The organism is Bacteroides xylanisolvens (assembly GCF_018289135.1).
In the GTDB taxonomy this organism is placed as follows: domain Bacteria; phylum Bacteroidota; class Bacteroidia; order Bacteroidales; family Bacteroidaceae; genus Bacteroides; species Bacteroides xylanisolvens.
This window is the reverse complement of sequence record NZ_CP072216.1, coordinates 807399-865069: the sequence shown is the minus strand read 5'-3', so window position 1 is coordinate 865069 and position 57671 is coordinate 807399. Positions and strand designations below refer to the sequence as shown.

At 42.5% G+C, this 57671-nt stretch carries 48 protein-coding genes (2 of these 48 cut by a window edge); 27 read left to right on the top strand and 21 right to left on the bottom strand.

Annotation, left to right across the window (positions count from 1 at the left end):
- Window positions 1-452, top strand: the 3' portion of a protein-coding gene (locus INE92_RS03760) for an AAA family ATPase (RefSeq protein ID WP_055235473.1). It extends 1306 nt beyond the left edge of the window; 452 of the gene's 1758 nt are visible here — the last part of the coding sequence; the start codon falls outside the window, past its left edge; it ends in the stop codon at window positions 450-452.
- Window positions 453-617: 165 nt separating this feature from the next.
- Here the strand turns inward: INE92_RS03760 and INE92_RS03755 are convergent, their stop codons facing one another.
- Window positions 618-1925: an IS5 family transposase gene (locus tag INE92_RS03755; protein WP_212701957.1), complete on the bottom strand. Its 1308-nt coding sequence runs from the start codon at window positions 1923-1925 to the stop codon at window positions 618-620.
- Between the two features lie 132 nt (window positions 1926-2057).
- On the opposite strand from INE92_RS03755, the gene INE92_RS03750 reads away from it, so the two are divergent.
- From INE92_RS03750 to INE92_RS03680, 15 genes are all read left to right on the top strand, one after another.
- Complete coding sequence (locus tag INE92_RS03750; RefSeq protein ID WP_008644027.1) at window positions 2058-2495, top strand: DUF6078 family protein; 438 nt, start codon at window positions 2058-2060, stop codon at window positions 2493-2495.
- A gap of 354 nt (window positions 2496-2849) precedes the next feature.
- Window positions 2850-3518 carry an SMI1/KNR4 family protein gene (locus tag INE92_RS03745; protein WP_015531590.1) on the top strand — a complete coding sequence of 223 codons (669 nt, stop codon included), beginning with the start codon at window positions 2850-2852 and terminating at the stop codon, window positions 3516-3518.
- A gap of 72 nt (window positions 3519-3590) precedes the next feature.
- Window positions 3591-4247 (top strand): hypothetical protein, encoded by a 657-nt coding sequence (locus tag INE92_RS03740; RefSeq protein WP_015531589.1) that lies wholly within the window; start codon window positions 3591-3593, stop codon window positions 4245-4247.
- 136 nt (window positions 4248-4383) lie between these two features.
- On the top strand, window positions 4384-4791 hold the full coding sequence (locus INE92_RS03735; RefSeq protein WP_081354150.1) for an SMI1/KNR4 family protein: 408 nt from the start codon (window positions 4384-4386) through the stop codon (window positions 4789-4791).
- 238 nt (window positions 4792-5029) lie between these two features.
- Window positions 5030-5311 (top strand): tetratricopeptide repeat protein, encoded by a 282-nt coding sequence (locus INE92_RS03730; RefSeq protein WP_009040829.1) that lies wholly within the window; start codon window positions 5030-5032, stop codon window positions 5309-5311.
- A gap of 54 nt (window positions 5312-5365) precedes the next feature.
- Window positions 5366-5593, top strand: a complete 228-nt coding sequence (locus tag INE92_RS03725) for a 4Fe-4S dicluster domain-containing protein (protein WP_004297419.1) — start codon at window positions 5366-5368, stop codon at window positions 5591-5593.
- An 11-nt stretch (window positions 5594-5604) separates the two neighbouring features.
- Entirely contained in the window at window positions 5605-6687 is a 1083-nt protein-coding gene (locus INE92_RS03720) for a 3-methyl-2-oxobutanoate dehydrogenase subunit VorB (protein WP_004297418.1), read from the top strand.
- A gap of 7 nt (window positions 6688-6694) precedes the next feature.
- Window positions 6695-6868, top strand: a complete 174-nt coding sequence (locus tag INE92_RS03715; protein ID WP_004297417.1) for a hypothetical protein — start codon at window positions 6695-6697, stop codon at window positions 6866-6868.
- 12 nt (window positions 6869-6880) lie between these two features.
- A complete protein-coding gene (locus tag INE92_RS03710) occupies window positions 6881-7645 on the top strand; it encodes a thiamine pyrophosphate-dependent enzyme (protein ID WP_004297416.1) in 765 nt (254 codons plus the stop codon).
- 20 nt (window positions 7646-7665) lie between these two features.
- The gene (locus INE92_RS03705; protein ID WP_004297415.1) at window positions 7666-8208 is read left to right on the top strand and encodes a 2-oxoacid:acceptor oxidoreductase family protein; all 543 of its coding nucleotides are present in this window, start codon (window positions 7666-7668) and stop codon (window positions 8206-8208) included.
- 121 nt (window positions 8209-8329) lie between these two features.
- Window positions 8330-10381: a putative porin gene (locus INE92_RS03700; RefSeq protein WP_118196453.1), complete on the top strand. Its 2052-nt coding sequence runs from the start codon at window positions 8330-8332 to the stop codon at window positions 10379-10381.
- 17 nt (window positions 10382-10398) lie between these two features.
- Complete coding sequence (locus INE92_RS03695) at window positions 10399-11238, top strand: transporter substrate-binding domain-containing protein (RefSeq protein WP_074706046.1); 840 nt, start codon at window positions 10399-10401, stop codon at window positions 11236-11238.
- 512 nt (window positions 11239-11750) lie between these two features.
- Window positions 11751-12737 carry a Gfo/Idh/MocA family protein gene (locus INE92_RS03690; RefSeq protein ID WP_151923064.1) on the top strand — a complete coding sequence of 329 codons (987 nt, stop codon included), beginning with the start codon at window positions 11751-11753 and terminating at the stop codon, window positions 12735-12737.
- A 155-nt stretch (window positions 12738-12892) separates the two neighbouring features.
- A complete protein-coding gene (locus INE92_RS03685) occupies window positions 12893-13363 on the top strand; it encodes a nucleoside deaminase (protein WP_004314961.1) in 471 nt (156 codons plus the stop codon).
- 39 nt (window positions 13364-13402) lie between these two features.
- On the top strand, window positions 13403-14212 hold the full coding sequence (locus INE92_RS03680; protein ID WP_049703045.1) for a fimbrillin family protein: 810 nt from the start codon (window positions 13403-13405) through the stop codon (window positions 14210-14212).
- Between the two features lie 119 nt (window positions 14213-14331).
- On the opposite strand, the gene INE92_RS03675 is transcribed toward INE92_RS03680, so the two are convergent.
- Window positions 14332-15927 (bottom strand): hypothetical protein, encoded by a 1596-nt coding sequence (locus INE92_RS03675; RefSeq protein WP_004314963.1) that lies wholly within the window; start codon window positions 15925-15927, stop codon window positions 14332-14334.
- 25 nt (window positions 15928-15952) lie between these two features.
- A complete protein-coding gene (locus INE92_RS03670) occupies window positions 15953-17287 on the bottom strand; it encodes a hypothetical protein (protein ID WP_004314964.1) in 1335 nt (444 codons plus the stop codon).
- Window positions 17288-17512: 225 nt separating this feature from the next.
- Here INE92_RS03670 and prmA point away from each other — a divergent pair, with 225 nt between their 5' ends.
- Window positions 17513-18361: a 50S ribosomal protein L11 methyltransferase gene (gene prmA, locus INE92_RS03665; RefSeq protein WP_004314966.1), complete on the top strand. Its 849-nt coding sequence runs from the start codon at window positions 17513-17515 to the stop codon at window positions 18359-18361.
- 226 nt (window positions 18362-18587) lie between these two features.
- Here prmA and INE92_RS03660 read toward each other — a convergent pair whose 3' ends face one another.
- The 10 genes from INE92_RS03660 to INE92_RS03615 all read right to left on the bottom strand — a co-directional run bounded on the left by INE92_RS03660 (window position 18588) and on the right by INE92_RS03615 (window position 33546).
- Window positions 18588-19094, bottom strand: coding sequence for a flavodoxin (locus INE92_RS03660; RefSeq protein ID WP_004314967.1), 507 nt, complete (start codon window positions 19092-19094; stop codon window positions 18588-18590).
- A 12-nt stretch (window positions 19095-19106) separates the two neighbouring features.
- Window positions 19107-21143: an alpha-ketoacid dehydrogenase subunit alpha/beta gene (locus INE92_RS03655; protein WP_004314968.1), complete on the bottom strand. Its 2037-nt coding sequence runs from the start codon at window positions 21141-21143 to the stop codon at window positions 19107-19109.
- Window positions 21144-21180: 37 nt separating this feature from the next.
- Window positions 21181-22617 carry a dihydrolipoamide acetyltransferase family protein gene (locus INE92_RS03650; protein WP_074706062.1) on the bottom strand — a complete coding sequence of 479 codons (1437 nt, stop codon included), beginning with the start codon at window positions 22615-22617 and terminating at the stop codon, window positions 21181-21183.
- A 108-nt stretch (window positions 22618-22725) separates the two neighbouring features.
- Window positions 22726-23448, bottom strand: coding sequence for a lipoate--protein ligase family protein (locus tag INE92_RS03645; protein WP_008643989.1), 723 nt, complete (start codon window positions 23446-23448; stop codon window positions 22726-22728).
- A 19-nt stretch (window positions 23449-23467) separates the two neighbouring features.
- Window positions 23468-24811, bottom strand: coding sequence for a dihydrolipoyl dehydrogenase (gene lpdA, locus INE92_RS03640; protein WP_074909001.1), 1344 nt, complete (start codon window positions 24809-24811; stop codon window positions 23468-23470).
- 76 nt (window positions 24812-24887) lie between these two features.
- A complete protein-coding gene (locus INE92_RS03635; RefSeq protein ID WP_004325606.1) occupies window positions 24888-25781 on the bottom strand; it encodes a glycoside hydrolase family 25 protein in 894 nt (297 codons plus the stop codon).
- Between the two features lie 168 nt (window positions 25782-25949).
- Window positions 25950-27596, bottom strand: a complete 1647-nt coding sequence (locus INE92_RS03630; protein WP_049703049.1) for a diphosphate--fructose-6-phosphate 1-phosphotransferase — start codon at window positions 27594-27596, stop codon at window positions 25950-25952.
- A gap of 206 nt (window positions 27597-27802) precedes the next feature.
- A complete protein-coding gene (locus tag INE92_RS03625; RefSeq protein WP_008643984.1) occupies window positions 27803-29182 on the bottom strand; it encodes an efflux transporter outer membrane subunit in 1380 nt (459 codons plus the stop codon).
- On the bottom strand, window positions 29182-32286 hold the full coding sequence (locus INE92_RS03620) for an efflux RND transporter permease subunit (protein WP_008643983.1): 3105 nt from the start codon (window positions 32284-32286) through the stop codon (window positions 29182-29184). The genes INE92_RS03625 and INE92_RS03620 overlap by 1 nt, the downstream gene beginning before the upstream one ends.
- A 3-nt stretch (window positions 32287-32289) precedes the next feature.
- Window positions 32290-33546 carry an efflux RND transporter periplasmic adaptor subunit gene (locus INE92_RS03615; RefSeq protein WP_008021831.1) on the bottom strand — a complete coding sequence of 419 codons (1257 nt, stop codon included), beginning with the start codon at window positions 33544-33546 and terminating at the stop codon, window positions 32290-32292.
- Window positions 33547-33817: 271 nt separating this feature from the next.
- On the opposite strand from INE92_RS03615, the gene INE92_RS03610 reads away from it, so the two are divergent.
- The gene (locus INE92_RS03610; RefSeq protein WP_195436597.1) at window positions 33818-36034 is read left to right on the top strand and encodes a patatin-like phospholipase family protein; all 2217 of its coding nucleotides are present in this window, start codon (window positions 33818-33820) and stop codon (window positions 36032-36034) included.
- A gap of 397 nt (window positions 36035-36431) precedes the next feature.
- On the opposite strand, the gene INE92_RS03605 is transcribed toward INE92_RS03610, so the two are convergent.
- The 4 genes from INE92_RS03605 to INE92_RS03590 all read right to left on the bottom strand — a co-directional run bounded on the left by INE92_RS03605 (window position 36432) and on the right by INE92_RS03590 (window position 41284).
- Window positions 36432-37895 (bottom strand): carboxypeptidase-like regulatory domain-containing protein, encoded by a 1464-nt coding sequence (locus tag INE92_RS03605; RefSeq protein WP_195436598.1) that lies wholly within the window; start codon window positions 37893-37895, stop codon window positions 36432-36434.
- 47 nt (window positions 37896-37942) lie between these two features.
- Window positions 37943-39160 carry a hypothetical protein gene (locus INE92_RS03600; RefSeq protein WP_195436599.1) on the bottom strand — a complete coding sequence of 406 codons (1218 nt, stop codon included), beginning with the start codon at window positions 39158-39160 and terminating at the stop codon, window positions 37943-37945.
- 6 nt (window positions 39161-39166) lie between these two features.
- Window positions 39167-39916 (bottom strand): YjbH domain-containing protein, encoded by a 750-nt coding sequence (locus tag INE92_RS03595; RefSeq protein WP_074909016.1) that lies wholly within the window; start codon window positions 39914-39916, stop codon window positions 39167-39169.
- 414 nt (window positions 39917-40330) lie between these two features.
- The gene (locus INE92_RS03590; protein ID WP_151935968.1) at window positions 40331-41284 is read right to left on the bottom strand and encodes a tyrosine-type DNA invertase cluster 3b; all 954 of its coding nucleotides are present in this window, start codon (window positions 41282-41284) and stop codon (window positions 40331-40333) included.
- Window positions 41285-42298: 1014 nt separating this feature from the next.
- On the opposite strand from INE92_RS03590, the gene INE92_RS03585 reads away from it, so the two are divergent.
- The 9 genes from INE92_RS03585 to INE92_RS03545 all read left to right on the top strand — a co-directional run bounded on the left by INE92_RS03585 (window position 42299) and on the right by INE92_RS03545 (window position 53166).
- Window positions 42299-43486, top strand: coding sequence for an ATP-binding protein (locus INE92_RS03585; RefSeq protein WP_004312586.1), 1188 nt, complete (start codon window positions 42299-42301; stop codon window positions 43484-43486).
- Between the two features lie 123 nt (window positions 43487-43609).
- A complete protein-coding gene (locus INE92_RS03580; protein WP_004306027.1) occupies window positions 43610-43879 on the top strand; it encodes a hypothetical protein in 270 nt (89 codons plus the stop codon).
- 7 nt (window positions 43880-43886) lie between these two features.
- Entirely contained in the window at window positions 43887-44441 is a 555-nt protein-coding gene (locus tag INE92_RS03575; protein ID WP_004312588.1) for a 1-acyl-sn-glycerol-3-phosphate acyltransferase, read from the top strand.
- 94 nt (window positions 44442-44535) lie between these two features.
- A complete protein-coding gene (locus INE92_RS03570) occupies window positions 44536-45312 on the top strand; it encodes an amidohydrolase (RefSeq protein WP_151935969.1) in 777 nt (258 codons plus the stop codon).
- A gap of 148 nt (window positions 45313-45460) precedes the next feature.
- Window positions 45461-47452, top strand: a complete 1992-nt coding sequence (locus INE92_RS03565; RefSeq protein WP_004312593.1) for a glucosamine-6-phosphate deaminase — start codon at window positions 45461-45463, stop codon at window positions 47450-47452.
- Between the two features lie 219 nt (window positions 47453-47671).
- Window positions 47672-50581: a golvesin C-terminal-like domain-containing protein gene (locus INE92_RS03560; RefSeq protein ID WP_151935970.1), complete on the top strand. Its 2910-nt coding sequence runs from the start codon at window positions 47672-47674 to the stop codon at window positions 50579-50581.
- 79 nt (window positions 50582-50660) lie between these two features.
- A complete protein-coding gene (locus INE92_RS03555; protein ID WP_004312597.1) occupies window positions 50661-50978 on the top strand; it encodes a hypothetical protein in 318 nt (105 codons plus the stop codon).
- Window positions 50978-51202, top strand: a complete 225-nt coding sequence (locus INE92_RS03550) for a sulfurtransferase TusA family protein (protein WP_004312598.1) — start codon at window positions 50978-50980, stop codon at window positions 51200-51202. Before INE92_RS03555 ends, INE92_RS03550 begins: the two co-directional genes overlap by 1 nt.
- A gap of 107 nt (window positions 51203-51309) precedes the next feature.
- Window positions 51310-53166, top strand: a complete 1857-nt coding sequence (locus tag INE92_RS03545) for a YgiQ family radical SAM protein (protein WP_117684504.1) — start codon at window positions 51310-51312, stop codon at window positions 53164-53166.
- Window positions 53167-53198: 32 nt separating this feature from the next.
- Here the strand turns inward: INE92_RS03545 and INE92_RS03540 are convergent, their stop codons facing one another.
- The 4 genes from INE92_RS03540 to INE92_RS03525 form a co-directional block, all read right to left on the bottom strand.
- Window positions 53199-53495: a type II toxin-antitoxin system RelE/ParE family toxin gene (locus INE92_RS03540; RefSeq protein WP_004312602.1), complete on the bottom strand. Its 297-nt coding sequence runs from the start codon at window positions 53493-53495 to the stop codon at window positions 53199-53201.
- The gene (locus INE92_RS03535; RefSeq protein WP_004312604.1) at window positions 53483-53695 is read right to left on the bottom strand and encodes a hypothetical protein; all 213 of its coding nucleotides are present in this window, start codon (window positions 53693-53695) and stop codon (window positions 53483-53485) included. Before INE92_RS03535 ends, INE92_RS03540 begins: the two co-directional genes overlap by 13 nt.
- Before the next feature lie 87 nt (window positions 53696-53782).
- On the bottom strand, window positions 53783-57157 hold the full coding sequence (gene mfd / locus INE92_RS03530) for a transcription-repair coupling factor (protein WP_118218188.1): 3375 nt from the start codon (window positions 57155-57157) through the stop codon (window positions 53783-53785).
- 440 nt (window positions 57158-57597) lie between these two features.
- Window positions 57598-57671 carry the final stretch of a hypothetical protein gene (locus INE92_RS03525; protein ID WP_233476924.1) on the bottom strand. It continues 823 nt past the right edge of the window, so the window shows 74 of its 897 coding nt (coding positions 824-897); its start codon lies off the right edge, out of view; its stop codon occupies window positions 57598-57600.

The following is a 57671-nucleotide window of genomic DNA, read 5'->3' as shown; positions in this document are numbered from 1 at the left end:
AGAAAAGCGAACTTTCAAGCCAGCTGGCTTATCGAGGCGACTGGCAAGCCTATTTCGGCTACATTGCCGACTGCCTGAAACGTTATGCATCCCAACGTGACAAGCAAAAGGGCGAATTCTTCGTTCACGGCTTCACCTTGGCCATGACTGCGCAAAACCGCTTCTACCGTCCTATCTCCGAGCAAGATACACAAGCGGGTTACGTCGATATTTTCCTCTGTCCCATGTTGGATATATATTCTGACATGAAGCACAGCTACATCGTTGAGTTAAAATACGCCAAATATCGCGATTCCGAAAACCGTGTGGAGGAATTGCGTCAAGAAGCCATCGCCCAAGCCAACCGCTATGCCGACACGGACACGGTGAAGCAAGCTATTGGCTCCACGCAACTACACAAGATTGTAGTGGTATATAAAGGTATGGAAATGCGGGTATGCGAAGAGTTATAATGAACAATCTCTTCACCCTTCACTTTTCCTTGTATTATCCTATCTATAAGCAGTTTATAGGTGAAGGGTGTTCCCTTCACCCATCCTTTCACGTTTTTTCTTTTTCAAACTGTACCTTTCCACAATAAAAGCACTACCTTTGTCAATTATGTATGTAGTCGTCCCTTAAAAAGTACTCATCTGCGGGATATTGCAAGAAAACAGTGTCCCGCAGATTTTTTCAACAAGTAGCCAAAGAACCCTCATGGCTCTTTTGAAGTTGTACGCTGCTGCGGCTAAGAGCAGATTGACAACATCCCCGAACACACCTTTATAAAAGTTGCGTCCTAAACGAAAGTCTGATTTCAAATGCCCGATAGTCGGCTCTATTCCTGCACGCTTGCAGAATAGCTTATGTTTCTTCTTGCGTGTGTAATAACTGTCTTTCCTGTTTGGAACATCGGGTATCAGTATCCCGGTGCCGCCCACCTCTTTCTTTCCTCTGTACCCCCTGTCCCCGGCCAACTTCCTGATCTTCTTTCCGGTAATGCGTTCCACCTGCCTGAGGGATTCTTCAATGGTATGCCCGTCATATTCATTCCGGAAAGACTTGGCACCCAGTATGACACCGGTAATTGAGCGGACGATTGAAACCTTGTTGCCGAACTCGTATTTCTTATGTTCTTTCCCCTTGCTGATACACTGCACCTCCGGTTCATGCAGGGAATAGATTTTCCCGGGAGAATTGCGCTTCTGTGAAAGCACCCGCTCAAAGAGGTCGAGCAGGGAGTCGTAGCCGTGGTTTTCTTTCAGGTTGCGCCTCAGTTCCCTGACAAGCCTTCCCGCAATGGTGCGCAGCCGCTTGTCCGCTTTCAGGGCCTTGCCACGGTTCTTGGGGTGGTTACGGAAACGCTGGTCACGGTAGATCTTCTTGAGGACAAAGGTATAGCTCTGGCGCAAAGGAAGCCCTAAGGATTTTACGACAGACAACACTTTGCGGACTATCTTTTTATGCAACTTCGCATCCGTGGGATAAGTCACGTTCTTTTCCTGTACCGTGGAATCGATGAAGGCCGTGCAGTGATGGTCCGGGCCGTCGTCCTCCTGATTGATGCGGATACTTTCTGACAGAATCAGTTCCATGCCATTTTCTCCGACACGCTTACGGAAGTGTACCAGTTCGCTTGCATTGCAGGGATAGGAAGGCGTGAATTCCAACATACCGCAAAAGTACTGGTAATAAGCATTCTCGCTCCATTGTTCAACAACCGATTCATCGGACAGGTTACGCACGTGCTTAAGAATCAGAAGTCCGCACATCAGGCGGATGGGTTTGGCCGGACGACCGTTGACGGCACAGTATAGCGGGGAGAAAGCTTCTTCAAAACGGCGCCAGTCTATCTTATTGGCAAGCAGGTATAAGGGATGCCTGGGATTCAGCTGGTCTGTCAAAGAGCTGAACAAGGAGGGCTGAGGGGTGGTCTTGTTTATCATAATAATCTGCAAGTTTTCAACCATAAAGATACAAAAACTTGCAGATATATCAAAGCAATTTATATATTAATATGTTGATTATTAGGCGTAAAAGCACATTCTAAGGGGCGACTATGTAATATACAATATAAAATGAACGACAATAAATTAAAAAACAAAACAGTCCCTTTCAACTACGCCCGCTGCTACAACGAGCAATGTCCGAAAGCTTGTAACTGCCTGCGTCGGGTGGCTGCACTTCTCACTACCGCTGACACGTCCTACATCAGCATCGTAAACCCAATGTGTATTCCGGCCACCGGCATTGACTGTCCCCACTTCCAAAACGCAGAAAAGATACATGTGGCATGGGGTATCAGCCACCTGCTGGACAACGTACCTTATAAGGACGGAACAAATATCAAGCAACAACTGATCGGACATTTCGGAAAAACGCTTTACTATCGCTTTTATCGCGAAGAACGCTTCCTAAGCCCCGCAGATCAAAACTATATCCGCCAACTTTTTCACCGGAAAGGTATCACCGAAGAACCGGTCTTTGACAGTTACACGGATGAGTATAATTGGTAAAGCCGCGTTCTAACCAGTTTCCAGCCTGCTGAAACTTTTTGTTTCAAGCGCTAGAAACTAAAAGTTTCAAAGGGTGAAACGATTCGTTTCACACCGAGAAACAAACTGTTTCACTACGGGAAACCATTCGTTTCAAGGTATGAAACAAAAAATGGAACTAGTTAATGAAAGCAGAAGAAGTATCAGTGAAGGATATATCGTCTAAAAGTTATATGTAATACAAGTGTTATTGGTGAATTTTCAGAATGTATGTGAAAGATCAGAATAAAGAGTTGAAGTGTACAGCGTAAAATTCTCCAATATTGTAATCAAATAGACAAGAACGGAGTGAAAAAATATTTAGAAAAAATAAATATGGAAGAAGTAATAAGAAAATATGTAGATGAATGTTGGGGCTTTGTGCAAGAACACAGAGAATATCTTATGTATGTCCCTTCTTATGAAGAACACATAGAGCCTGAAATGCAGGACACATTTGATAATATTATACCACAAGGGAAATCGGTTAAGATATATGTCACTCAACCGGAACATACTAATTATATGGTGGACATTATTACGGAAAAAGACCATGTATGGAAAGCGATAGATAATCAAATTTCAGACGAGGATATTTCCAAATTAGAAAGTAAATTAAATGTTATTCTTCCGCTTTCATATAAGATCTACTTGAAATACAAACACTTTTATGAAATATTTTGGGATTTAGATGTTCGTCTATATCCAAAGCCCATTCATTCATGGAATAAAATCTTAATTGAAAATAATGAGGAACTGCAAGAAGAAATTCTTAACAAAGGGTATTTTGCAATAGGTCGATATTCTGATTATGGCGTGATAGCTCTTAAATTGACAGATGATGAGAATAAAGAAGGTGAAATCCTTCTCTTTGATTACGAAACGCCTGAAACAGAAGTATTAGCACCCAACTTTATAGAATTTCTTAATCAGATATTACAAAATCCTAAACCTGTTCTTCAAGAATTAAAAGGTTGGGAGAAAAAAATGTATAAAATGGAATGATGCTACTAACAAGCACCTGTACCACATAAACGGCAGCAAGCCGCAAACCATTACCGATAGTGCAATAATAAAATGAAAAAGAATGATTTTATAAATAATCAACTGCTATCAATGGGCTATTTGCCATTGCCATACAATAAAGACCGCAATAAAGTCTTTTATAAAGAAATGGATAATGGCTTAATAGTCTGTGTAGGTATTGAGTCTTCTTCTTTGTATCAAGACAGAAGAAAAACTGTTTCATTTTATACAGCATTGTCATATACATGGGCGATGTATTCACCTATATTATTGCCACAGGATTGTTACTTACGAATAGGTGAAATATTGGGTAAGAATGATTTGTGGTTTCAAACTACCACAAAAGAAGAAAAAGATTTTATGTGCCAATCGATACAGCAAGCGGCAAGAATCTGCGAAAAGCAAAGTAAAATCATATTGCACTATATCTTAAAAGAAAATCAATATGTGGAGTATAAAGAATATATATGCAGATTGAACTGCATAATAGATTTTGTTAAAAAGCAGGGAATCACCAGTAATGCAGATATAAGTATCATTTATGAAGTGATTAAACCAGTATTAAAAAGAATAGGTGTACCGCTTTCCAAGCATACTACAAAACTATATGCAGTGGATGCCATGAATTGCATCCACTGCTCTTCGGACATAAATAAGCAACAAAGAAAAATAATAGCAAGCGAAATAATATCAGTAACAAACGGGTAAATTGTCCTAAAAGAAATGATCCGTCTGAGATTAACATTTATCAAAATAAAAAAATAAACGAGGAAACAGCAGTTAGCTGAAACACATTAACAGTAGTACAACAAAATCAATATGGAAGTAATAGAAAGTAAATGGTATAATAAAGAATGGTGCAAATACAGCGTCTATTGAAGACGTAGAAAAACTTCTAAATACAACCTTGCCCTATCAGTACAAAAGATTTCTGTTATGGAGCAATGGTGGCGAGGGTAAATTAGGAGATAACTACATCTATATATGGGCTATTGAAGATATTGTTGCTTACAATAATGACTATGGAATACACAAATATCTTCAAAAAGAGTATTTAGCATTTGGCATGGATGGTGATATTGGATATATTTTCCACCTGCCAAACAATAGTATATATAGGGTAGATTTAGGAGATTTAGATATAGCTTCTATTAAGTATATAGCACCCTCTTTTGACGACTTTTTAGGCAAGGCTATTTATCTTAATTTCGATAAGCCACAGAATATTGTTGACAATAGTTCAACCATATAAAGTGATTAGACATGGATATAAATAATGAATAAACTACAACTCCAAAAACAATAATAACTCCTGATTCATATCGTTTTTTGATTAATAAAGTTACGGATATGTCAAGAAAAAGGCAAATTCCACCTCTACTATACAATATGCAATAAACTCAAAACGTTGCAAATTTCCGTCCTCATTTGCCCTGTTTACATAAATAAAAACTATCTTTGCGTTTCAGAATCCCGAAAGACGAAAAGAAATGGAGCAAATAGACAACCTAAAAGAGCTTATCAATCAGGGGGATGTGGACACAGCGATTAAGCAATTGGACCAGCTTCTCCAGGACAGTTCTGTCGAAAAAGAGAAAGATACTCTTTACTATTTACGGGGAAATGCCTACCGAAAGAAAGGAGATTGGAAGCGGGCACTGGACAACTACCAGTATGCCATCGAGCTCAATCCGGACAGTCCTGCCGTTCAGGCCAGGAAGATGGTAATAGATATCCTCAACTTCTACCACAAGGATATGTTCAATCAATAAAAGAGATGTATAATCAATAACCGTACTCAAAGATAACGTAATAAAATAAAGATTATGGCAAAAATCAAAGGAGCAATCGTAGTCGACACGGAGCGTTGCAAAGGATGCAACCTGTGTGTAGTGGCGTGTCCGCTCGATGTAATCGCCCTCAATAAAGAGGTAAACATGAAAGGCTATAACTATGCCTGGCAAGTGAAGGAAGATACCTGTAACGGATGCAGCTCGTGTGCAACGGTTTGTCCGGACGGATGTATTTCAGTGTATAAAGTAAAAGTAGAATAAAAGAAAAGAATATGGCAGAAGAAGTTGTATTAATGAAAGGAAACGAAGCCATCGCCCACGCAGCTATCCGTTGCGGTGCCGACGGATACTTCGGTTATCCTATTACTCCCCAATCGGAAGTGTTGGAAACGCTTGCCGAACTGAAACCGTGGGAAACAACCGGCATGGTAGTACTCCAGGCGGAAAGTGAAGTGGCAGCTATCAATATGGTATATGGAGGTGCAGGTAGCGGAAAGAAGGTAATGACCTCATCTTCAAGTCCGGGTGTGAGCTTGAAACAAGAAGGAATCTCTTATTTGGCCGGTGCCGAACTTCCTTGTCTGATTGTGAATGTAATGCGTGGCGGTCCCGGATTGGGAACTATCCAACCTAGCCAGGCTGACTACTTCCAGACAGTGAAAGGTGGTGGTCATGGAGACTACAAACTGATTGCCCTCGCTCCGGCATCCGTACAGGAAATGGCGGATTTCGTAGCATTAGGATTCGAACTGGCCTTCAAATACCGTAATCCGGCTATTATCCTTGCCGACGGTGTGATCGGTCAGATGATGGAAAAGGTTGTTCTTCCTGCACAAAAGCCACGCCGCACGGAAGCAGAAGTAATTGAACAATGTCCATGGGCTGCTACCGGAAAAGCAAAAGACCGCAAACCTAATATTATCACTTCCCTTGAATTGAAACCGGAAGCAATGGAAATCAACAACCTCCGTTTTCAAGCTAAATATCGTGAAATTGAAGAAAATGAAGTACGCTTCGAAGAGATCAACTGCGAAGATGCAGAGTATTTGATTATCGCTTTCGGTTCAATGGCACGTATTGGCCAGAAAGCAATGGAACTAGCCCGTGAAAAAGGAATTAAAGTAGGTATCCTTCGCCCGATTACACTGTGGCCGTTCCCAACCAAAGCGATTGCTGCATACGCTGATAAAGTAAAAGGTATGCTCGTTACGGAACTAAATGCCGGACAGATGATTGAAGATGTCCGTCTCGCTGTTAACGGTAAAGTAAAGGTAGAACATTTCGGACGTCTAGGTGGCATCGTTCCCGATCCGGATGAAATTGTAACTGCCTTGAAAGAAAAAATAATCAAATAACGAAACAATGAATCCCGATAAAATAAGAAACGTACTGAACATCCTATTTATGATATTGGCTGTTGCAGCCATCATCACCTACTTTGTAGCAAAAGATGATTTCAAAATGTTTATCTACGTATGCGGCGCGGCAATCTTTGTCAAGCTGATGGAGTTTTTTATACGGTTCACCAACAGATAAGGAGATGAAGTTATGACTAAAGAAGAAATAATCAAACCCGAGAATCTGGTTTACAAAAAACCGACTCTGATGAACGATAACGCCATGCACTACTGCCCGGGTTGCAGTCACGGTGTGGTACACAAACTCATTGCCGAAGTCATTGAGGAAATGGGTATGGAAGATAAAACTGTGGGAATCTCTCCGGTGGGATGTGCAGTGTTTGCCTACAACTATCTCGATATTGACTGGCAAGAAGCAGCACACGGACGTGCTCCTGCTGTGGCGACTGCTGTGAAACGCCTGTGGCCGGACCGTCTTGTTTTCACTTATCAGGGCGACGGTGACTTGGCTTGTATCGGTACAGCCGAAACAATCCACGCTTTGAACCGTGGTGAGAATATCACGATTATCTTTATCAATAATGCGATCTACGGTATGACAGGCGGCCAGATGGCTCCGACTACACTAGTAGGCATGAAGAGTTCGACTTGTCCTTACGGACGTGACGTTGAACTTCACGGCTATCCATTGAAGATTACTGAAATCGCAGCCCAACTGGAAGGAACTGCTTACGTAACCCGTCAGTCCGTACAATCCGTACCGGCTATCCGCAAGGCAAAGAAAGCAATCCGCAAGGCTTTTGAGAATTCCATGAACGGTAAAGGTTCCAACCTGGTAGAAATCGTTTCCACTTGTAGTTCAGGCTGGAAGATGACTCCGGAGAAGGCGAACAAATGGATGGAAGAACACATGTTCCCATTCTATCCGCTGGGTGATTTAAAAGATAAAGAATAACGCTAAAAGTCAACAGAACAATGAAAGAAGAAATAATTATAGCAGGATTCGGTGGACAAGGCGTATTGTCTATGGGTAAGATTCTGGCATATTCCGGTTTGATGGAAGGCAAAGAAGTGACCTGGATGCCCGCTTATGGTCCCGAACAACGAGGTGGAACAGCCAACGTTACAGTTATTGTAAGCGATGACAAAATTTCCTCACCGATTCTTAGTAAATACGACGCTGCCATCATTCTGAATCAGCCTTCACTCGAAAAGTTTGAAAGCAAAGTGAAACCCGGCGGTATCCTGATTTATGACGGTTACGGAATTATCAACCCTCCTACCCGTAAGGATATTAAGGTATATCGTATCGACGCAATGGATGCAGCCAACGAGATGAACAATGCCAAAGCATTCAACATGATCGTACTTGGCGGATTATTGAAGCTTCGCCCCATCGTAACGTTGGAGAATGTTATCAAAGGACTTAAGAAAACCCTGCCGGAACGCCACCATCACCTGATTCCTATGAACGAGGAAGCTATCAAAAAAGGTATGGAGTTAATCCGTGAGGTTTAATTAACAGATAATGTACAATGGATAATTGATAATTATTAGCTACGTATAGTACGTATGCAACATAATTTTCAATTATCCATTATCATTAAATCAATTAAAGTAAGTATCTTTGCCTCCAATTATGAGACGAATCTTACTATTATATATAATCTTTTCCGTTATAGGTTTGACAACTGTCCATGCACAGTTCGATAATGGTCGCCAGAGAGTGGACGAAAACGGATACGACCAATACGGTAACCAGGTGGACCCTGCCATGATTCCGGACAGACTGGATAGTGCAAATGTAGAAGTACAGGGGTTACCTCCGAAATTATATATGTGGCGTATTAATAATCAGTTGGGCGACCGGACTATCATCCCGGCGGATACTGCTTATCACCACTTCCAGAATTCAAATCTTACCGAAGGACTTACCGGACATTATAATTATCTGGCCAATATGGGTTCTCCCCGTATGTCACGCATCTTCTTTGAACGTCGTGATCCGGAACCTACTATCTTTATGGAGCCTTTCTCCAGTTTCTTTATTCGTCCTACGGAGTTCAATTTCACCAATAGTAACGTACCTTATACCAATCTGACGTATCATAAAGCCGGTAATAAAATAAACGGAGAAGAACGCTTTAAGTCTTATTTCTCTGTCAATGTAAACAAGAAGCTGGCTTTCGGTTTTAACATAGATTACTTGTACGGACGAGGATATTATAATAACCAGAATACGGCTTATTTCAATGCGGCAATTTTCGGTAGTTATATTGGCGACCGCTATCAGATGCAGGCAATATACAGCAACAATTACCTCAAGACAAATGAAAACGGAGGTATTGAGGACGACCGATACATCACTGCGCCTGAAGAGATGGCACAAGGGCAAAGGGAATATGAATCAACCAATATCCCGACCGTACTAAGTGCAACAACCAACCGTAATCATGACTTTTATGTATTCCTGACCCAACGTTACAATTTGGGATTCAGCCGTGACATACCGCAGGCCGAAAATGACACTACTCCCGCCAAACAAGAGTTTGTGCCGGTCACTAGTTTTATACATACCATTCAGGTAGAGCGTGCACGTCATAGCTTCAACTCTGATGATGACATGCGTGAAAAGAACTATTATCAAAACACCTATTTGGAACCGGATAATCCGATTGCCAGAGACAGTACTACTTATATGGGTATCAAGAATACCATAGGTATTGCTCTACTCGAAGGATTCAATAAATATGCCAAAGCCGGACTCACGGCATTTGCTTCCTATAAAATCAGCAAATATACTCTTATGAATATGGAGGGGAATCCATTGCCCGACAAATACAATGAAAATGAAATATTTGTTGGAGGCGAATTATCCAAACGTGAAGGAAATGTACTTCATTACCATGCCATTGGTGAAGTGGGACTCGCCGGAAAAGCAATCGGACAATTCAATGTAAAAGGAGATATCGACCTTAACTTTCCGTTATGGAAAGACACTGTGAGCCTTATAGCCCGTGGTGAAGTCAGCAATAAGCTTGCGCCTTTCTATATGCGTCATTATCATTCCAAACATTTCATGTGGGACAATGATATGGACAAAGAATTTCGTACCCGTATTGAAGGAGAATTAAGTATTGCACGTTGGAGAACACGTTTGAAGGCGGGAGTTGAAAACATAAAGAACTACACTTATTTCAACCAACAAGCAGTGCCGGAACAGAAAAGCGGAAGTATACAGGTGTTGTCAGCAAGTCTTAATCAGGACTTCAAGCTGGGAATCTTCCATTTAGATAATGAAGTAACCTGGCAAAAGTCCAGCGACCAGACCGTATTACCTTTGCCTGATCTTTCGCTGTATCACAATTTCTATATGCAGTTCAAGCTGGCAAAGAAAGTGCTTAGTGTACAATTGGGTGCCGATGTGCGTTATTTCAGTAAATACAATGCACCCGCTTATATGCCGGCTATCCAAAACTTCTATTTGCAACCGGAAAATGACCAGGTAGAGATAGGAGGTTATCCGATCGTGAATGTATACGCAAACTTACATCTAAAGCGTACACGTTTCTATGTAATGATGTATCACGTGAATCAAGGTATGAGCAGCCCGAATTACTTCTTGGCTCCTCACTATCCTATCAACCCGCGTGTACTGAAATTCGGTCTTTCATGGAATTTCTATGATTAACAAAATCTATATGGCTTATGGTAACACGCCCCAAATTGAGACTGGCCAGATATTTAGTGCCCGTAATCATTGTATTGGCAATCATCTTTTCTATCCGCCAATGCGGTAATCAGGAAAAGCCGTCAGGACACCCGCGTGATTATGCAGCCATTGCCAAAGAAGGTATATTGCGTGTAGCGACTGAATATAACTCGATCAGTTTCTACGTGGACGGCGATACCGTTTCCGGTTTTCATTACGAACTGATACAGGCTTTTGCCCATGACAAGGGATTAAAGACCGAAATAACACCCCTGATGAGTTTCGAAGAACGGCTGGAAGGATTAAGCGAGGGACGTTACGACGTAATTGCCTGCGGTATATTAGCCACCAGCGAACTGAAAGACTCTCTGCTCCTCACCTCTCCCATCACGCTCAACAAGCAAGTGCTCGTGCAACGGAAAGAAAACGGAGAAAACGACTCACTCCATATCCGTAGCCAGCTGGACTTGGCCGGGCGGACACTTCACGTAGTAAAAGGGTCTCCTTCTATTCTGCGTATTCAGAATCTAGGTAATGAAATCGGCGATACCATTTATATCAAAGAAATAGAGAAATACGGTTCCGAACAATTAATCTCAATGGTAGCTCATGGGGATATCGACTATGCCGTTTGTGACGAAAGCATCGCACGCGCGGCCGCCGATTCCATCCCGCAGATAGATATAAATACAGCTATCAGCTTTACACAATTCTACTCATGGGCAGTCAGCAAACAATCACCCGCTTTACTCGATAGTTTGAATACATGGCTGGATAAATTCCAAAAGGAGAAAGAATACCAGAAGATTTATAAAAAGTACTATGATAAAGAATAACCTTATCATTTTACAGTTCAGAAGAAAACAATCAAAAACAGAATGTAAGATAGATATATTCATGTCTATTTCCAGAAATAAACTCCCAAAGACTTGACTTTCGCTTTTGAATGTCGTATCTTTACAGAGTTAATGATAAAGTAGTTTCAATTAAACTACACGCAAAGGAGGGAATCGCGATTCTCTCCTTTCTTTTTATCCAGCCGGGAAAAACCTCTCCCCGCCCCAGCTTTTCCTTGCGCTTTGCCCGGTGGTTATGGTTCTTCAGCCGGAGGATCAGCAGTGTTCACCTTGCTTCTTACCGAAATGAAGTATATATCCGCCTCAAACAGACGTTCTGTTTGCCTGAAACAGAGCCTTTGTTCCGATAAAATAGAGCTTCTGTTGAAACAAAACACAATGTCTGTTTTCTAACTGTCCCTGCTAAGTTAATAATCAATAAAGTTGCTCTTGACAAAAAATAGCTTTATCTTTGGGGTTTGTTAGAACAGACACAATAGGTATATTATATTATGAGTGAAAAGATTATCAAATGGGGCTTCATTGGTTGCGGAGAAGTAACCAAGACGAAAAGCGGTCCCGCTTTCCAGAAAGTAGAACATTCGGAAGTCGTAGCCGTGATGAGTCGTGACGGCGCGAAAGCGAAAGCGTATGCCAAAGAGAGAGGAATCAAGAAATGGTATGACGATGCACAGGAGCTGATAGATGATCCGGAAGTAAACGCTATCTATATCGCCACTCCTCCTTCTTCACACGCTACGTATGCCATTATGTCCATGAAAGCGGGTAAACCGGCCTATATTGAGAAGCCAATGGCGGTGACGTATGAAGAATGTACCCGAATCAACCGCATATCCAATGAAACGGGGGTTCCCTGTTTCGTAGCATACTACCGACGTTATCTTCCCTATTTCCAGAAAGTAAAGGAATTAGTAGAGAACGGAACGATCGGCAACGTTATCAATGTACAGATTCGTTTTGCCCAGCCGCCACGCGATCTGGATTACAATCGTGATAATCTTCCCTGGCGTGTGCAGGCTGATATTGCCGGAGGCGGCTACTTCTACGACCTTGCTCCGCATCAGATTGATTTGTTGCAGGATATGTTCGGTTGCATCCTCGAAGCAAGCGGTTACAAGAGTAATCGCGGCGGGCTTTATCCTGCCGAAGATACATTAAGCGCCTGTTTCCAATTTGACAACGGACTGGTGGGTAGTGGTTCCTGGTGCTTCGTAGCCCATGATTCTGCCCGCGAAGACCGCATAGAGATTATCGGCGACAAAGGAATGATTTGCTTCTCTGTCTTTACTTACGAACCTATCGGACTGCATACCGAGAAAGGACGGGAAGAAATCTGTATCGGCAACCCGGAACACGTGCAACAGCCTCTTATCCAAGCAGTAGTAGACCACTTATTGGGTAAGTCGGTTTGCTCTTGCGACGGCGAAAGCGCAACGTTGACTAACTGGGTAATGGACAAGATCTTAGGTAAGCTATAACCCTAAAAAAAGCAAAAAAAAGTTCCTTCTTTTTCCGGATTCTGCCGGTATTGTTAAAAAATTAATAGGGACATTCCATTGTATATTGTTAGTTTTTTCTATCTTTGTAGAAAGAAGCAAAGAAAAAATGAAACTAACAATATATTTTTTGTGCCATGACTAAAGAAGCTTTAATGAGAAAAGCGATCGAGCTTTCAAAAGAAAATGTTGAAAATGGTGGAGGTCCTTTCGGTGCTGTGATTGCCACGAAAGACGGAGAAATAGTTGCAACAGGAGTTAATCGTGTCACTGCATCTTGTGATCCTACGGCTCACGCCGAGGTAAGCGCCATACGTGCCGCAGCTGCCAAACTCGGAACATTTGATCTTAGCGGATACGAAATCTATACTTCCTGCGAACCTTGCCCCATGTGCCTGGGTGCTATTTATTGGGCACGCCTGGATAAGATGTACTATGGAAACAACAAGACCGATGCCAAAAACATCGGCTTCGACGACTCTTTTATCTATGACGAACTGCAACTGAAACCTGAAGACAGAAAGCTGCCTTCCGAAATCCTACTACATAATGAAGCCCTTACTGCCTTCAAAGCCTGGGTGGCCAAAGAAGACAGAGTAGAATATTAGAAAACCTCTCACTATTATTAACCTATTAATTACCCTCAAATGAAAAGAAAAAGCCTTTTATTTGTTATGGCATCAGTATGCCTGTTCAGTTGTCAACAGCAAGAAGAACTGCAAGACCCCAGTAATGGAGTGATCGACTTTTCTACTTCTATTGACCAAAGTATCAACAATGCTCTTACCCGTAACAGCAGTAGTCTGACACTTCCGTTAAAAAGCAATTTCGCTGCCGGGGATGTTATCTCCATGTCCGTTGCCGAGCAGGATTATCATCCGTTTGCCATAGGCATGGATAGCCAAACCTGGAACGAAGCAGGCACCGATTCGGAAACGGTTACTTTCTATGCTCATTATCCTGAATTGACCGACGAAGCTGCTACTACCAGATCATTGAGCAGCCGCTATCGTGAAATCAAGGGTGGCTTAGAATATTTGTTCGGTACAGCCCAAGCCAACAAAGGTTCTAAGAGCGTTGCTCTTGCATTCAAGAGAATGACAACGCCCGTCGTTCTGCTCGACGAGAACAACCAGCCGTACGAAGGTAGAGCAATCGTTAAACTGTTCTTGAAGAACAAAGGTGTGCAAGACCTGTTCAGCGGTAAAATCGAAGCTGACCCCAATGCAAAACCGGAATACATTGATATCCGGAAAGTATCTGAAGGTATCTTGACTAACTTGATTCCACAGCTCATCAAAGCCGGCGAGAAAATAGGAACGGTTATCCTGGAGGACGGTAAAGAAGAACCTATCATCGCAGAGGAGGACATTACCATAGAAGCCGGAACTCCTGTTGCGGTAAAAATGTACGCAAGACGCGGAATCATTGACGAACGAACTCCACTATTCAGATAAGACTAAAGAATAAAAAGTGATACTAATAAAAATCCCCGGAACCGCTGTAGACACTCAGCATTCCAGGGATTTTTTACACACAAAAGTTATTATTGAAATTGAAAACTGTCTTTTTTAGGTTAGAAACGCATACCTAAAGTAAGAACCACTTTATGGTTGTTGTTCGTCACTTTCGTTCCAGGTAAATCTAAACTATCAAAAGCATAGAATGTTTCTTTATAAGTATTATACATATATGCCATGTCTACATAGAAACTTTCACCACGATAGCCACAACCCAATGTATAATTATTAGTAGCACCCGGATTAGAAAATTCCGTATCAGTACGCATTGAATTTACAGGAAGATACTTAAAAGCATCTGATTTCAAAGGAGCAGTAATATGATTATATCCTAAACGGAATGCAAATTCCGGTGCTAACTTAAATTCAGCTCCAACACGAAGTGTATGAACTGCTTTCATCATTGCTTTAATGTCTTCTGTCTGACCTAATTCATATCCGTCCGGATCTTTCATTTTAGCTGAAGTACGGTCTGAATATTCATACTCAACTCCCAATGCTACAGAAGAACCGATGGTATATCCCATACTTGCATTAAACTTCCACGGAGTAATTAACTTATATTCATATTCTCCTTCAGTATCATTTCCACGGGCATCATAAGGTTTGGTAATGCCACGTGTAGTCTCATTCAAATCAAAATTAATATAAGCAGTATTCCGTTCCTTCAAACTAAAGAAAGTCGGAGTATGTACAGCAGCACCAATACGGAATGAGGATGACTCAAAAGGACGAAGAATAAAACCTAGTTTAAAATCAACTCCACTACCATCTACCCAAAAGTCATTTCCCAACGTATATCCTCCATGACCATTTCCGTCCTTATCAGTAAAGTCTTCATTATATTCACTAGTCCTGTCATAGTTTACACTATAAAGTCCTAATGTTGCTCCAACATAAAAACGATCATAAAAATTCAGCGCACCATTCAAATCAAAAGAATGGATACCTCCACTTTCTTTCGAACGATAAGACTGGCTCACAGCATCTCCTGCCTGAAAATAGGGTTCATATCCCTCAAAAGGAGGAACTGCATCTGGATTCTCTGGATCTACTTTCCCATAAACAGGATTCACTAAATGTGCATTATATCCCATAATACCCAACCAAGGCAATTCAGGATTCTGAAAAGCATCATCGCTCCTCAAAGCAGCTTCTGTGAACGGATCAAAGTCTCTGTATGAATCAAAGTTCACCATATTAGCCATCTGAACTGTTTGAGAAGTATTGAATACTCCACTCACCAGCATACTTCTATTGAAGGACTTCATTTTGCGATAATTGAAACCAAAGTTGGCAAATCTCAAAGCAGTTGTATTTCCTATTTTTGTAGAGAATACAAATCCGGCATTATCAAATGAGCCATGAAACTTATCAAGACTTGCCCCATTCGCTTTCACTCCTGTATTATCAAAGCCAAATGAAACCATAACATCATTGCTACGATAAATTCCGATACCGGCAGGATTAGTTCCTATAGTGGTTATATCTCCGCCTAAAGCTCCCATGGCACCGCCCATACCTACAAAGCGGGCAGTTCCATTTAAATCACTTCCCATCCATCGATTTGCATCATAGATAGTTGTTTGAGCATTTAGAAATCCTACACTTATCAAAAGAATACAAATCGCTAATATTCTATTACTTTTCATAATCAATCTCTTTTGAAATTATAAACTATCTTCTATAGCTACCACCAGAACTACGTGAAGAACCACCACCGCCGCTACTACGTGAAGAACTGCCACTGCTGCCAGAACTACGAGAATAACTACCGCTACTACCTGATGAATAGCTACTTCCACTACTTCTTGAATAACTACCTGAATTAGAAGAGCGGGATGATGATCTGTCAGGCGTATAACTTCTTGATGGAGAAGTGGAACTTCCACGTGAATAGCTACTACTGCTACGGCTACTATTTGTTCCGGAACTTCGTGTCGAACTATTACTTCTATTATAAGAGGAACCAGAATTGCGTGTACTAGTACCAGAAGTACGTGTACTGCTTGGACGTGTATACGTTTCTGTATTTCTACGAGAGTATGAACTTCCTGAACGAACAGAGCTATTGCTACCGCTACGAGTATAATCGCGAGTACCTACAACTCTACTATTTGTACCTGTACTACCTGAACGGCGAACACTTTGTCCAACAGAAGAATTAGCTGGTCTGGTAGTTGATGAACCGACACCTCTTCTGTAAGAAGTAGAATTATAATTTCTCGAACCAGAATAATAGGAACGATTATTACCATTAATCACACTACGTCCGGCATAATAAGGTCTTCCACCTCCGCCCCAGCCCCAGCTAGGACCACCGTGCCAGTGGTGATGATGTCCCCAATATCCGCCGCCATACCAGCCACCCCAGTAGCCGCCTCCCCAATAACCGGGGTAATATCCCCAAGAGTAATAAGGACGATTCCATCCCCAGCCATAGTTCCATCCCCAGCCGTAAGAGCCATAACGCCAATCCCACCAAAGCGGGTTACTGAACGTCGGGAATGCATAAGCATACATACCATCGGTATATACGTTCCAATCCCATGAGTTCGGACCGTAAACTACATCCCAGTACAACGGGCTGCTGATACTGATAGCAAAACGCGGATTGCGGAAACGGATGATACGTTCAGCGTATTCATAGTCGTCTGTTGTACCATTGAATTCGCCCGTCACCCATTCTCCGTCCAAATCCGGATTAGATTTTTCTTTTATATATAAGGTATCATTATCCATTACGAATTCATTTTCACGTGCATCGTAACGGCGGTTATATTCATCCACATCCCGTGTTCTTCCCTTACGGTCCTGAACAACCACTGTAGTACCCGGTGAAGTATAGATGTTAGTCGTCACCTGTTTCTTCGGTTCCTTCTTAACTGGAGTTTCTTTCTTCTCCTGTTTGTCTTTGGAAGGTACGAAGTAAAGGTCGTCATCAACGCTTTGTGCAAAGATACCTATCGGAAGGCACAAGGCAAATAGCAAGAAATAAACAATCTTTTTCATATCATCTCGGTTTATGTAATTACTTAAACTTATTCACGTTACAAAGATAAGGAAGAGATTTTTCGTCCGGGGGAGATTTTCCCCAAAGGATAATAGGGAAATCCCTATTTCTAACTATCTTTGTAGAAGATACAACGCTCACCGGCATAAAGTTCAGGCAAACTTGACTTTCTATACCCGGATTGCTGTATCTTTGCACATTATTCACCAGCATTAAAAACAACTATGAAGTATTTTGAGTTCACATTCCGCACCCAGCCTTGTACCGAAACCGTCAATGACGTACTGGCTGCCATATTGGGTGAAGTCGGATTTGAAAGTTTTGTTGAGTGTGAAGGCGGACTGACCGCATATATCCAACAGACATTGTGTGATGAAAACGCCATCAAGATTGCCATCAACGAGTTCCCCCTACCCGATACGGATATTACTTATACATATACCGAAGCGGAAGACAAGGACTGGAACGAGGAATGGGAAAAGAATTTCTTCCAACCCATCATTATCGGAAACCGATGTGTGATCCACAGCACTTTCCACCAAGATGTCCCCAAAGCGGAATATGACATCGTCATCAATCCTCAAATGGCCTTCGGAACAGGACACCACGAAACTACCAGCCTCATCATTGAAGAATTATTGGACAGCGAACTGAAAGATAAATCCCTGCTCGATATGGGCTGCGGAACTTCGATTCTTGCCATCCTCGCACGTATGCGGGGCGCACGTCCCTGTACGGCCATCGACATTGATGAATGGTGCGTACGAAACTCCATCGAAAACATCGAGTTGAACCACGTAGACGATATTGCCGTATCACAAGGAGATGCCTCGTCGCTTGTAGGAAAAGGACCTTTCGACGTTATCATCGCCAACATCAACCGGAATATATTACTGAATGATATGAAGCAATATGTTGCCTGTATGCATACGAATTCCGAACTCTATATGAGTGGATTTTATATAGACGACATTGCCGCCATCCGCGAAGAAGCGGAGAAGAACGGACTGACTTTCGTTCATTATAAAGAGAAGAATCGTTGGGCAGAAGTGAAATTTATTTATAAAGGATAAGAGCCAACAAATATCTTTAAAAGAGAAAGCTCCCTTATCATTAAAAGATATAAGAAAGCAAGCAAAAATCGCAGTCGATATACGCTATAAACAAGCGTAAGACTCCAGATTAATGCAGAAAAAAAATAGTGACGGTATACGCGTGGGATAGTGACGCTATCCATAGCATATACCGTCACTATTTGCATCGGATAGCGTCACTATCTTATAAAGAGAAATAAAGTCGTTACGCGAACTCTTTTTTGACCTGTTGGCACCATGCTTTGATTTTCTTTTCCGCCTGTTCGGACTGATTATCCAAATCGACAACCAACCCGCACCACTGCTCGCCACGTAAAGCCTTGGAACGTTCGAAAGTGTAACCTTCGGAAGAAGTAAAACCGACCAAGGTAGCCTCATCCCCTTCAAAGACTTCTGCCAGCAGACCAATTCCATCTGCAAAATTTTCCGGATAACGTATCTGATCTCCCAAACCGAAGATAGCAACCTTCTTACCTTTCAATTTCATTGTCCGGAGTTCCGGCAACAGTTCGTCCCAATAAGTAGGAAGTTCTCCGTCAAACCAGGTGGAAGCACCCACAATGAAGCAGTCATAAGCTGCAAAATCATTCTGCCAGGCCTGCTCGATAGGCACTACTTCTATCTTGTCTTCACCAAACTCTTTCTGTATTTTCTCTGCCACCCAACTCGTTCTTTCGGCTTTGGTAGCATAAAACAAACCTATCTTTTTCATAATTCTTCTCTTTTAATATTCCAATAATTTCCGTGCAGCTTCGTATATCTTAGCTTCGTCCGGCAAAATTTCTTTTTCCAGTATCGGATTGAAACCGACGGGAGTAAACGTAGAACCGACACGCTGCACCGGTCCGTCGAGATAACGGAACATTTCCTCACCAATCATTGCTGCAAGCTCCGCACCAAAACCGGAGAATACTTTATCTTCATGTACAACCAATGCTTTGCTGGTCTTCTTGACCGATTCAAATATTGCCTCTTTATCCAGCGGAATCAGAGAACGAATATCGATCACTTCTACTTTCCAACCACCCTCTTTCTCCAATCGTTCGGCGACATGCAGACAGAAATGGGTCGTATTTCCGTATGTGATAATACTCAAATCCGTACCCTCACGGCGGATACGTGCTTTTCCGAAAGGTACTTCAAAGTCTTCCGGCACCACAGTGGCGGCTTCTACCGAATTATACAATGCTTTCGGTTCGAGAAACAAAGTAAATCCCTTAGAGCGCATACTAGTACGTAACAATCCGGCTGCATCATCTGCAAAAGAAGGGCAGACAATTCGTGCTCCCGGCAATGTAGTCAAAGCTCCTTCTATATTTTGAGAGTGATACAGCCCTCCACCGATATAACCTCCGGAAGCCAACCGCAGCGTTATATTCGGGGCAAACTTACCATTGCTGCGCCAATACTCATGCGTACATTCTACATATTGTTCTACGGCAGGCCAGAAGTAATCAGCAAACTCCGCTCCCTCTATCACGACATGGATTTTAGGATCAAAGCGGCTCATTCCATTGGCAGTGCCTACAATATAATCTTCGGCAATCGGCGCACTGAACACACGGGCTTCGCCGAATTCCTGCTGCATCCCTTTGGTGACATTAAACACACCGCCTTTCTCTCTGTTTGCTACGTCCTGTCCCCAGATAAACGTATCGGGATTGTAGCGGAATTCGGCTTTCAATGTCTCGTTAATGGCATTTACCAGGAAGGTCTTTTCGCCCTCTGCTTCATGAGTACCTTCTTTGTACTTCTGGGGTTGATAAGGTTCGGGCATCACAAAATCGTAGATGCTCTTAGGATCAGGATCGGGAGCAGCCAACGCTTTTCGGTTGGCAGCCGACAGTTCTTTCTTTGCGTCAGCTTCGATCTGTTGCAACTCTTCTTCTGTCAGGCGTTTGTAACGCAACAACATCCGGCGGAATTTCATCAGCGGATCGGCATCTTTTACGTATTCCAGTTCGTTCTCATCCCGGTACAGGGTATGTTTATCCGAGTTGGAATGGGAACCGATACGAACACAGTTGGCCTGCACAATCACCGGATTACGGGTTTCCCTTGCATATTCGTGGGCTTCGGTCATGGCATTCATCGAGTCGAACACATCTTTTCCATTGCAATAGATGATTTTCAGATTCTTGAAGCCGGAGAAGTTCTCGGCAACTTTGCGGTTGGCTGTCTGTTCCGATTTAGGGACAGAGATACCATATCCGTTGTCCTGTATCACAAAAATAACAGGAAGACGTTCAAGGCTGGCGCCATTGATAGCCTCATATACAAATCCTTCAGAAGTGGCAGATTCTCCATGGGAAGTGATGGCGACTCCTTTATGTCCATAATATACCATTGCCCGCGCCACACCTGCCGCATGAAGGTCGTGTGTACCCGTTGCAGAAGAAATGTTTTCGATGTGCCATTCCGGTTTGGCGAAATGGTTCGACATGTGACGTCCGCCGCTGCCCGGGTCTGTCGCTTTCGAGATACCATTCAGGATGATTTCTTCTGGAGTCATTCCGGCAGAAAGTACAGTCAGCATATCGCGGTAGTAAGGAAACAGGAAGTCTTCGCCCAAAGTGAATACCTGACCGATGGCAAGCTGAATACCATCATGCCCCGCGTAAGGAGCATGATAAGACCAACCCAAAGATTGCAGCAGGTATGACGGTGCTTTTTCATCCAAAGCACGCCCCAATGTCATCAGATGATACCACTTTTTCAGGGTTTCTACATCTGTCGTTTTTATATCATATTTCTTTTTCATAGTGAATGAAGTTCTTAATGAGTGAAACAATCAGTTATCAGCCTTGCCAGTTTTCGAGGTAGTCGGCTATAAAGTGGAGGAAGTTACCTCCCAACATTCCGTCTACTACCCGATGGTCGTAAGACAAAGACAGATACATTTTATGGCGGATGGCAATCGTATCGCCTTCCGGTGTTTCTATCACAGCAGGTTTCTTTTCAATATATCCTACTCCCAAAATAGCAACCTGCGGCTGATTAATTATCGGTGTACCGAACAGGCTCTTGAACGTTCCGAAATTGGTAATGGTAAATGTACCGCCATCAATATCTTCCGGCATTAATTTATTATCCCTTGCTTTCAGGGCTAAAGAGTCAATGGCAACTGCCAGACCGTTCAGATTCAAACGATCGGCGTCATGCACCACAGGCACAATCAGATTTCCATCATTCAGAGAGACGGCAATACCTACATTGATATGTTTCTTAAAGAGGATGTTATATCCGTCTACTGACACATTCACTTGAGGATAGGCTGCCAATGCTTTCGCTACGGCCTCGGTTATCACAGGCATATAAGTCAACTTCACTCCTTCGCGACGGAAGAAAGCATCTTTATTCTTTTCGCGCCAACGCACCAGTTTGGTGACGTCTACTTCTACCACATTGGTTACATGAGGAGATACTTTCTTAGACATAACCATGTGATCGGCAATAATCCGGCGGACACGATCCATCTCTTTCACTTCAACTCCAGGCATGGCAACAGGAGCAGGCGATTTGGATGAAGTAGCAGCCGACTGTGCAGCAGGGGCAGATGCAACCGGAGACGTTTTCGGAGTTATCAGTTCGGGAGCAACAACCACCGACGGTTTGTTTGCAGCCGGAGCAGCAACGGCAGAGGCTGGCTTCTGTTCAGCCATATCTCCTCTTTTCTTCTTTTCAATATAGTCTTTTATATCTTTCTTACTCAACCGCCCTTCATAACCCGTACCTTGTATAGCATCCAACTCTTCTTTCGGAATCTTAGCCTCCCGCGCCAACTGAATCACAACAGGAGAATACCAACGTTCTTCCTCAACAGCAACGGGTTTGGATGTATCAACGGGGGTTGATGCAGTATTCACTGATTGATTCTTAGCAATGTCTGCTGCTGATTGTGATGTTCCGGAAACATCAGCAGCAACCTGGCCAGCATCGGCTCCTTCATTTGCAGTACCTTCGCTTGCCGGCTCTGTACCGGATGCTTCTTCGCCATCCAAATCAATAATGGCGACAACTGTTCCTACAGCAACCGTGTCACCTTCCTTATATAAAATCTCCACCACTTTTCCCGCTACGGGAGAAGGGATTTCCGCACTTACTTTAGCAGTATTCACTTCAAAAAGCACATCGTCTTCCTGAATCATGTCACCCACCTTTACAGACCAAGAGACAATGGTCCCTTCGGTTATACTCTCGCCCAACTTGGGCATTTTTATTTCGAATTTTGACATAGACAATAATTTTATTATTCAACCTTAGATATATTACAACAATGGGCTGAAATAGAAAGTTTTAAGTTAAGTAAATTTTAACCGGAGGCCAATCGGTACAACCAAGCATCAACGGCTATATATCCACTCTTTCTGAATATATTTCTCTTCCCGGAGCTGATTGACAGCTTCTATCTCCTCCTTAGTGAAAGCACTGACAGATTGCGACTTACTGAAATACTGAAAAGCCTTTTCTTTGAAATCAGTGACAGTCCCCACCGACAAATGCCAGCGAATATTGGTTACCTCACTCCGAACGGAAGGAACAGCGTATACAGACGATAACGTTTCATCATCGTCCATCGGTTCCGGATTCAATGCTTGATGCAACGCTGTAAGGTCCGTATCATACAATAGCGTGCAATGATACAATACCCGATCCTTGTACAGGCATTGCGCACTTCCTGATATTTTCAATCCATTCAGATAAATCCCCAATCGTTCGCCTCCTGTTGCCATCAGTCCCATAGAGTTCAGGAAATCCAACGTCCGCTGCAAATACGTGACAAACTCCGGCAAGCGGGGAGTCGTTTCTATAAAAGTCAGATTGACATTGCCCAAATCATGGTACACTGCTCCCCCACCGGAAAAACGACGGGCAATATGTACCTGCTCCCGTTCCGCCCATTCCTGATCGACTTCCGACCGTAACCGCTGATGCTTCCCTATTACCACAGAAGGAGTGTCCTGCCAAAGCATGAAAATGTCTTCATTTCCCTGCTTCAACAGATATTCTTCCGCAGCCAAGTGAAAATAAATATCAGTAAACGGACTATAGATACATCGAATCATAGGTCAGACAGAATAAGAGTTAAAACATAATCTCGTGATAAATCTCTCCGACCGTAGGATGCGGAAATACAGTCTTCTGAAATTCTTCCGCCGTATAGCCTCTCTGAATAGCAATACCTGCGATCACAATAAGTTCTGACGCCGGATTTCCCAATATGTGGCAACCGATGATCTTCCCTTCTTCATCCTGAATCAACTTACAAAGGCCGTTTCCCTGTTCATTCTCGGCTACAAACCGGCCGGAATAAGCCATCGGTAATTTGGACACACGATAAGAAAGTCCTGATTTTATCAATTCTTCTTCTGTCTTTCCCACTCCTGCCACTTCGGGATTGGTATAAACAACTCCCGGAACACAATCGTAATTCATCCGGTCTTCCACTCCCAAGATATGATTGATAGCGACTTCCGCTTCACGAATAGCGGTATGTGCCAATAAAGAATAACCTGTAATATCCCCACAAGCATATACGCAGGGATGCGAAGTCAACAGATGTTCATCTACTTTGACCCCATTCCGATGCAATTCTATATTCAGCTTGTCCAGCCCCACTCTGGATAAATTTGCCTTACGGCCTACACTAAGCAAGATTTTCTCCGCTTCAATAGTGGAAACTTTGCCTTCTTTTTCTATCACGACTCCATGAGCGTTCACTTCCACTACTTTCGTATTCAAATAGAAAGTGACTCCCCGTTTGGCATATTCAGCGCGAAGCATACCGCTCGTTTCCTTATCCATCGCTCCCAAAATCTCCGGCATCATTTCTACCACATGCACCTTTACTCCCATGCTGTTAAAGAAAGAAGCAAATTCCATCCCGATCACTCCACCGCCAATAATAACCAGCGTCTTGGGAAGTTCTTTTATCTCCAACGCCTCCTTGGAAGTCCAATAACTGACTCCCGACAATCCCGGTATGGGAGGAATCACTGTATCGGAGCCGGTACATACCAGCAAGTATTTCACAGAATAGGTTTCTCCATCACAAGTGATGCGAATCATCCCCTCTTTCTCTCCTTCTATAAAAGCTTCTTTCTCCACGATCGTCACTCCGTAAGAATTCACAGTCATCTTCACGCCACCCGTCAACATTTTCACTGTTTTGTCTTTGCGGCTCATAATCTTGGATAAATCGAACGAAGGAGATTCGGCAGAAACGCCATATTTGGAAGCACTTTTGATGCTATCCAGTATTTTAGCAGAATATAACAAAGTTTTAGTAGGAATACACCCCTCATTGAGACATACTCCCCCCATTGCCTTTTTCTCAAAAAGAACGGCTTTTAATCCGTTGGCCCCTGCCCGTTCGGCAGCTGTGTACCCGGCAGGACCACCACCAATAATAGCTATATCAAAGTTCATAATCGTATCTTTTTTAGTAATAATACGATTATAACAAATGAGAGAAGAGATAAGTTGTTGGGAAAAGAAATACCTGTTACTTAATTGTCAGCTTTTTAAGTTCCTCTAACGAGCCATTGAACACGTTCAGGTCTACGTCTTCTTTGATGCCGGGAACACTTCCCACATCAGTATGTTGCCAAAAGTCCCATTTCCCCTGATATTTTACAGAGTCAACATAATAATGGGCAATCCAGTAAGGGTATGTATTGAAGATAGAATCGTCCAGATAACGGGTTTTAAATTTATAAGAAGTATAAAGAATAGGTTTCACTCCATAATGAGATTCCACCCGGTCCAGCCAGCGTTTAATGCCTTGCTGCAATTCCTTTTTTTCCTTCCGCCCGGTCACTTCCACATCAAGTACGGGAGGTAAATCACCCGTGTCCAGTTTCACCGTACGAATAAAGAAGTCCGCCTGTTTCAAAGCATCCGTACCAGGAATATAAAAATGATAAGCACCACGGATAAATCCATGGTTACGGGCATTGGCGAAGTTCGCCTCAAAGGTAGTATCGTTATGGTCTCCTCCTTCTGTAGCTTTCATAAAAACGAAATGCAAAGGAGTAGCCGTCTCTTTATTCTGCAACAGTCTTTTCCAATCAATCTTTCCCTGATAATGAGAAATGTCAATACCATGAATATCATATCCGTCAGGGATACAAACTCCGTATTCCTTTAAACCATGACAAGGTTTCCATCGATAAGCATAAGGACGGATAAAGAAATAGTAGAATACAACGGAAAAACAACCGATAATCACCACTGCCAAAATGTTACGAATCCAGACAGGCATCACAGTTCGATGCTTCATCTGTTCCTTTTTTGAGGTACGGGAAGTTTTGGAAGAAGAGGTCGTTCCCTTTTTCTTGGTAGTGGAAACAGTTCTTTTCTTCTGTACGGCAGACATCGGGTTGTTGCGTTGCGGCATTTACTTTAAACGATCAATGTTTTTAGAGATAGGCACGGATTACGCGAATTAACACGGTTTTTTAGTTATTTCTTATAAACCGTGTATTCCGTGTAATCCGTGCCTGAAAGAATCTTTCATTGCAGCTGTTATTGCAACTGTTACATCAACAACTGCTCTGAAGTGTATTTATTTAGCTTGTTCCAGCTGCAAAGTCTTAGTTGCCTGGTCGCAAACTTCTGTAGGACCGAAGTACTGGATCGGACCCGGATATACATAATCCGTTTCGATAGCCCAACGATCACGTTGCGCAGCAAATGCCTTGAAAGGAGCACCATCCAGTTTCACCAATGCTTTCTGGATAACCGGTTTCATTTCACCGTGGCGACGTTCCATGTTCATCATCATAGTGATAGGCACACCACCAGCAATCCATTCAGCAGCAGGAGCAGTTGTATTGCGTACAGAAGACATATAACCAGTCTTGCCGTTAGCAATCAACATAGAAGCTGTGTAACCCAGAGAGTAGCAATAGTCAGCGTCAAAGTTTGACGGAGCAGCACAACGTCCTTCATAACCGAAGAAGTGGTGTTGAGCAGCAAATTTACCAACATACTTGCCTTCTTCTTTCCATGCAGCCAACTTAGTAGCTACCATTTCAGACAACAGCTTTTCTGTTTCGATCAGTGATACCTGAACGTTTCCGTGCGGGTCACGATCCAAAGTCAACTGACGGGCAACACCTTCCGGCAGACTTGCGTAGATAGCAGAGTTTTCCGGAGAAAGTTTGCGGATGATATAATCACGTTGGTGAGATTTCTTAATCTGACCGAATTCTTCAGCATTAGCAGCCAGGAAGTCGTTCAATTCAGCAATCAGGCGTTTCATGGCAGGAATGAATTCTACCAATCCTTCCGGAATCAATACAGTACCGAAGTTGTTTCCCTGTGCGGCACGGTCAGCTACCACTTTAGCGATGTAAGTCACTACATCGTCCAAAGACATATCTTTAGCTTCTACTTCTTCAGAAACGATACATACGTTAGGCTGTACCTGCAAAGCACATTCCAGTGCGATGTGAGAAGCCGAACGACCCATCAATTTGATGAAGTGCCAGTATTTACGTGCAGAGTTACAGTCACGTTGGATGTTACCGATTACTTCTGCATAAGTCTTACATGCTGTATCGAAACCGAAAGAAGTTTCAATCATATCGTTCTTCAAGTCACCGTCGATTGTTTTCGGGCAACCGATTACCTGTACACCATACTTCTTAGCAGCATAGTATTCAGCTAATACACAAGCGTTTGTGTTAGAGTCGTCACCACCAATGATAACCAATGCTTTGATGCCAAGTTCTTTGATGATTTCATATCCCTTTTCGAACTGGCTTTCTGCTTCCAGTTTCGTACGTCCGGAACCGATGATATCAAAACCACCTGTGTTACGGTATTCGTCGATAATATCAGCAGTCAGTTCCATATAGTTGTGATCTACCAGACCACCAGGACCCAGGATAAAACCATATAATTTGTTTTCCGGGTTCAATTTCTTGATACCGTCGAACAAACCGGAGATTACATTGTGTCCGCCCGGAGCCTGACCACCGGAAAGAATTACACCTACGTTCATAGCGGGAAGAGCAACAGCTTCACCAGCTTCGAATGTAATCAACGGCATTCCATACGTGTTCGGGAATAATGCTTTGATAGCTTCCTGATCGGCTACAGATTGAGTAGCAGCACCTGCTACGGCCTTAACAGCTCCTGATGCCAATGCTTTCGGAAGTTTGGGCTGATAAGCAGCCCTTGCGATTTGCAATGCACTTTTAGTCATTTTCTTTAATTTTTTATTTAAAGGTGTTAGTAAGTTTCTTGTCAAACTTGAAAAGCGTTGCAAATTTCGCACTTTTTTCCGAATTATGAAAATTCTTCTGTTGTTGTTTTTAAGACAAAAAGAAGAAGAAAGAAAAATTAAGGCTACCTCCCGGTGTGGGAGATAGCCTTTACGTTTTCTTCAATGAGTGAATCGATATGATAATTCTAGGGATTTTGTTCCCAGCCTCCACCAAGAGCCTTATAGAGTTGAACTACCGCAATCAACTCGTCACGGATAGCATTACTCAACCCAATCTGTGCATCAAAATATCCACGTTGGGCATCCAATACGTCCAGATAATTAATAACTCCATTGATGTATTGCAGTTGTGCCAGGTCCATGTAGCTCTTGGCCGAACGTTCCAAATTGGCACGAAGTTCATACACTTCTTTGATCTTGTTGAAATTGACAATTGCATTACGTGTTTCCTTGAAAGCTTCCAGTACGGCTTTTTCATAACTATGTACTTCAGCCTCATAAGCTGCCTTTTTTGCTTTCAATGCCGCACGGTTCTTTCCCCAGCCAAAAATCGGAGTCAGCAAAGCTCCTTCCATCACTGCGTATGGAGATTTCAGAAGTTCCGACAAAGAAGTACTTTCACTACCGAAACCACCTGTCAGGGCAAGACGCGGGAACATATTTGTATAAGCCACTCCCACTTTCGCATTGGCAGCAATCAATTTCTGCTCTGCCTGACGAATGTCGGGACGACGTTCCAATAATGTAGACGGCAACCCAACAGGAAGTGTTTCCGGAGAATTGAATTCCTGAAGCAAACGGGAACGGGCTATCTTATTAGGATATTCACCCGCAAGATAGGCAATATCATTTTCTTTCAGGGAGATTTTACGTTCGAGGTCAGGAACCAAAGTTGCCGTACGCGCCAATTCCACCTGTGCCTGTCGATAGGAAGTCTCGGAAGTCAACCCGCCGGCAAACCGGATACGTGCCAGACGTACTCCTTCTTCACGGGCTTTTAATGTTTGCTTTACGATGTCCAGTTCTGTATCTAAAGCAACCAATTCATAGTAAGCCTGTGCCACTTCAGCAACAATCGTCATCCGCAATGCGCGTTGCGCCTCGATAGATTGCAGATATTCGGCAATACTGGCCGAACGTGCCCAGCGCAGATTTCCCCAAAGATCGAGTTCCCATGAAACGAGGAATTGTGCTTCAAAAGTATCTGATCTCTTGAAAGCGTCTCCTCCATGATTTTCGAGTTCACGTTCTGCCGTTACTTTTCCTTTGATATCCGGAAGTAACGCAGCGGTGGAAATACGTTTCTGTGCTGCCATTTCTTTCACACGGGCAGCGGCAATCAACATATCCTTGTTATGATCCAGTGCACGTTCTATCAGACTTCTCAAAGTAGCATCCGTATAAATATCCCTCCAGTCCTGATCGCCGAAACTGATCGAGTCTTGCGCTCTTTCCAAGCTGTCGGGCAAATGAAGATCAGGACGGACATAGCTTTTCCCTACCTTGCAGGAAGTCAAGACTCCGGCAAGTAACAGGATAGCAATATATAGTTTCTTTCGTTTCATTATTTCTTATGTTTTAAAATTTTCGACTTTGTTTTATACACCATCACAAAGAAGAACGGCACAAGAATGATACCGAATACAATGGCAAATATCATTCCGAAAAATACACCTGTACCGATTGCCTGCCGGCTTGCCGACCCCGGACCGCTTGCCAATACCATCGGAAGCATACCGAGTACGAATGCGAGAGAAGTCATCAGAATCGGACGGAAACGCAATTTGGCTGCGTAGATAGCCGACTGCACCAGGTCTTCACCTTTATCTACCTGTACTTTTGCAAACTCTACAATCAAAATCGCGTTCTTAGCGGCAAGTCCCACCAACATTACCAGACCAATCTGGAAATAGACATCGTTCTCCAATCCGCAAACCCAGACTCCTAAATAGGCTCCCAAAGCGGCAACAGGTAAAGAGAGCAACACGGCAATAGGCACCGTCCAACTTTCGTATTGTGCAGCAAGGAAGAGGAATACGAACAGGAATACCAATGCCATCACCATACCAGTCTGACCTCCCGCCTGCTTCTCCTGATAAGAAAGGCCACTCCATTCAAGACCGATATTATCGGGAAGATGGTCACGGGCTATCTGTTCCATGATCTCCATCGCCTGTCCGGAACTATATCCCTGTGCAGCTGCTCCACGAATAACGGCCGTAGTAAACATATTGAAACGTTTAATACTTCCCGGTCCTGTGGTATAGGAGGCATTTCCTAAAGAAGTCAACGGTACCATCGCTCCATTGGAGGCCTTCACGAAGAACAGATTGATATTGTCTTTGTGTTCCCGGTAAGGAGCTTCCGCCTGAATGTAAACCTTATATATACGGTTGAACATATTAAAGTCGTTCACATACACCGAACCGGTATAAGCCTTCATGGTAGAGAACACATCAGCCAGTGGCACACCCAGCATCTTCACTTTGTCACGGTCTACATCGAAATAGAGTTGTGGTATTTCCGACTGCAAAGAAGATGACAGACCAGCCAGCTCTTTGCGTTTGGATGCGTAGTACATTAATGTATCTGCCGCGTCTACCAAATTATCGAAAGTGGCTTCTCCACGGGCTTCCAATTGCATTTCAAAACCTCCCGAGCTACCCAGTCCCGGAATAACCGGAGGAGTGGACAGATAAACTTTACATTCGGGATATTCCCTCAAATGTTTTTCCACCGTATCCATAATCTTCTCAATAGTGGTGTTCTTCCGCTCTTCCCAAGGTTTCAGGATCACCGTCAGTTCAGCACGTCCCTGGTTACTTCCAACACGCGGACTACTTCCCGTTACGTTCTGTATATATTCAATATATGGATTCTTTTCCAAATAAGCAATGGCACGTTCTGTTACGATACGGGTACGTTCCAAAGTAGCTCCCTCCGGCAGTTCCAATTCAATCTTGAAATATCCCTGGTCTTCCACAGGCAAGAAACTGGTCGGAATAATACGGTGAATCAGCATGATAGCAATCAATACCATACCAAAAGCACTTAAAACCCGGCGAGGATGCTTGATCGTACGAGTCACAGCAGCCACATATTTATTGCTACCGATACCCAGCCATTCATTAATCTTCCGGAAAACGATATTCTTTTTCTTTCCGTTATCCGGCTTCAGAATCAATGAACACATCACCGGGCTCAATGTCAGAGCCACTACCGTAGAAATAAGTACGGACACCACAATCGTCACCGTAAACTGGCGATACAACTGCCCTGTAATCCCACTTAAAAAACTAACCGGAACGAACACTGCCGCCAATACCAGTGATGTGGCAATCAAAGCACTAGCAAGTCCGTTCATCGCTTTCTTCGTTGCTTCGTATGGGCTTAGATGTTCCGTTTCCATGATATGTTCTACGCCTTCCACCACCACAATCGCATCATCCACCACAATACCGATGGCAAGAATCAATCCGAGTAATGTCAGTATATTCAGCGAGAAACCGAAAATCAACATGAATCCGAAAGTACCGATCAATGAAATAGGCACCGCTACTACCGGAATCAACGTTGCACGCCAGCTCTGCAAGGATAGATAAACCACCAATACAACTAATACCAACGCTTCAAACAACGTCTTATATACTTCATGAATAGATTCGGAAATATAAGTCGTCATATCGAACGGAATCTCATAGCTCAATCCTTCCGGAAAATTCTTGCTAATCTCATCCATAGCCTCTTTTACCCTCTCGGCTACTTCCATCGCATTTGCTCCCGGCAACATATAAATACCAAGCACAGCAGCATTCTCGCCGTTGATACCACTTTCCGTGTTATAAGAAGAAGCCTCCAACGATACACGCGCCACGTCTTTCAACCTGATAATAGATCCGTTGGCATTGGCACGCACTACAATATCTTCAAACTGCCCTACGGTAGACAAACGTCCTTGAGTCGTAATAGGAATGGTAATATCCAGTCCCTGCACCGGTTGTTGTCCCAATACACCGGCCGCTGATTCACGGTTCTGATCCTTCAATGCATTCTGTAAATCCTGTACGGTCAGCCCAAAGTTTGCCAACTTATCGGGTTGCGCCCATATCTGCATCGCATAATAGCGGCTACCTATATTAGATACACGTCCAACCCCAGGAATACGGCGAATTACATCGAGCACGTTGATAGTAGCAAAGTTACTCAAATAAATTTCGTCGAACTTCGGATCAGTAGAAGTCAAACAAAGCGTCATCAACTGACTGGGAGCCTGTTTTTCTACTGAAATACCATTCTGAATGACTTCCGCCGGCAAACGGGATTCCGCTAATTTCACACGGTTTTGAATCTCAACGGCTGCCAAATCCGGATCAGCAGATACATCAAAAGTGACCGTTGCCGAAAAACCTCCGGAGTTAGAACTGTTTGATTCCATATAAAGCATACCCGGCGTACCATTGATTTCCTGCTCAATCGGAGTGGCTACTGCCTGCGACACGGTAAGTGCGCTGGCACCCGGATAGGATGCGCTGATCTTCACCACCGGAGGGGTAATCTGCGGATATTGATCCACCGGAAGCATCGTCAGACCAATAATGCCGACAATCACAATCACGATGGAGATTACGGCCGAGAAGACCGGCCTATCTATAAAAAAAGTAACTTTCATCGTTTATTCTCCTTTCGCGTTATCCTTCGTTCCGGTAGTGTTTTCTTTTACTCCGGTCACTTCATTTTTTGTCGTAGTTATACTGTCCCCAGCTTCGGCTTCCGGATCACTGACCCGTACTTTCATGCCCGGAGTCAACTTATGGAACCCTTCTACAACCACCATTTCTCCTTCTGCCAGTCCTCTTTCTACCACCACATTATTCCCGACTTCCGGTCCTAATTCGATAAAACGTTTCTCTACCGCATTATCTTTGCGCATGGTATAAATATATGCCCCACCCTTTTCGATGGTAACGGCTTTCATCGGAACAACCAGTGCACCTTCACGAACATCCAGCAACAACTTTACCTTTGTAAATTGTCCTGGCAACAATACTTGTTTCGGATTCGGCATTTCTGCACGTACAGAGAAAGTTCCGGTTTGAGGATCGACTTGCGGTTCGGCAAAATCCACATATCCTTTAAATGGATAGACGGTATTATCTGCCAATGTAATGGTAATATTCGGCTGCCAGGAACGGGTGGAATCCTGCTGTCCCAAATTAATGTTTCTTTCTTTACTCTTCAAATAATCGAGTGCTGTCATACTGAAATCCACCAACACTGTATCACTCTTCACAATGGTAGCAAGCAATGATTTTCCTCCGGGGCCTACTAACGTACCCAAGTCCACATTTCTTTCACTAATGTGTCCCGATAAGGGCGAACGAACAATGGTATAACCCAATTCCAGTTCAGCCTGTGCCAAATCCGCCTCGCTCATGGCTACCGTTGCCTCGGCACTTTCATAAGCAGCTTCCGCATTATCCAAGTCCAACTGGCTTGCAGCGTTCTGTTCAAACAACGGACGGATACGTTTTAAATCACGTTCCGCTTTCAAAGCCTGCGCTTCGTCTTTTTTCAATTGTGCTCTGGCTTTATCTGCTTTGGCACGATACTGGTCCTGGTTGATTACAAACAAAACCTGATTCTTATTGACATATGTACCTTCGGCAAAAAGCATATTTTCCAGATAACCTTCCACACGGGCACGTACCTCGACGAACTGTTGGGCACGAATACGCCCCACATATTCCCCGTATATCTCTACGTCGTCTTTCACTACCGGTTCAACAATGACTGTCGGCATTTCCGGCGCAGCCTTCTGAGGTCGGGTCAGTATCCAGTACACACCCAACACAACTACCATACATATAATAGCAGCAATGGTTCTCTTTCTCCTCAGTTTCAACTCATGTTTCGAAAAGAATAATCTCATATCGAATCTTATTATTTAATTTAACTTATGTTTGTTCTATATCCTTATTTACAACTCATATACCAAAAATGCGTTAGCTGCATTATTTGCTTAAAATCAAAGCATTAGATATTTCTTCGTTTTGCAGAAAGTGTGGAAATTCACTGTATGGTGTAGAAAAAATCCACATTTCCGACTTTTGGAACATTTTTTTTAGTTCCTATTTCAACAACTAAACAAATTATGCTCTACATTTGTATTATATTAAACATCAACACTAGACCACATCCTAATGAAAAAACAAATCTTTTCAACATTAGTTTTATCAATTGGCATCTTATTGCCTTTTTCTTTGCATTCTCAAGAGCAAAGGAAAAAGGTAGGTGTCGTTCTAAGCGGTGGCGGTGCCAAAGGAATGGCACACATCAAAGCACTGAAAGTAATTGAGGAAGCCGGAATTCCTATTGACTATATAGCCGGCACCAGTATGGGAGCTATCGTAGGTGGTCTGTATGCCATCGGTTATACTACGGAACAATTGGACAGCATGGTACGAAAACAAGATTGGACATTCCTGTTGAGCGACCGTATCAAACGAAGTGCCATGTCATTGACTGATCGTGAGCGGTCTGAAAAATATACAGTCTCTATCCCTTTCACCAAAACTCCCAAGGATGCTGCTGCCGGAGGACTCATGAAAGGGCAAAATCTGGCTAACCTATTTTCAGATCTCACTGTGGGGTATCATGACTCCATCGACTTCAATAAACTTCCCATTCCTTTTGCTTGTGTGGCAGCCAATGTTGTCAATGGAGAGCAAATTGTATTCCATGACGGAATACTCTCAACCGCTATGCGTGCCAGTATGGCTATTCCGGGTGTATTCACTCCGGTACGGCAAGACAGCATGGTATTAGTGGACGGCGGCATTGTAAACAACTATCCGGCAGATGTTGTGAAAGCCATGGGAGCCGATATTATTATCGGAGTAGACGTGCAGAATGCTTTGAAGAAGGCTGACAAGCTCAACAGCGTCCCCGATATTCTGGGACAGATTGTAGACATCACCTGCCAGTCTAACCACGAAAAGAATGTAGACCTCACAGACACTTATATCCGTGTCAATGTGGAGGGATATTCATCTGCCAGTTTTACCCCGGCAGCCATCGACACTCTGATGCGAAGAGGCGAAGAAGCGGCTAAAGAACAATGGAATTCGTTGCTTGCCTTGAAAAAGAAGATAGGAATAGCCGAAGATTATACTCCGAAGCAACATGGCCCTTATTCTTCTCTTTCCAATGCACGCACAGTTTATGTGACGGACATCTCATTTTCCGGTGTAGAGGTGGATGATAAAAAATGGCTGATGAAGAAATGTAATCTGAAAGAAAACAGTGACATTACCACTCAACAAATAGAACAGGCCTTGTATCAATTACGTGGCAGCCAATCCTATTCCAGTGCCAGCTATACATTGAAAGAGACTCCTGAAGGTTATCACCTCAACTTCCTGTTGCAGGAAAAATACGAAAGAAGAATCAATCTGGGCATCCGTTTCGATTCGGAAGAAATCGCGTCTTTGTTGGTGAATGCAACGGCAGACCTCAAAACTCATATTCCTTCCCGCCTGGCTCTTACCGGTCGATTGGGTAAACGATATGCTGCCCGCATAGACTATACGCTGGAACCCATGCAGCAACGTAATTTCAACTTCTCGTATATGTTCCAATACAACGATATCAACATTTACGAGGAAGGTGAGCGTGCCTATAATACAACGTATAAATATCATCTGGCAGAATTCGGTTTCTCCGATGTATGGTACAAGAATTTCCGCTTCGGACTCGGTCTGCGTTTTGAATATTACAAGTACAAAGATTTCCTGTTCAAGAAACCTGAAATCTCCGATCTGAAAGTGGAATCGGAACATTTTCTAAGTTATTTTGCCCAAGTGCAATATAATACTTATGATAAAGGACGCTTCCCTTCTAAAGGAAGTGACTTCAGAGCTGCCTATTCGCTTTATACGGATAACATGGCACAATACAACGACCACGCTCCATTTTCAGCATTGAATGCTTCGTGGGCAAGTGTCATCCCTGTGACCCGCCGTTTCTCCGTCATTCCTTCCATTTATGGACGTATCCTGATCGGAAGAGATTTTCCTTATCCGCTGCAAAATGCCATTGGCGGTGACGTACCCGGTTTCTATATTCCACAGCAATTACCATTTGCCGGGGTCACCAATCTGGAATTGATGGATAACACCATAATGATTGCGTCTATTAAATTCAGACAACGTATGGGAGCCATTCATTATCTCACACTGACGGGTAACTACGGGCTAACGGATAGTAATTTCTTCGATATATTGAAAGGCAAGCAATTATTCGGTGTTAGTGCAGGTTATGGAATGGACAGCATCTTCGGACCATTGGAAATATCGTTGGGATACTCCAATCAGACGGACAAAGGAAGTTGTTTTGTGAATTTAGGGTATTACTTCTAGTCAAATCTAGTCAAAAAGAATATAATAACACTCCAAGGAAGACAGATTTTAGCAATACTACTTCGCGTAATACAATATTTTCAAAAAGCAAAAGAGGAGACCGCTTCACAGTGATCTCCTCCCTCTATACTCTATATGAATATGCCCCAAAGGGTTTATTAAAAAAGGAACATATTAAAAAGGGTTTTATTAAAAATATTACATATCGATTCAATGAATCGTCTCAAATCATATCAACGGTCTTCACAGACAGTTGATATTCAGGGAAATGTGCATCAAAATAAAATCTGATGCGTGGCTTCGATTAGGTAAAGATGTACCTCTGTACTTTTTCCTAATCGGCTAAGGCAAGGATTCAATGCTACAAATGAATCCAAGCCCCTTACTATAAAACATCTTAAATACTACCACCCTTACCGCCGCTATGTGTCGGATTATAAGTAACCGTCTTATATTGATGATCCGTTCCGGTATAACGAGTTGCTGTAATCGAAACCGTCTTGTTTTGACCATTAAACTTTACATTAGCCGTCAATGTGGTAGTACGAGCTTTTGCATAGCAAGTATAACTCATAGTGGTGTATCCGTTTACATTTACAGTGTTATAAACACGTTCAGTTTCCGTAATGCCAGATACCGATCCCATTAATGAGAACATACGAGTTTTCATGAAAGCAACCATTGCATTCACCGTTTTTGTATCTTCAGCACTAGCACCAGCTCCTAATTGCGATTTTACTTCAGCAACAAGAGCAGCATCATTCTTATCATAGTCCCAACCAGACTTTTCCTTATATTTCAGTTCAATACCAGTCACTGCTTTAGCATTCTCGCTATTATCACGACTAGCTTGTCCTAGAATAGTAGTTGTCACAGTTTCATTACTAATCTTACTGTATACTTTATTCTCTATAGCATAAGCAGAGAAGTGATCGACATCGGCTGTATACGCAGTGACAGCTCCACCTTCTGTAGTAGAAGATATATTTTTAATTACATTTCCCTGATTATCTTTTGCATCTCCCCATTCTCCTGTATCTGGATTCTGATAAGTAAGTATCATATCAGCATCAGCGAATGTTATTCCAGGGATAGGGTTAGGAATAGAAATCGTAACCTTTTTTGCAAATTGCAAACCAGACGGTTCAAATTTAGCAGCAGCTAAAGGGATGCTTTTAGGTATATCTTTATTCACTTCTTCAGCCTTTACTCCAGTAGTTACTTCTGCAGGAGCAGGAACAAAGGTTGTTACACTGATGTCTACTTTACCATCTTTAACAATTTCTGCATTCTCTCCTGTTGCCTCAATTGCACCTGCCGGTATTGCCAATTCGACTTTTACGAGTGGTTTATCCTCTACCACTTCTTCCGGAGCAACTTCTCCCGGCTCTTCAATTGCCAGATTCGATTCACTCTTATCCTCTACCTTAGTTTCTTCTGCTGCCGTTATTGACACAGTCTCTTTCGGACTCTCCTTTGTCAGAGCCAGAGCTACCGTTACCACACTACGATTCTCCGCATTATCTGCAATGACAACTGACGTTTTCTGTGAAAGATATCCATTAGAAGACGCTTCAATACTATAAGTACCTGTAGCACTTTCTGTAACAGAGAACTTACCATTCGAGTCGGTTGTGTAATTTTTACTACCCACTTTTACCTTTACCCCATTCATTGCTTTTCCTCCAGAAGTCACCGTACCCATAATGTAATACTCCACTACCGGTTTTGGAGTTTCAATTACTTCCCCTTCTGCCGGTTTCGGATCGTCATCATCATCGTGACAGGCTACTGTCGCAAAAGTTAACATACCCAAGGCTATCGCCATGGCACCCACATAAAACCATTTTACACTTTTCATAATGTTTCAATTTTGTTAAAAATACTAGTTAAAATATCAATCATGTTTCACTTCTCACTCGTTTTAATCAAATAATATCGAATATAATCCGGCTGCCAGAAATGTGAATTCTCTGCCGACTTAGGTTCAACACTATAACTTTCGCCCAACGAACGATGGGCATATTCATTCCCGCTACGCATATCATACTGAAAAGCAAAATATTCGGGAAGCATTACCCGTAGCAGATGTCGCTTGCGTTTCTTTCCCGGTAATGGAATAGAAAAGTTGAATCCTGCATTCGTTGCTCCATTTGTATACATACCATATATACCTACAATATATTCGCCGAAGTAGCGTGAAAGAGTTCCGCGTACTCCATAATCGCCATAAATAAAGCGTTCTCCTTCTACTTTTACCAAGGTATTCACTTCCGGAATATAATATCCTACGCTAATCTGTCCATTGACTCTTTTCCACTTGCTCATTTTCCACTCGCTACCATAGAAATGAGCAGAGCCGGTTATTCCTCCTCCACCTTCTACCGTCCACCGACCATTTGCCGAAAAATAGCCGATGCCTGCTGCAAGTCCCTGGCGATCATTGGAGAAGCTACCGCCTGTGAGGTATCCTTTCCAATGATTAGCCAAGCGAAAATCCTGTCGCAAAGCCATGAATCCCAAGCGAACGCAGTTCCACTTACCATCTTCATTACTTACAACAGGTAAAGAAACCTGCATCCGTAGCGAAGCTCCTTTCCATAATTGCATTTCCAGGGCAGGTTGCAACTCGAGAGCCGCCTTATACAACTTATAAGTTACATTATTGACTAACATCACGTTGGGATATACTACCAAATCCATCTTACCGAAAGAACTTTCTTTTCGCTTTACACCTTTCAGCTGACGCACAGCAGTTTCGGTAGAAGTAGTTATCCCCATCTTACGATACACTTCATCCAACGCACATTCACCGGACTGATATTTTTGAATCAATTCTGCAGGGATGGTTATGCATAATTGTGGTAAGGCATTATCTAATATAAGTAGCTGCAAAGTCGGTATTTCCGGTATAGTAACCAAATGGCGTATGGCAATACCGATTCCATTATAAATACCTCTATAAGCAGAGGTCTCAAAAGCCGCAGTTATCGTGTCCCTTTTCTCCACAACTGAAATATTCTCCATATCCAACTCTTTCAGTGTCTCACTCACACGAACAGGCTGTGCCTGTAACAAAGAAATACCACAGAGAAAAACAGCGGTCACACTAACAATCCTTTTCATCTTCTTTTAATGCATTAATGTACATTCATACCGCAGACCGGCGGAAACACATGTAAATTCACGAGTAAACACATTGACGGACAAATGCTTCCAAAAGCGCATGGCAGCACCCATATTCCATCCACGCGTATCATATTCCACCATCAACTTCAATTCTTTGCAAAAAGAAGGCGTATAGCGGACACCTCCGAAAGGTCCTTTATTAAATACACGACAATCACCTTGATGAATATACCATCCGGCCGTTACAGCCAATTGGTCTCCCGAACGAAACCCGATAGTCTTTGTCAACACACCATAATAAGCTCCCCAATACGGAGTCTTCTTCTCCGTCAAAAGATCATCTCCACCAATCACAACAGCTGGGAAATAGCGACTTTCTTTTAGCGGACGAATACGAATCGTATTAGAACGGTCCTGATTATGATAACCCGTTCTGCCTGTACCGGTTGTCATTTTGAGTAATGTCATCCGGTAAGTGAATTCGATAAAAGAAAAAAGAGTCATATCTACAAAATAGTTCATGGTAGGAAAACTGAAAACCGATGGAGTAACTTGCTCGGGTAAGAAATTGACTCCTCCCATAAATGTACCGGTCTCCTGCATTTCAGCGGTAGGTATCATCAACTGCCCCGTTGTTCCCATGGAATATTGCGCATGAACCAGACCGCTCATCGGAATGAGTATCAGAAATAGAATACTACCTTTTAACGAAATAAATGGCTTATTCCTAAAAGCCGCTTTAATTTGTTTCATCTTTATTTGTATGTTATACTTTTAAATAGAGATATTCTCAAAACTTTTTTGATTAATCCACTATTTTTACCTTATATAATTCTGTTACTTCTTAGGTAACGGAAAACACACAATCAAGACCAATCGGAATGAGAATAGAGAAAAACATCGACAATTACAGTGGTAGAAGAGTTTTTGCCTTTAGCGAAGGGGGAAATTCTTTTTAAAACAGGACATATAAATCATAGGGCATGAAGATATGATTATTTCATGTTCGGATTTTTTTTTGCCGTATGCATCAGATAAAACGAAAAAAAATGGGGGAATATTTGTTTGCTATTTATATTTTTGTCTATCTTTGCGTCATATTTGATTCCGTTACCTAAGAAGTAACAGATACATTTAAATACTGATTATTAAAGTTTTGCCTATCTATTACCTACTTACATTGTAATTTTTAACGTAAGATAAATTCTTTCTATTTACTTCTGTGCGTTCTCTTAATCCAAAGCCTTTCAGATATATTTGTGTGGTTTTAATAGATTTGTGTCCCAACGATTCACTAATCATTTCAATCGGAACTCCGCGATACTTAGCAGTAGTGGCCCAAGAATGTCGGAAGGTATATGAAGTGACGGGCGAATTCAAGCGCAACACTCTCGCCAAATCCTTCAAAGAATTATTAAAACGACGAAGAGCAGACTGATATTCTTTATATGCTTTTTCATCTTTCCGCTTCTTATCACCATGCAGAATATCGAATAAATAGTCGGGACAATCAGGAAGAGCTGTTTTATTGCTTCGAAGCTGATTCATCATCTCTTTTGCACTTTCCAGAATTTCCAGGCTTATAGGTGTTTTAGTCTTGATACGGTTATATTGAAGCACATTCCGGTCTAAAGCCGATTTCTCCAAATGCGCCAAATCCGCGAATGACATTCCACAGAACTGAAACATCAGAGCTGCAATCGTCTGCGTACGACGCAAACGTTCGGATTTCGGGTCCTCATACAGTAGTTTGTGCAATTCGGTCACAGGCAATGCTTTCTTTTGCCGGATATCCACGCCTGTATAGACATCATGAAACAACCGGGGAACATAAGGGGCACTTCCCGCTTCTACTCCCCGATTATAGATACTACGCAACATACGCATATAAGTAGAAACCGTATTGAGCTTTAATCCGGACCCGTAAAGATGCTGTCCATAGCATCGTAAACACTCCCGGGTGACTTGCCTGAACGATATGTTACCTGTTCCACAAAACTTACTAAAAGAAAAAAGAGCATTCTTATAAACATGAGCGGTAGAATATCGCCCTTCTTTTCGCAAACGCTCAATGTACGCTCCGGCACATTGGCTAAATCCATTTTTATTCATTTTTTGCATCACTAGTTATTTTAGATTATACAATATATAGAGAAAGAACAAAAGTAAGCTACTTTATGATTGCAGCTATTATAAAAAAAGAAAAGTAAAAGAAAACCTTCACTCGCGTGGAAGTTATTCTTTTACTTTCCTATAACGTTCTGAATTTATTCACCATATAGGCCGCAGAAGTGAATCTTATTCATGTCTGCACTGTTTTCACCACAGAGTACACAGAGGGCACAGAGGTGAATCTGTTTTATGACTTACGGTTGTGACCCTAATTTTGATGCGTAATCCTCCTACTATAAAGTTGAAAAAACATGAAAACATCTGCCACCTGCAACCAAACGCGTGTAATGCACTAGTTGATAAATAGTTGGAGCGTTGCAGATACCTGCGGCAGATAGGTTGCAGATAAAGTATCTGCCACACAGTATAAACCTTACATAAGCCAATTCTCTAGGAGGGCAAAAGTTTATTGTATACATTAACTTCCCGTTTCCAGGCGGGGAACTGTCGTTTCCGGCATTAGAAATTACAGTTTCCACGGCAGGAAACGAGAGTTCCTAAGGCGAGACACTACAGTTTCTACGTAAGGATACTGTCGTTTCCCCGTAGAGACACCACCATTTCTCCACGGAGTCACCCCAATTATCCCATAGCTTTGCACAAAGGAATCCAGGCTTTTTCTTTGATTATATAACGTGTTGCAGATACTTTATCTGCAACCTATCTGCAACAGGTATCTGCAACGTTCCAACTATTTATTAATTAGTGTGTTACACGCTTTTCGTTGCAGGTGGCAGATGTTTTTATGTTTTTCAACTTTATAGTAGACCAAACTTTCATTCATTTCTGCACCGTTTCATTCATTCTTATACTCTTTCATTTCATGATTAAAGAAAAGATAAAGAATTGTAGATTTAAAATGATACAAAGCAACTTATTGTGTATATTTGCGTTATTTATTGAGTAAAACTAATCAATATATTGAGTAAAAGTACTCATTCTATTGAATAAACAACAGAAAACATGTATAAAAGAGTTCAATATCAAACGATTACAAAAAGACTAAAAGAGCCTCGACATTTCCTGCAAGTAGTGTTAGGACCTCGCCAAGTTGGAAAGACTACAGTCATCAAACAAGTAGTCAATGATCTGAATCTACCTTATCAAATCTATTCGGCAGATAGTATTCCTGCTACACAGACATCTTGGATTTCAGACTGTTGGAATACGGCAAGAGTACAGATGCGAGTAGAAAAATTATCTGAATTTATTCTGATAATCGATGAAATTCAAAAAATAAAAAATTGGAGTGAAGTAGTCAAAAAAGAATGGGATGCAGATACATTCAATGATATTAATATGAAAGTCGTTCTTCTCGGCTCTTCACGTGTATTGTTAGAAAAGGGATTATCAGACTCGATGATGGGTCGCTTTGAAGAGATAAGAATGACACACTGGTCGTATCCGGAAATGCGGGATGCATTTAATATGAGTCTGGAACAGTATCTTTATTTCGGTGGATACCCGGGAGCAGCTTTTTTGATAGAAGATGAAGAACGCTGGGGACAATATATCAATGGAGCAATCATAGATGCCACTATCAATAAAGATATTTTATACGATTCCCCAATTAGCAAACCGGCATTATTACGGCAAACTTTTGAACTGGGAACTTCTTATTCCGGTGAAATCGTATCGCTGACCAAAATGGTAGGAGCATTACAAGACGCTGGAAATACAACAACGCTAGCAGGATATTTAAACTTACTGGGAGATAGCGGCTTACTGACCGGTTTACAAAAGTTTGCAATGGACAAGTCGCGCCAAAGAGCAAGCGCTCCTAAATTTCAGGTATTCAACAATGCTTTAAAAACCGTATATAATGATTTGACTTTTAAGGAGGCTATTCTCAACAGAAAAGAATGGGGACGTATTTTTGAATCTGCAATTGGTGCACATATTGTTTCCAACGCATTTACTGGTAACTATGAAGTATTTTACTGGAGAGAAAAAGATAAGGAAGTAGATTATATATTGAAAAAGAAAAACCGGATTGTAGCCATAGAAGTAAAAAGCAACAGTGAAATGTATAATGCAGGACTAGAAGAAATACGCAAAATGTATCAACCGTATGCTAGTTTCGTAGTCGGAGAAGGGGGCATGAAAGCCGAACAATTCTTAAGTATCAATCCTGCGAAGTTATTTGAATAAAGAAATACAGCAAGAAGATGCAGGCTTGAATAATGTTTTTCCCCGTATTATTCGCTAGAATCAAAGAAAGTACCTATCTTTACCGCAAGTATTTTTTATTATTCACCATTAGATGTAAAGATTATGGCAAGTAGAAGAGAACTCAAAAAGAACGTAAACTATATCGCAGGAGAATTATTCACCGAGTGTTTAATCAACAGTATGTTCATCCCTGGCACAGACAAGGTGAAAGCAGATGAACTGATGGCAGAGGTACTGAAGATGCAGGATGAATTTGTTACTCGCATCAGCCACACAGAACCGGGCAACGTGAAAGGTTTTTATAAGAAATTCCGTGCTGATTTTAATGCAAAGGTAAACGAGATTATTGAAGCTATAGGGAAATTGAACTAACAACAGAATGAAAAAAGCAATTTATAGCTTTATCTATTACCGCCTGTTAGGGTGGAAGACAAACGTTACGGTGCCTAATTATGACAAATGCGTGATATGTGCCGCTCCACACACAACAAACCTTGATTTATTTATTGGAAAACTATTTTATGGTGCTATAGGCCGTAAGACAAGTTTCATGATGAAAAAGGAATGGTTTTTCTTTCCGCTTGGAATCTTTTTCAAAGCAGTTGGCGGAATTCCCGTCGACCGCAGTCGAAAAACTTCGCTAGTAGATCAGATGGTTCATAAATTTGCCGAATATAAAAAGTTTAATTTGGCTATCACTCCCGAAGGAACCCGTAAAGCGAATCCAAACTGGAAAAAAGGCTTTTATTTTATAGCCTTGAAAGCACAGGTTCCTATCGTTCTGATTGGTATTGATTACAGCAAAAAAACGATTTCGGCAACGAAAGCTATCATGCCGTCAGGAGATATTAATAAGGACATGAGAGAAATCAAACTTTACTTCAAGGATTTCAAAGGAAAACATCCGGAGAATTTCGCTCTTGGAGAAATATGATTTAAGTATTAGGTATTAAGTATTAATCGTAGCTTTTGATATACTTATCCGCACGGCTTAATACTTAATACTTATTACTTAATACTTAGTTATCATGGAGTCTATCCGTATTTCTATCATACAAACCGATATTGTTTGGGAAAATAAACAAGAAAATCTCCGTTTGCTCCACGAAAAGCTGCAAAGTCTTCGTGGAATAACGGAGATTGTTGTTTTACCGGAGATGTTTTCTACCGGATTCAGTATGCAGAGTAAAATACTGGCAGAGCCAAATTCCGGGGAAACCATTACAACACTCAAACAATGGGCCGCCAAATTCCAGCTAGCCATTTGCGGAAGCTATATAGCAACAGAGAACAAACAGTTTTATAACCGTGCGTTCTTTCTGACGCCGGAAGGAGAAGAGTTCTATTATGACAAACGACATCTGTTTCGTATGGGACGGGAAGCTGAACACTTTTCGGCCGGTGATAAACGACTCATCATCCCCTATCATGGATGGAATATCTGCCTGCTGGTTTGCTATGACCTTCGTTTCCCTGTATGGAGCCGAAACGTAGGCAACGAGTACGACCTTTTAATATATGTAGCCAACTGGCCTATCCCCCGCCGTCTGGTTTGGGATATTCTACTCCGGGCACGCGCTTTAGAAAATCAATGCTATGTATGCGGTGTCAACAGAGTAGGTACAGACGGGTACCAACTTTCATATAATGGAGGAAGTAAAGTCTACTCCGCTTTCGGAGAAGAAATCGGCTCAATTCCAGATGAAAAGGAAGGAATAACGACTGTCAGTGTAAATCTCACTGCTCTCAACCAATTCAGAGAGAAGTTCCCGGTATGGAAAGATGCAGACGAATTCCATCTATAACATTTGCCAAATAACAAATGTTAAAAACAGATTCATGTAGCAACAATACCTAGAATTCGGTAGTTAATTATATAGACTTCTTTTGTATCTTTGTCGTGAAAATACAGTCGTAAGGACGCTAATCTTACATAACTTAATTAACAACTTTATGAAAACAAATCTTAGTTCTCAAATCAGTCTCCACCGGGTCTCCCCCAGATACTACAGACCGGAGAATGCATTTGAAAAATCAGTCTTGACAAGACTCGAAAAAATCCCTACGGACATCTACGAATCCGTAGAAGAAGGTGCTAACTATATTGCTCGCGAAATAGCACAGACCATCCGCGAAAAACAAAAAGCAGGACGCTTCTGCGTATTGGCACTCCCCGGAGGTGATTCGCCCAGCCACGTATATACCGAACTCATCCGCATGCATAAGGAAGAAGGTCTTAGCTTCCGCAATGTGATCGTATTTAATATGTATGAATATTATCCGTTGGCTCCCGATGCAATCAACAGCAACTTCAATGCTTTGAAGAGTATGTTGCTGGATCACATCGATATTGACAAACAAAATATATTCACTCCCGACGGAAGCATTGCCAAAGATACCATCTTCGAATATTGCCGTCTGTACGAACAACGCATCGAAAGCTTCGGAGGTATTGATATTGCCTTGTTGGGCATTGGCCGTGTAGGTAACATCGCGTTCAACGAACCGGGTTCCCGACTGAATTCTACCACTCGTCTGATTTTGTTGGATAATGCATCACGCAACGAAGCATCCAAGATTTTCGGAACGCTGGATAATACGCCGATCAGTTCTATTACAATGGGTGTATCCACTATCCTTGGCGCAAAGAAGGTTTATCTGCTTGCATGGGGGGAAAACAAAGCAGCTATGATTAAAGAATGTGTGGAAGGTGCGATCACTGACACTATTCCGGCTTCTTATCTGCAAACTCACAACAACGCGCATGTAGCTCTTGATCTTTCAGCAGCTATGAACTTAACACGTATCCAACGTCCGTGGCTGGTAACTTCTTGCGAATGGAATGATAAACTAATCCGTAGTGCCATCGTTTGGTTGTGTCAGTTGACCGGCAAACCGATTCTGAAGTTGACAAATAAAGACTATAACGAAAACGGTTTGAGTGAACTTCTGGCACTTTACGGTTCTGCGTACAATGTAAACATCAAAATCTTCAATGATTTACAGCACACCATTACCGGATGGCCGGGTGGCAAACCTAATGCTGATGACACCTACCGTCCGGAACGTGCAAAACCGTATCCGAAACGTGTAATCATTTTCTCTCCGCATCCGGATGATGACGTTATTTCGATGGGTGGTACGCTTCGTCGTTTGGTAGAGCAAAAACATGAAGTACACGTAGCTTACGAAACTTCCGGTAATATCGCCGTTGGTGACGAAGAAGTAGTTCGTTTCATGCATTTCATCAACGGATTCAACCAACTCTTCAATAACAGTGCAGATCAGGTTATCAATGAGAAATATGCAGAAATACGTAATTTCTTGAAAGAGAAGAAAGATGGTGATATGGACAGTCGTGACATTCTGACTATCAAAGGTCTGATTCGTCGTGGTGAAGCCCGTACGGCCTGTACTTATAACAATATACCATTGGAACGATGCCACTTCCTAGACTTGCCGTTCTATGAAACAGGTAAGATTCAGAAAAACCCGATCAGTGAAGCAGACGTGGAAATCGTACGTAACTTGCTTCGTGAAGTGAAACCTCATCAGATTTTCGTTGCAGGTGACTTGGCCGACCCGCACGGAACACACCGTGTATGTACGGACGCCGTATTCGCAGCCGTTGATCTTGAAAAAGAAGAAGGTGCCAAATGGCTGAAAGACTGCCGTATCTGGATGTACCGTGGTGCGTGGGCTGAATGGGAAATCGAAAATATTGAAATGGCAGTGCCGATCAGTCCGGAAGAACTTCGTGCAAAACGTAACTCTATCCTGAAACATCAGTCGCAGATGGAAAGCGCTCCGTTCCTGGGTAATGACGAACGTTTGTTCTGGCAACGTAGCGAAGACCGCAACCGTGGCACAGCTACTTTGTATGATAAGTTAGGACTGGCTTCTTACGAAGCAATGGAAGCATTTGTAGAATACGTTCCTTTATAAGAATAATATTCTTAATTAAGAGAATATAAAACAATGAAAGAAGAGTGGGAAGTTTCGATACTTCTCGCTCTTTTTTTGTTATTTTTGCGGGGATAATTCACCACAGAGGAAAGGAGGACACAGAGTTATTATGAACAACCATTTTTATATCGCTTCATAGATTTGCCCTCCGTGTTCTCCTTTCCTCTGTGGTGAAAATGAGAACAAAAGCATTGAATAATGAAAAAGATAATAGTGTTTCTTCTATGCCTTACTGTAAGTGCTAATTTTCTTTTCGCTCAAGATATTGAAAGAAATGTAAAAGAACGGCTGACGGATTACTTCAACAAATATACCGCAACAGCCAAAATCAGCACTCCTAAACTGAACAGTTTCGATATAAATTATGATCGCAAGACAATTGCAATCTACGCATCGGAAAGTTTCGCCTATCAGCCTTTCCGTCCGGAAACTGTAGAATACATTTATAATCAAGTTAAAGAACTGCTTCCGGGGCCTGTTCATTATTACCAGCTCACCATTTATGCAGATGGAAAACCTATTGAAGATTTGGTTCCTAATTTCTACCGGAATAAGAAAAAGGATAAGGAGCGGTTATCTTTGAATATAGACTATAAAGGAGCTCCCTGGGTGAAAAACATCTCACGCCCCAATGAAATTTCACGCGGACTACAAGACCGTCATATTGCAATCTGGCAAAGCCACGGCAACTACTTCAAAAATGATAAAAACGAATGGGGATGGCAACGCCCTCGATTATTCTGCACCACGGAAGATATGTTCACTCAATCTTTCGTTCTTCCATACGTGATTCCCATGTTGGAGAATGCTGGAGCGATTGTTTATACTCCCCGTGAACGGGATACGCAGAAGAATGAAATCATCGTAGATAATGACACTCCCAACGCTTCCCTTTATCTGGAAGTGGGTAGCAAAAAAGCTAATTGGACAAATGCCCCGGTAAGAGGATTTGCTCAAAAGAAAACGATCTATAAAGAGGGAGAGAATCCTTTCACTGACGGAACCTGCCGTTTCATACCAACCGAAAGAAAGAAAAAGAAGAATAAAGACCAGGTATTTGCCGAATGGGTACCTACTCTACCGACAACAGGCAAGTATGCTGTTTATGTTTCTTATCAGACACTCCCCAATAGTGTAAGCGATGCCAAATATCTGGTATTCCATAACGGAGGAGTAACCGAATTTAAAGTTAATCAGAAAATAGGTGGAGGCACATGGGTTTACCTCGGAACGTTTGAATTTGATAAAGGGAACAACGACTACGGCATGGTGGTACTTAGCAACGAGAGCAGCGAACATGGAGTTGTATGCGCCGATGCAGTACGTTTTGGAGGTGGAATGGGAAACATTGCCCGTGGAGGAAGAACCAGCGGGCTGCCCCGTTATTTGGAAGGAGCACGCTACTCTGCGCAATGGGCGGGAATGCCATACGAAGTGTATGCAGGTCGTAAAGGTGAAAACGACTATACAGACGACATCAACACACGTTCCAACGCTATCAACTATTTGTCGGGCAGTTCTGTCTACAACCCGCAACAATCGGGTTTAGGCGTACCTTTGGAAATGACTATGGCGTTGCACAGTGATGCCGGATGCAGCAAGACTGATGAGCTTATCGGATCGCTCGGTATCTATACCACCGATTTCAATAATGGAAAACTGAATGCAGGAACAGACCGGTATGCATCACGTGACTTAGCCGATATTCTGCTCACACAGATTCAGAAAGATATTTATTCAAGTTACAGCATCCCCTGGACACGCCGCAGTATGTGGAACCGGAATTACAGTGAAACACGTCTCCCGGCTACACCTTCTACGATTATCGAACTGCTCTCCCATCAGAACTTCGCAGATATGCAGTTAGGGCATGATCCGAACTTCAAGTTTACAGTGGGACGTGCCATTTATAAAGGTATTTTGCAGTTCATTACCAGCCAGCATGATAAAGAATATATAGTTCAGCCCCTACCAGTCAGCAATTTCGCCATTCAATTCGGAAAGAAAAAGAATACATTGGAACTTTCATGGAAAGGTGAAGATGATCCGCAAGAACCGACTGCACGCCCACGGGAATACATCGTATATACACGCATCGGTTATGGAGGCTTTGACAATGGAACCTTAGTCAGCAAAACGTCCCACACCGTTAAAATAGAACCGGGGCTCGTTTATTCATTCAAAGTGACTGCCGTAAACCGCGGCGGGGAAAGCTTTCCCTCCGAAATCCTTTCCGCTTATAAAGCCAAACGCGAACAAGAAAAGGTAATTATCATCAATGGCTTTGACAGAATCAGCGGTCCGGCGGTCGTTAATACTTCTGATAGAGCAGGATTCGATTTATCACAAGATCCCGGAGTCCCGTATATATCAAACATTTCGTTTTGCGGAGCACAAACAGGCTTCGACCGTACACAAGCCGGAAAAGAAGGAAAAGGCAGTCTGGGACATAGCGGAAACGAGTTAGAAGGAATGAAAATAGCGGGGAACACATTCGATTATCCTTTCATTCATGGAAAAGCGATTCAGGCAGCCGGCAAATATAGTTTTGTGTCATGCAGTGACGAAGCAGTAGAAAACGGATTGGTTACGTTAGAAGATTATCCGGTGGTAGATTATATCCTGGGACTGGAAAAAGAAGATCCCGCAAATAAAGCGTACTACAAGACATTCTCCTCGGCTATGCAACGAATTATGACCAGTTATTGTCAGTCGGGAGGTAATCTTTTTGTCAGCGGTGCTTATGTAGGAAGCGATATGAGCGGCACACAAGGAAACCGGGAGTTTACAGAGAAAATACTGAAATATGGTTATCAAAGTAGCCTGACGGATAAGAGTTCGAATCAGATTAAAGGATTGGGGCGCACAATCACGATCCCGCGTCTGCCCAATGAGAACAGTTATGCGGTTCCTGCAGCAGATTGCATCGTTCCCGTAGATACTGCTTTCCCTGTATTTACGTATGCACCCGGCAATCAGAGCGCAGGTATCGCTTACAAAGGGAACTACCGCACTTTTGTATTGGGCTTTCCTTTCGAAAGCATCCAGTCGGAAGCGGATCGGGCAACCATCATGGCAGGCATCTTGGGATTCTTTACTCAAAAATAAAAAATATCCTTTTTTTTAATCCGTTTCTCATTTTAAATTCTATCTTTGCTACTATAATAACCTTTAAAACTAAAAAACAATGTATACTATACAAGCAAATCCTAGCGGTACACGCAGCATAGAAGTATCTAATGAAAACTTGAGAACGATTGAGAAATATGCTCTGTTCCGTCATCTTATCGACAGTACCGGTATTGTAGATGAAGCAGTTCTGGATAAGTTGAAACTAAATATCCGCTCCCTTATCGCCAGTCAGGAAGAAGACAGTAAAGACTTGCTGGACCTTTGTATCGACGTGATTTATCACAATAATATGAAGGCATTCGGTCTGCAACAGCTCATCAAGCTCTATCTTACCTGGCTTTCCAACACGGAAGCGGAAGAAGAGGAGGAATAATGATTACGGTAGATACCTGCGGAATAACAGCATACAGTCCGCTGATTCCTGCAATAAGAGCAATGTGCACTGCCTCTCCGGGAGAAACGATAGAGATTATCATGAACCATGCTGACGCGTTTCAGGATCTAAAGGAATATCTGTCCGAGCAAGGTATCGGTTTTCGTGAAATCTATGATGGAGAACAAATGACATTACAGTTCACAATCAATGGGAAGTTATAAAAAAACATCTCAATGATTGAAGCAAAACATCCCGATAATCGAAGTTAAACATCTCAATGAATAAAAAAATCATTGGGATGTTTTTTTATTATCCGTATCTTTGCAGCATGAAAGAATATCGATTGACTGACTGGTTACCTACTACCAAGAAAGAAGTAGAACTTCGCGGATGGAATGAATTGGATGTCATTCTATTCAGTGCTGATGCATACGTGGATCACCCTTCTTTTGGTGCTGCCGTTATTGGACGGATTCTTGAAGCGGAAGGTTTGAAAATAGCCATTGTACCCCAGCCCAACTGGCGTGACGACCTGCGTGACTTCAAGAAGCTGGGACGCCCACGGCTATTCTTCGGCATCTCCGGTGGATGCATGGATTCGATGGTAAATAAATACACAGCCAACAAACGATTGCGCAGTGAAGATGCATATACCCCGGACGGTCGTCCGGATATGCGTCCGGAATATCCTTCTACGGTTTATAGCCAGATACTAAAGAAACTTTATCCGGATGTTCCCGTAGTTATCGGAGGAATCGAAGCCAGTTTAAGACGGTTAAGTCATTACGATTATTGGCAGGACAAAGTGCAAAAGAGCATTTTATGCGACAGCGGTGCCGACCTGCTCATTTACGGAATGGGAGAAAAACCACTTCCAGACCTGGTGAAGAATATGAAAAGTCTGCTTACTGCTGAAGAGCCAGTACTGACAAGCAGTAAATTCAGAACAATCATCGGATCAGTTCCTCAAACAGCCTATCTTTGTCGTGCAACAGAATGGACCTCTGCCGAAGATGACCTTCCACTTTATTCGCACGAAGAATGTCTGGCAGATAAAAAGAAACAGGCTAGTAATTTCCGGCATATCGAAGAAGAATCTAACAAATATTCAGCTTCCCGAATCACGCAAGCCGTCGGAAACAAGATAGTAGTAGTCAATCCTCCATATCCTCCGATGAGCCAGGAAGATCTCGATCGTTCGTTTGATTTGCCATATACCCGGCTACCTCATCCTAAATATAAAGGGAAACGGATTCCGGCTTATGACATGATTAAGTTTTCCATTAACATTCACCGGGGATGTTTCGGCGGTTGTGCCTTCTGCACCATTTCCGCTCATCAGGGAAAGTTTATCGTCAGCCGTAGCAAAGAGTCCATACTGAAAGAGGTGAAAGAGGTCATCCAGTTACCCGATTTCAAAGGATATTTAAGCGATTTGGGTGGTCCTTCCGCTAATATGTATCAGATGAAAGGAAAAGACGAAGCTATTTGCAAGAAGTGCAAACGACCGTCATGTATCCATCCGAAAGTTTGCCCGAATCTAAATACCGACCATCGCCCTTTGCTGGATATTTACCGTGCAGTGGATGCCTTGCCCGGAATAAAAAAATCGTTTATCGGTAGCGGAGTACGCTATGACCTGTTACTTCATCAAAGTAAAGATGAAGCGATCAACCGCAGCACTGCCGAGTATACCCGTGAATTGATTGTCAATCACGTAAGTGGTCGGCTGAAAGTAGCTCCGGAACATACCAGTGACCGGGTATTATCTGTGATGCGCAAACCTTCTTTCGAGCAATTTGAAACATTCAAGAGGATATTCGACCGTATCAACCGGGAAGAGAATCTACGTCAACAACTGATTCCGTATTTCATTTCCTCGCATCCCGGATGCAAAGAAGAAGATATGGCGGAACTTGCCGTTATCACTAAACGTCTGGACTTCCACCTGGAACAAGTGCAGGACTTCACTCCTACTCCGATGACGGTTGCTACCGAAGCCTGGTATACCGGATTCCATCCATACACGTTAGAACCGATATTCAGTGCCAAAACCCAACGGGAAAAACTCGCCCAGCGGCAGTTCTTCTTCTGGTATAAACCGGAAGAACGGAAAAACATCATCAATGAGTTGAGACGTATCGGACGTTCTGATTTGATAGACAAATTATATGGAAAACGCTAATTCGCTCCATTCCATCACTTACAAAACCACCTCTAAAAAGGAGCCTTATCAGGATCTTGGCGAGTATCAAAAACAGCTTCCACAAGAATCTGCTTTTCAAGTACCCGATAATAGACTTTGAAATAATCACAATGAAAAACACGTATATTAGGTACAGAAGTAGCTTTATACATATAAGGATATTTAGCGACTAATTGCAATACGTCTCTCACCATTGTATAAATGGAACGGCTATATTGGGTATTTCCATTTCTCACATTATAGAAAGTCAGAATTTGCTGAAAAACAATAGTCGCTGTTTCTGTCCAGACTATTTTTAACTTAGCCATTGTTCCACCAGCTTATCCACATCTTCTTGAGTATGCAATCTACCCTCCTCATAATCTTTTTCAGAATGCATTATAATTTCCTGTTCATATTCTGTAGGAACATAAAGATTTGCATTAGGAGTAGTTACATGATAAGCAGCCACTGGTTCATTGACCTGTGGCAATTCATTATCTTGAGGTTTATATGATTTCTTAGCCATATCAGTTATTAAGTTATATCTACAAAGATAAAGATCCCCTTGGTATAAAACAAACAATTCCTCGCTTATCTTCCCCGAAAAGCTTATTTATTCTTCTTTCACAGGCAACGCCACAATCTCCTGCAACACACTGACTGCCGTCTCCACATTAGTAACATTTTTAATCAACATACTCCGTCTGCCATTCTGCTCACGCAGATCACAGCGCCGAGTATACTTCATCATGTAGTCTATCACTTTACCGAAAGCCTTACTTTGATAGAACGGACTATCCGGATTGGAAACAAAGAACAAGGTCATTCGTCCGCCTTTCAGGAAAATCTTCTCTGCTCCCAAACGAGCTGACAAACGACGTAAAGGAACAATGCGGAGTAATTCTTCCGTTTCCCGGGGAACCGGACCGAAGCGGTCTTCCAAACGGGAGCGGAAAGCCTCCACATCCTTATCCAATGTCAGTCCATCCAGTTCACGATAGAGCAACATACGTTCGCTGCTGCCGGTTACGTAGTTGGCCGGCAATAAAAGTTCGAGGTCACTTTCTACCTGACACTCCTCTACAAATTCTTCTCCACTAATTTGTCCTTCACCTTTTATTTCATCAGCATACAGTTCTGCAAATTCATCTGTTTTCAACTCATGGACAGCTTCAGTCAGTATCTTCTGATATGTTTCATATCCCAAATCAGCGACAAAGCCACTTTGCTCGGCTCCGAGCAAATTTCCGGCTCCACGAATGTCCAAATCCTGCATAGCAATATGAATACCACTTCCCAAATCACTAAAGTTTTCAATCGCTTGAAGACGTCGTCTTCCTTCGGCTGTCAGACTGCTCAACGGAGGAGCCAGCAGATAACAGAATGCTTTCTTGTTACTACGCCCTACCCGTCCACGCATCTGATGGAGATCACTCAAGCCGAAGTTTTGCGCCTGATTGATAATGATGGTATTTGCATTCGGAATATCGATACCACTTTCGATGATTGTGGTTGCCAAGAGCACGTCATAGTCATAGTTGACAAAATCCAGAATAATTTTCTCCAGTTCTGTCGGCTCCATCTGTCCGTGTCCGATTGCTACACGACAATCCGGGATATGGCGCTCTATCATTGCTTTCAGTTCCGGCAAGTTCGCAATCCGGTTATTGACGAAAAAGACCTGCCCGTTGCGACTCATCTCAAAGTTGATGGCATCCGTAATCACTTCTTCATTAAAAGTATGCACTTCGGTCTGAATCGGATAGCGGTTAGGCGGTGGAGTGGAAATCACGCTCAAATCACGCGCGCCCATCAACGAAAATTGAAGGGTACGGGGAATCGGAGTAGCAGTCATTGTCAGTGTATCTACATTCACTTTCAACTGACGCAGCTTTTCTTTTACGGAAACTCCGAATTTCTGTTCTTCGTCGACAATCAGCAGTCCCAAGTCTTTAAACTGAACATCCTTGCCTAAGATACGGTGGGTACCTATCAGAATACCGACATCTCCATCCTTCAGTCCTTTCAATACAGCTTTGGTTTGTGCGGCAGTACGTGCGCGGCTTAAATATTCCACCCGGCATGGCAGTCCTTTCAGACGTTCGCGGAATGTTTGGAAATGCTGGTAAGCAAGCACCGTTGTCGGAACCAGAACAGCTACTTGTTTATTATCGGCAACGGCTTTGAAAGCGGCACGGATTGCAACTTCTGTTTTTCCAAATCCTACATCGCCACAGACCAGACGGTCCATCGGGCGGTCACTTTCCATATCCGCTTTGACATCAATCGTCGCCTTACTCTGATCCGGGGTATCTTCATAAATAAAGGATGCTTCCAACTCACGCTGCAAGAAACTATCGGGACTATAAGAAAACCCTTTTTCCTGACGACGCTGCGAATACAATTTTATCAAATCGCGGGCTATATCCTTGATTTTGCTCTTTGTACGTTCTTTCAGTTTCTCCCATGCCCCTGTACCTAATTTGTTAAGCCGGGGAGCCTCTCCCTCCTTACCTTTATATTTAGAAACTTTATGCAGTGAATGAATGGAAACGAACACTACATCTTCATTCTGAAACACCAGTTTCAAAACTTCCTGCGTGGTATCACCATTCGGTATACGCACCAAACCGGAAAAACGTCCGATACCATGATCGGTATGCACCACATAATCTCCCGGAGTAAACTGATTCAGTTCTTTTAAGGACAGTGCTACTTTTCCCGAACGGGCTTTATCACTTTTCAGGTTATATTTATGGAAACGGTCAAACAACTGATGGTCGGTGAAGATACAGAGCCGTAGTGTGTTATCTACAAATCCTTCATGTATGGTACGCTCTACGGGAGTAAAATTAATCTGATCGCCCCGATCTTCAAAAATAGCCTTGATACGATCTGTCTGCTTCATACTGTCACTACAGATATATAGCGAATAACCTTTTTCCAAATAATCTTTGAAAGAAGAAGCTACCAAATCGAAATTCTTATGAAAGATGGGTTGGGCAGATGTATTGAAAGTAACACTGGCATTCGGCGTTCCGGTTGGTTTGTTACCAAATTCCAATCGGCGGAAATCGAGTGCCCGTACAGTGAATTCACTGCCGTCTATCAGTTTTCCTTCTAATGTAATGCCTCCATTTTCTGCGGCTTCCTGAACAGCTATTGCCTGGGGAGTCAACGCTTCATCATGCACCACCTGGATTCGTTCACGCAACCAAAGAAAATCGCGCATTGCCAGAGTAGTATCTTTCGGGATAAAATCCAGAAAGGAAGTTGTCACATCTCCTGTCACTGCTAAATCGGGAACAATGGACACTCCACTTTTCTTCTCGCGGGATAATTGGGACTCTACTTCAAAGGTACGGATACTTTCTACTTCATCACCAAAGAAATCAATACGATAAGGATATTCCGAAGCAAAAGAGAAAACGTCGATAATGCTACCGCGAACAGCGTATTGCCCCGGTTCATATACATAATCTACGTATTCGAAGCCATAACTATGCAACACATCAGTGATAAACGTGGTATCCACTTTCTCCCCTACATTCAGTTTCAGAGTTTTATCGCTCAATTCCTTTCGCGACACTACTTTCTCTGCCAATGCATCCGGGTACGTAACGATACACAGTCCCTCCTCCCCTTTTTGCAAGCGGCTAAGTACTTCCGTGCGCAGAATCTCATTGGCTGCGTCTTTTTGCCCATATTTAATAGAGCGACGGAATGAAGATGGAAAGAATAACACCTTTTCCGTCCCCAATATCTGCGTCAAGTCATGATAAAAATATCCGGCTTCTTCAAGATCACCTAAAATAAAGACAAACGGACAACCACCCTCTTGTACCAATACAGAAGAAAAAAGAGAAGCAGCAGATGCACACAGTCCTCCGCAAAAAACAGTCTGAACAGAAGTGTCCTTCAACAAGCGCTTCATCACTGCCATATTGGGGTGGGCAGCATATTGTTGTTGCAATTCAGTTATTGTCATACCTATAAAATTTCCCCGCAAAATTACAAAAAAGAATCGCAGGACAGACATAAGTGTGGGAAAGTTTTCATCCCCCAAAAGTTTCTCACCGAGAAACAAAGTGTTCCACACCGAGAAACAACTTGTTTCACACCGAGGAACAAACCGTTTCACACCAAGAAACAAAAGATTGCATTCTGCTCTTCACGTTAAATTTTCCTTAGTTCGGCTATAACTAAAGGAAAAGAACTACTTTTGTTCAAAAGTATTGTGCTTCAATGATTTATAACTTTGGTTCTTAAACGTTGTTCTTAAATAGCCTTGTTTGAACGACACAAAGATAGGATTAATTATGTATAAGGCATAATTTTGAGATTAGAATTTTAGTCCGCATTTAGATGTGACAATTCATATTTAGATAAAAAAAGCCAGCTATCAATTTCGATAACTGGCTTTTAATTTTACTCATCAGTAGAAGCACTTTGAGATTGTGTGAACTGCTCGTAGAAATTGTTGAGAAGGCGATTTATAATGG

What these genes read in the sequence shown, in the direction of transcription:
- INE92_RS03610 (WP_195436597.1), top strand. Translation starts at nt 33,818, where the DNA reads ATGAAAAAACAAATCTTTTCAACATTAGTTTTATCAATTGGCATCTTA.
- INE92_RS03540 (WP_004312602.1), bottom strand. Translation starts at nt 53,495, where the DNA reads ATGGCTAAGTTAAAAATAGTCTGGACAGAAACAGCGACTATTGTTTTT.
- INE92_RS03725 (WP_004297419.1), top strand. Translation starts at nt 5,366, where the DNA reads ATGGCAAAAATCAAAGGAGCAATCGTAGTCGACACGGAGCGTTGCAAA.
- INE92_RS03550 (WP_004312598.1), top strand. Translation starts at nt 50,978, where the DNA reads ATGATTACGGTAGATACCTGCGGAATAACAGCATACAGTCCGCTGATT.
- INE92_RS03605 (WP_195436598.1), bottom strand. Translation starts at nt 37,895, where the DNA reads ATGAAAAGTGTAAAATGGTTTTATGTGGGTGCCATGGCGATAGCCTTG.
- mfd (WP_118218188.1), bottom strand. Translation starts at nt 57,157, where the DNA reads ATGACAATAACTGAATTGCAACAACAATATGCTGCCCACCCCAATATG.
- INE92_RS03740 (WP_015531589.1), top strand. Translation starts at nt 3,591, where the DNA reads ATGAAAAAGAATGATTTTATAAATAATCAACTGCTATCAATGGGCTAT.
- INE92_RS03545 (WP_117684504.1), top strand. Translation starts at nt 51,310, where the DNA reads ATGAAAGAATATCGATTGACTGACTGGTTACCTACTACCAAGAAAGAA.
- INE92_RS03705 (WP_004297415.1), top strand. Translation starts at nt 7,666, where the DNA reads ATGAAAGAAGAAATAATTATAGCAGGATTCGGTGGACAAGGCGTATTG.
- INE92_RS03710 (WP_004297416.1), top strand. Translation starts at nt 6,881, where the DNA reads ATGACTAAAGAAGAAATAATCAAACCCGAGAATCTGGTTTACAAAAAA.
- INE92_RS03720 (WP_004297418.1), top strand. Translation starts at nt 5,605, where the DNA reads ATGGCAGAAGAAGTTGTATTAATGAAAGGAAACGAAGCCATCGCCCAC.
- INE92_RS03625 (WP_008643984.1), bottom strand. Translation starts at nt 29,182, where the DNA reads ATGAAACGAAAGAAACTATATATTGCTATCCTGTTACTTGCCGGAGTC.
- INE92_RS03680 (WP_049703045.1), top strand. Translation starts at nt 13,403, where the DNA reads ATGAAAAGAAAAAGCCTTTTATTTGTTATGGCATCAGTATGCCTGTTC.
- INE92_RS03635 (WP_004325606.1), bottom strand. Translation starts at nt 25,781, where the DNA reads ATGCCGCAACGCAACAACCCGATGTCTGCCGTACAGAAGAAAAGAACT.
- INE92_RS03585 (WP_004312586.1), top strand. Translation starts at nt 42,299, where the DNA reads ATGTATAAAAGAGTTCAATATCAAACGATTACAAAAAGACTAAAAGAG.
- INE92_RS03655 (WP_004314968.1), bottom strand. Translation starts at nt 21,143, where the DNA reads ATGAAAAAGAAATATGATATAAAAACGACAGATGTAGAAACCCTGAAA.
- INE92_RS03745 (WP_015531590.1), top strand. Translation starts at nt 2,850, where the DNA reads ATGGAAGAAGTAATAAGAAAATATGTAGATGAATGTTGGGGCTTTGTG.
- lpdA (WP_074909001.1), bottom strand. Translation starts at nt 24,811, where the DNA reads ATGAACTTTGATATAGCTATTATTGGTGGTGGTCCTGCCGGGTACACA.
- INE92_RS03615 (WP_008021831.1), bottom strand. Translation starts at nt 33,546, where the DNA reads ATGAGATTATTCTTTTCGAAACATGAGTTGAAACTGAGGAGAAAGAGA.
- INE92_RS03565 (WP_004312593.1), top strand. Translation starts at nt 45,461, where the DNA reads ATGAAAACAAATCTTAGTTCTCAAATCAGTCTCCACCGGGTCTCCCCC.
- INE92_RS03600 (WP_195436599.1), bottom strand. Translation starts at nt 39,160, where the DNA reads ATGAAAAGGATTGTTAGTGTGACCGCTGTTTTTCTCTGTGGTATTTCT.
- INE92_RS03755 (WP_212701957.1), bottom strand. Translation starts at nt 1,925, where the DNA reads ATGATAAACAAGACCACCCCTCAGCCCTCCTTGTTCAGCTCTTTGACA.
- INE92_RS03670 (WP_004314964.1), bottom strand. Translation starts at nt 17,287, where the DNA reads ATGAAAAAGATTGTTTATTTCTTGCTATTTGCCTTGTGCCTTCCGATA.
- INE92_RS03675 (WP_004314963.1), bottom strand. Translation starts at nt 15,927, where the DNA reads ATGAAAAGTAATAGAATATTAGCGATTTGTATTCTTTTGATAAGTGTA.
- INE92_RS03750 (WP_008644027.1), top strand. Translation starts at nt 2,058, where the DNA reads ATGAACGACAATAAATTAAAAAACAAAACAGTCCCTTTCAACTACGCC.
- INE92_RS03535 (WP_004312604.1), bottom strand. Translation starts at nt 53,695, where the DNA reads ATGGCTAAGAAATCATATAAACCTCAAGATAATGAATTGCCACAGGTC.
- INE92_RS03560 (WP_151935970.1), top strand. Translation starts at nt 47,672, where the DNA reads ATGAAAAAGATAATAGTGTTTCTTCTATGCCTTACTGTAAGTGCTAAT.
- INE92_RS03695 (WP_074706046.1), top strand. Translation starts at nt 10,399, where the DNA reads ATGGTAACACGCCCCAAATTGAGACTGGCCAGATATTTAGTGCCCGTA.
- INE92_RS03620 (WP_008643983.1), bottom strand. Translation starts at nt 32,286, where the DNA reads ATGAAAGTTACTTTTTTTATAGATAGGCCGGTCTTCTCGGCCGTAATC.
- INE92_RS03715 (WP_004297417.1), top strand. Translation starts at nt 6,695, where the DNA reads ATGAATCCCGATAAAATAAGAAACGTACTGAACATCCTATTTATGATA.
- INE92_RS03590 (WP_151935968.1), bottom strand. Translation starts at nt 41,284, where the DNA reads ATGCAAAAAATGAATAAAAATGGATTTAGCCAATGTGCCGGAGCGTAC.
- INE92_RS03700 (WP_118196453.1), top strand. Translation starts at nt 8,330, where the DNA reads ATGAGACGAATCTTACTATTATATATAATCTTTTCCGTTATAGGTTTG.
- INE92_RS03555 (WP_004312597.1), top strand. Translation starts at nt 50,661, where the DNA reads ATGTATACTATACAAGCAAATCCTAGCGGTACACGCAGCATAGAAGTA.
- INE92_RS03690 (WP_151923064.1), top strand. Translation starts at nt 11,751, where the DNA reads ATGAGTGAAAAGATTATCAAATGGGGCTTCATTGGTTGCGGAGAAGTA.
- INE92_RS03580 (WP_004306027.1), top strand. Translation starts at nt 43,610, where the DNA reads ATGGCAAGTAGAAGAGAACTCAAAAAGAACGTAAACTATATCGCAGGA.
- INE92_RS03595 (WP_074909016.1), bottom strand. Translation starts at nt 39,916, where the DNA reads ATGAAACAAATTAAAGCGGCTTTTAGGAATAAGCCATTTATTTCGTTA.
- INE92_RS03630 (WP_049703049.1), bottom strand. Translation starts at nt 27,596, where the DNA reads ATGACTAAAAGTGCATTGCAAATCGCAAGGGCTGCTTATCAGCCCAAA.
- INE92_RS03575 (WP_004312588.1), top strand. Translation starts at nt 43,887, where the DNA reads ATGAAAAAAGCAATTTATAGCTTTATCTATTACCGCCTGTTAGGGTGG.
- INE92_RS03685 (WP_004314961.1), top strand. Translation starts at nt 12,893, where the DNA reads ATGACTAAAGAAGCTTTAATGAGAAAAGCGATCGAGCTTTCAAAAGAA.
- INE92_RS03570 (WP_151935969.1), top strand. Translation starts at nt 44,536, where the DNA reads ATGGAGTCTATCCGTATTTCTATCATACAAACCGATATTGTTTGGGAA.
- INE92_RS03730 (WP_009040829.1), top strand. Translation starts at nt 5,030, where the DNA reads ATGGAGCAAATAGACAACCTAAAAGAGCTTATCAATCAGGGGGATGTG.
- prmA (WP_004314966.1), top strand. Translation starts at nt 17,513, where the DNA reads ATGAAGTATTTTGAGTTCACATTCCGCACCCAGCCTTGTACCGAAACC.
- INE92_RS03645 (WP_008643989.1), bottom strand. Translation starts at nt 23,448, where the DNA reads ATGATTCGATGTATCTATAGTCCGTTTACTGATATTTATTTTCACTTG.
- INE92_RS03660 (WP_004314967.1), bottom strand. Translation starts at nt 19,094, where the DNA reads ATGAAAAAGATAGGTTTGTTTTATGCTACCAAAGCCGAAAGAACGAGT.
- INE92_RS03650 (WP_074706062.1), bottom strand. Translation starts at nt 22,617, where the DNA reads ATGTCAAAATTCGAAATAAAAATGCCCAAGTTGGGCGAGAGTATAACC.